General features: G+C 65.1%; 48 protein-coding genes and 1 riboswitch (2 of these 49 cut by a window edge). Of the genes, 28 read left to right on the forward strand and 20 right to left on the reverse strand.

The genetic code is table 11. The features are described 5' to 3' along the window. The 3 genes from AACQ43_RS17255 to argH form a co-directional block, all read left to right on the forward strand. Window positions 1–618 carry the 3' portion of an ornithine carbamoyltransferase gene (locus AACQ43_RS17255; protein WP_168967995.1) on the forward strand. The gene continues 294 nt to the left of window position 1, outside the view, so only the last 618 of its 912 coding nucleotides appear in the window; the start codon falls outside the window, past its left edge; the stop codon is at window positions 616–618. 54 nt (window positions 619–672) lie between these two features. Beyond that, a complete protein-coding gene (locus AACQ43_RS17260) occupies window positions 673–1,908 on the forward strand; it encodes an argininosuccinate synthase (protein ID WP_005341608.1) in 1,236 nt (411 codons plus the stop codon). Window positions 1,909–2,332: 424 nt separating this feature from the next. Next, entirely contained in the window at window positions 2,333–3,718 is a 1,386-nt protein-coding gene (gene argH, locus AACQ43_RS17265) for an argininosuccinate lyase (protein ID WP_168967996.1), read from the forward strand. Window positions 3,719–3,825: 107 nt separating this feature from the next. Here the strand turns inward: argH and AACQ43_RS17270 are convergent, their stop codons facing one another. Beyond that, on the reverse strand, window positions 3,826–4,719 hold the full coding sequence (locus AACQ43_RS17270) for a LysR substrate-binding domain-containing protein (protein ID WP_168967997.1): 894 nt from the start codon (window positions 4,717–4,719) through the stop codon (window positions 3,826–3,828). 96 nt (window positions 4,720–4,815) lie between these two features. Between AACQ43_RS17270 and AACQ43_RS17275 the strand changes: the two genes are divergently transcribed. The 4 genes from AACQ43_RS17275 to AACQ43_RS17290 all read left to right on the forward strand — a co-directional run bounded on the left by AACQ43_RS17275 (window position 4,816) and on the right by AACQ43_RS17290 (window position 6,916). Beyond that, complete coding sequence (locus AACQ43_RS17275) at window positions 4,816–5,142, forward strand: carboxymuconolactone decarboxylase family protein (protein ID WP_168967998.1); 327 nt, start codon at window positions 4,816–4,818, stop codon at window positions 5,140–5,142. Then, window positions 5,133–5,525, forward strand: coding sequence for a tautomerase family protein (locus AACQ43_RS17280; RefSeq protein ID WP_168967999.1), 393 nt, complete (start codon window positions 5,133–5,135; stop codon window positions 5,523–5,525). Before AACQ43_RS17275 ends, AACQ43_RS17280 begins: the two co-directional genes overlap by 10 nt. Continuing rightward, window positions 5,522–6,046 carry a DUF4865 family protein gene (locus AACQ43_RS17285; RefSeq protein ID WP_168968000.1) on the forward strand — a complete coding sequence of 175 codons (525 nt, stop codon included), beginning with the start codon at window positions 5,522–5,524 and terminating at the stop codon, window positions 6,044–6,046. The genes AACQ43_RS17280 and AACQ43_RS17285 overlap by 4 nt, the downstream gene beginning before the upstream one ends. 234 nt (window positions 6,047–6,280) lie before the next feature. After that, a complete protein-coding gene (locus AACQ43_RS17290) occupies window positions 6,281–6,916 on the forward strand; it encodes an FMN-binding negative transcriptional regulator (RefSeq protein ID WP_168968001.1) in 636 nt (211 codons plus the stop codon). A 72-nt stretch (window positions 6,917–6,988) separates the two neighbouring features. On the opposite strand, the gene AACQ43_RS17295 is transcribed toward AACQ43_RS17290, so the two are convergent. The 5 genes from AACQ43_RS17295 to AACQ43_RS17315 all read right to left on the reverse strand — a co-directional run bounded on the left by AACQ43_RS17295 (window position 6,989) and on the right by AACQ43_RS17315 (window position 10,244). Next, on the reverse strand, window positions 6,989–7,450 hold the full coding sequence (locus tag AACQ43_RS17295) for a hypothetical protein (protein ID WP_168968002.1): 462 nt from the start codon (window positions 7,448–7,450) through the stop codon (window positions 6,989–6,991). Window positions 7,451–7,651: 201 nt separating this feature from the next. Then, window positions 7,652–7,864 carry a hypothetical protein gene (locus tag AACQ43_RS17300; protein ID WP_016349365.1) on the reverse strand — a complete coding sequence of 71 codons (213 nt, stop codon included), beginning with the start codon at window positions 7,862–7,864 and terminating at the stop codon, window positions 7,652–7,654. A gap of 108 nt (window positions 7,865–7,972) precedes the next feature. Then, window positions 7,973–8,314, reverse strand: a complete 342-nt coding sequence (locus AACQ43_RS17305) for a DUF1294 domain-containing protein (RefSeq protein WP_168968003.1) — start codon at window positions 8,312–8,314, stop codon at window positions 7,973–7,975. After that, entirely contained in the window at window positions 8,311–8,901 is a 591-nt protein-coding gene (locus AACQ43_RS17310; protein ID WP_016349367.1) for a sugar O-acetyltransferase, read from the reverse strand. The genes AACQ43_RS17305 and AACQ43_RS17310 overlap by 4 nt, the downstream gene beginning before the upstream one ends. An 80-nt stretch (window positions 8,902–8,981) precedes the next feature. After that, a complete protein-coding gene (locus tag AACQ43_RS17315) occupies window positions 8,982–10,244 on the reverse strand; it encodes an MgtC/SapB family protein (protein ID WP_168968004.1) in 1,263 nt (420 codons plus the stop codon). Window positions 10,245–10,453: 209 nt separating this feature from the next. On the opposite strand from AACQ43_RS17315, the gene AACQ43_RS17320 reads away from it, so the two are divergent. From AACQ43_RS17320 to cbl, 6 genes are all read left to right on the forward strand, one after another. Further along, window positions 10,454–11,455, forward strand: a complete 1,002-nt coding sequence (locus AACQ43_RS17320; RefSeq protein ID WP_073348822.1) for a sulfate ABC transporter substrate-binding protein — start codon at window positions 10,454–10,456, stop codon at window positions 11,453–11,455. 56 nt (window positions 11,456–11,511) lie between these two features. Next, window positions 11,512–12,087 (forward strand): RBBP9/YdeN family alpha/beta hydrolase, encoded by a 576-nt coding sequence (locus AACQ43_RS17325; protein WP_011704572.1) that lies wholly within the window; start codon window positions 11,512–11,514, stop codon window positions 12,085–12,087. Window positions 12,088–12,366: 279 nt separating this feature from the next. Further along, on the forward strand, window positions 12,367–13,206 hold the full coding sequence (gene cysT, locus AACQ43_RS17330) for a sulfate ABC transporter permease subunit CysT (RefSeq protein ID WP_187268737.1): 840 nt from the start codon (window positions 12,367–12,369) through the stop codon (window positions 13,204–13,206). Beyond that, window positions 13,203–14,099: a sulfate ABC transporter permease subunit CysW gene (cysW, locus tag AACQ43_RS17335; RefSeq protein ID WP_017408972.1), complete on the forward strand. Its 897-nt coding sequence runs from the start codon at window positions 13,203–13,205 to the stop codon at window positions 14,097–14,099. Before cysT ends, cysW begins: the two co-directional genes overlap by 4 nt. A gap of 22 nt (window positions 14,100–14,121) precedes the next feature. Then, on the forward strand, window positions 14,122–15,189 hold the full coding sequence (locus AACQ43_RS17340; RefSeq protein WP_011704575.1) for a sulfate/molybdate ABC transporter ATP-binding protein: 1,068 nt from the start codon (window positions 14,122–14,124) through the stop codon (window positions 15,187–15,189). Between the two features lie 172 nt (window positions 15,190–15,361). Next, window positions 15,362–16,309, forward strand: coding sequence for an HTH-type transcriptional regulator Cbl (gene cbl / locus AACQ43_RS17345; protein WP_168968006.1), 948 nt, complete (start codon window positions 15,362–15,364; stop codon window positions 16,307–16,309). 72 nt (window positions 16,310–16,381) lie between these two features. Here cbl and gbpA read toward each other — a convergent pair whose 3' ends face one another. After that, complete coding sequence (gbpA, locus tag AACQ43_RS17350; protein WP_168968007.1) at window positions 16,382–17,806, reverse strand: N-acetylglucosamine-binding protein GbpA; 1,425 nt, start codon at window positions 17,804–17,806, stop codon at window positions 16,382–16,384. A 61-nt stretch (window positions 17,807–17,867) separates the two neighbouring features. Next, window positions 17,868–17,953, reverse strand: a riboswitch (cyclic di-GMP riboswitch). 264 nt (window positions 17,954–18,217) lie between these two features. After that, window positions 18,218–19,915 (reverse strand): methyl-accepting chemotaxis protein, encoded by a 1,698-nt coding sequence (locus AACQ43_RS17355; RefSeq protein ID WP_168968008.1) that lies wholly within the window; start codon window positions 19,913–19,915, stop codon window positions 18,218–18,220. A gap of 295 nt (window positions 19,916–20,210) precedes the next feature. Between AACQ43_RS17355 and AACQ43_RS17360 the strand changes: the two genes are divergently transcribed. Both AACQ43_RS17360 and AACQ43_RS17365 read left to right on the forward strand, forming a co-directional pair. Beyond that, the gene (locus AACQ43_RS17360) at window positions 20,211–22,058 is read left to right on the forward strand and encodes a M3 family metallopeptidase (RefSeq protein WP_168968009.1); all 1,848 of its coding nucleotides are present in this window, start codon (window positions 20,211–20,213) and stop codon (window positions 22,056–22,058) included. Window positions 22,059–22,134: 76 nt separating this feature from the next. Continuing rightward, entirely contained in the window at window positions 22,135–22,926 is a 792-nt protein-coding gene (locus AACQ43_RS17365) for a transporter substrate-binding domain-containing protein (protein WP_168968010.1), read from the forward strand. A gap of 13 nt (window positions 22,927–22,939) precedes the next feature. Here the strand turns inward: AACQ43_RS17365 and AACQ43_RS17370 are convergent, their stop codons facing one another. Further along, window positions 22,940–25,135 (reverse strand): glycoside hydrolase, encoded by a 2,196-nt coding sequence (locus tag AACQ43_RS17370; RefSeq protein ID WP_168968011.1) that lies wholly within the window; start codon window positions 25,133–25,135, stop codon window positions 22,940–22,942. A 332-nt stretch (window positions 25,136–25,467) separates the two neighbouring features. Between AACQ43_RS17370 and AACQ43_RS17375 the strand changes: the two genes are divergently transcribed. Further along, window positions 25,468–26,127 carry a hypothetical protein gene (locus AACQ43_RS17375; protein ID WP_168968012.1) on the forward strand — a complete coding sequence of 220 codons (660 nt, stop codon included), beginning with the start codon at window positions 25,468–25,470 and terminating at the stop codon, window positions 26,125–26,127. Window positions 26,128–26,147: 20 nt separating this feature from the next. After that, on the forward strand, window positions 26,148–27,491 hold the full coding sequence (locus AACQ43_RS17380; RefSeq protein WP_168968013.1) for a zinc-dependent metalloprotease: 1,344 nt from the start codon (window positions 26,148–26,150) through the stop codon (window positions 27,489–27,491). 99 nt (window positions 27,492–27,590) lie between these two features. On the opposite strand, the gene AACQ43_RS17385 is transcribed toward AACQ43_RS17380, so the two are convergent. Continuing rightward, window positions 27,591–30,761, reverse strand: a complete 3,171-nt coding sequence (locus AACQ43_RS17385; protein ID WP_168968014.1) for a S41 family peptidase — start codon at window positions 30,759–30,761, stop codon at window positions 27,591–27,593. Between the two features lie 260 nt (window positions 30,762–31,021). Here AACQ43_RS17385 and AACQ43_RS17390 point away from each other — a divergent pair, with 260 nt between their 5' ends. The 6 genes from AACQ43_RS17390 (at window position 31,022) to AACQ43_RS17415 (ending at window position 35,742) form a co-directional block, all read left to right on the forward strand. Continuing rightward, window positions 31,022–31,498 carry a L,D-transpeptidase family protein gene (locus AACQ43_RS17390; protein ID WP_005308598.1) on the forward strand — a complete coding sequence of 159 codons (477 nt, stop codon included), beginning with the start codon at window positions 31,022–31,024 and terminating at the stop codon, window positions 31,496–31,498. Window positions 31,499–31,630: 132 nt separating this feature from the next. Beyond that, window positions 31,631–32,350, forward strand: a complete 720-nt coding sequence (locus AACQ43_RS17395) for an AzlC family ABC transporter permease (RefSeq protein ID WP_168968015.1) — start codon at window positions 31,631–31,633, stop codon at window positions 32,348–32,350. Between the two features lie 2 nt (window positions 32,351–32,352). Further along, window positions 32,353–32,694, forward strand: a complete 342-nt coding sequence (locus AACQ43_RS17400) for an AzlD domain-containing protein (RefSeq protein WP_010635181.1) — start codon at window positions 32,353–32,355, stop codon at window positions 32,692–32,694. 116 nt (window positions 32,695–32,810) lie between these two features. Continuing rightward, entirely contained in the window at window positions 32,811–34,337 is a 1,527-nt protein-coding gene (locus AACQ43_RS17405) for a YjjI family glycine radical enzyme (RefSeq protein WP_168968016.1), read from the forward strand. Window positions 34,338–34,374: 37 nt separating this feature from the next. Further along, complete coding sequence (locus tag AACQ43_RS17410; protein ID WP_168968087.1) at window positions 34,375–35,226, forward strand: YjjW family glycine radical enzyme activase; 852 nt, start codon at window positions 34,375–34,377, stop codon at window positions 35,224–35,226. A gap of 192 nt (window positions 35,227–35,418) precedes the next feature. Beyond that, window positions 35,419–35,742, forward strand: coding sequence for a DUF1820 family protein (locus tag AACQ43_RS17415; RefSeq protein WP_011704589.1), 324 nt, complete (start codon window positions 35,419–35,421; stop codon window positions 35,740–35,742). Between the two features lie 42 nt (window positions 35,743–35,784). On the opposite strand, the gene AACQ43_RS17420 is transcribed toward AACQ43_RS17415, so the two are convergent. The 3 genes from AACQ43_RS17420 to AACQ43_RS17430 all read right to left on the reverse strand — a co-directional run bounded on the left by AACQ43_RS17420 (window position 35,785) and on the right by AACQ43_RS17430 (window position 38,410). Next, window positions 35,785–36,708 carry a LysR family transcriptional regulator gene (locus AACQ43_RS17420; RefSeq protein ID WP_017408990.1) on the reverse strand — a complete coding sequence of 308 codons (924 nt, stop codon included), beginning with the start codon at window positions 36,706–36,708 and terminating at the stop codon, window positions 35,785–35,787. A 60-nt stretch (window positions 36,709–36,768) separates the two neighbouring features. Continuing rightward, window positions 36,769–37,965 carry an amino acid aminotransferase gene (locus tag AACQ43_RS17425; protein WP_168968017.1) on the reverse strand — a complete coding sequence of 399 codons (1,197 nt, stop codon included), beginning with the start codon at window positions 37,963–37,965 and terminating at the stop codon, window positions 36,769–36,771. Between the two features lie 169 nt (window positions 37,966–38,134). Further along, window positions 38,135–38,410 carry a metal/formaldehyde-sensitive transcriptional repressor gene (locus AACQ43_RS17430; RefSeq protein WP_005308614.1) on the reverse strand — a complete coding sequence of 92 codons (276 nt, stop codon included), beginning with the start codon at window positions 38,408–38,410 and terminating at the stop codon, window positions 38,135–38,137. A gap of 71 nt (window positions 38,411–38,481) precedes the next feature. Here AACQ43_RS17430 and dmeF point away from each other — a divergent pair, with 71 nt between their 5' ends. After that, the gene (gene dmeF, locus AACQ43_RS17435; RefSeq protein ID WP_168968018.1) at window positions 38,482–39,441 is read left to right on the forward strand and encodes a CDF family Co(II)/Ni(II) efflux transporter DmeF; all 960 of its coding nucleotides are present in this window, start codon (window positions 38,482–38,484) and stop codon (window positions 39,439–39,441) included. Between the two features lie 63 nt (window positions 39,442–39,504). Here dmeF and AACQ43_RS17440 read toward each other — a convergent pair whose 3' ends face one another. Then, on the reverse strand, window positions 39,505–39,915 hold the full coding sequence (locus AACQ43_RS17440; protein ID WP_168968019.1) for a hypothetical protein: 411 nt from the start codon (window positions 39,913–39,915) through the stop codon (window positions 39,505–39,507). A gap of 281 nt (window positions 39,916–40,196) precedes the next feature. On the opposite strand from AACQ43_RS17440, the gene pulA reads away from it, so the two are divergent. Beyond that, on the forward strand, window positions 40,197–44,234 hold the full coding sequence (pulA, locus tag AACQ43_RS17445; protein WP_168968020.1) for a pullulanase-type alpha-1,6-glucosidase: 4,038 nt from the start codon (window positions 40,197–40,199) through the stop codon (window positions 44,232–44,234). Between the two features lie 193 nt (window positions 44,235–44,427). Here the strand turns inward: pulA and AACQ43_RS17450 are convergent, their stop codons facing one another. After that, window positions 44,428–46,845, reverse strand: coding sequence for a zinc/cadmium/mercury/lead-transporting ATPase (locus AACQ43_RS17450; protein ID WP_168968021.1), 2,418 nt, complete (start codon window positions 46,843–46,845; stop codon window positions 44,428–44,430). Between the two features lie 217 nt (window positions 46,846–47,062). Here AACQ43_RS17450 and tpx point away from each other — a divergent pair, with 217 nt between their 5' ends. Then, window positions 47,063–47,563 carry a thiol peroxidase gene (tpx, locus tag AACQ43_RS17455; RefSeq protein WP_016349389.1) on the forward strand — a complete coding sequence of 167 codons (501 nt, stop codon included), beginning with the start codon at window positions 47,063–47,065 and terminating at the stop codon, window positions 47,561–47,563. Window positions 47,564–47,625: 62 nt separating this feature from the next. Here tpx and AACQ43_RS17460 read toward each other — a convergent pair whose 3' ends face one another. Further along, window positions 47,626–48,441 (reverse strand): transporter substrate-binding domain-containing protein, encoded by an 816-nt coding sequence (locus tag AACQ43_RS17460; RefSeq protein WP_168968022.1) that lies wholly within the window; start codon window positions 48,439–48,441, stop codon window positions 47,626–47,628. Window positions 48,442–48,610: 169 nt separating this feature from the next. Here AACQ43_RS17460 and AACQ43_RS17465 point away from each other — a divergent pair, with 169 nt between their 5' ends. Together AACQ43_RS17465 and AACQ43_RS17470 are read left to right on the forward strand one after the other, a co-directional pair. Next, window positions 48,611–49,831: a DEAD/DEAH box helicase gene (locus AACQ43_RS17465; protein ID WP_168968023.1), complete on the forward strand. Its 1,221-nt coding sequence runs from the start codon at window positions 48,611–48,613 to the stop codon at window positions 49,829–49,831. A 74-nt stretch (window positions 49,832–49,905) separates the two neighbouring features. Then, window positions 49,906–51,399 (forward strand): alkaline phosphatase D family protein, encoded by a 1,494-nt coding sequence (locus AACQ43_RS17470; RefSeq protein WP_168968024.1) that lies wholly within the window; start codon window positions 49,906–49,908, stop codon window positions 51,397–51,399. 73 nt (window positions 51,400–51,472) lie between these two features. Here AACQ43_RS17470 and AACQ43_RS17475 read toward each other — a convergent pair whose 3' ends face one another. From AACQ43_RS17475 to AACQ43_RS17490, 4 genes are all read right to left on the reverse strand, one after another. Beyond that, entirely contained in the window at window positions 51,473–52,261 is a 789-nt protein-coding gene (locus tag AACQ43_RS17475; RefSeq protein ID WP_168968025.1) for a hypothetical protein, read from the reverse strand. Further along, window positions 52,258–53,574 carry a sphingomyelin phosphodiesterase gene (locus tag AACQ43_RS17480; RefSeq protein WP_168968026.1) on the reverse strand — a complete coding sequence of 439 codons (1,317 nt, stop codon included), beginning with the start codon at window positions 53,572–53,574 and terminating at the stop codon, window positions 52,258–52,260. The genes AACQ43_RS17475 and AACQ43_RS17480 overlap by 4 nt, the downstream gene beginning before the upstream one ends. Window positions 53,575–53,781: 207 nt before the next feature. Continuing rightward, window positions 53,782–55,341: a methyl-accepting chemotaxis protein gene (locus AACQ43_RS17485; protein ID WP_168968027.1), complete on the reverse strand. Its 1,560-nt coding sequence runs from the start codon at window positions 55,339–55,341 to the stop codon at window positions 53,782–53,784. Between the two features lie 239 nt (window positions 55,342–55,580). Beyond that, on the reverse strand, window positions 55,581–56,404 hold the 3' portion of the coding sequence (locus tag AACQ43_RS17490; RefSeq protein ID WP_168968028.1) for a CPBP family intramembrane glutamic endopeptidase. It continues 7 nt past the right edge of the window; 824 of the gene's 831 nt are visible here — the last part of the coding sequence; its start codon lies beyond the right edge, outside the window — the gene reads right to left on this strand; its stop codon occupies window positions 55,581–55,583.

A 56,404-nucleotide genomic window follows, 5' to 3' on the forward strand; every position in this document is an offset into this window, starting at 1 on the left:
GCCCGGGTGTTCGATCACCAGACACTGGTCGAGCTGGCAGAGCACGGCTCCGTGCCGGTGGTGAACAGCCTGTGCAACCTCTACCACCCCTGCCAGGGGCTGGCCGACTTCATGACCATTAGCGAACACTACGGCGATCTGTCCAAGGTGAAGCTGGCCTATCTCGGCGATGGCAACAACGTCAGCCACTCCCTGCTGCTGCTGGGGGCGACCCTCGGCACCGACGTGACCCTGGTCTGCCCGAAAGGCCACGGCCCGGATACCCAGATCTTCCTGCAGGCCCAGGCGCTGGCGGCCCAGTCTGGTGCGACCATCCACATCAGCGACGACGTGGCGGCCATCGAAGGGTTTGACGTGGCCTACACGGATACCTGGGTCTCCATGGGTGACAACACGCCAATGGAGCAGGTAAAAGATATCTTTATGCCTTATCAGATCAACCAGGCCCTGCTCGACCGCACCGGCATCCAGCACGTGCTGCACTGCCAGCCGGCGCACCGGGAGCTGGAGATCACCTCTCAGGTCATGGATGGGCCTGGCTCCCTCATCATGGACGAGGCAGAAAACCGGATGCATATCCAGAACGCCGTACTGCTGACCCTGCTTGGGCACAAATAACGGCAACCGACCCCAAATAACACCCTTTTATCGAATCATCATGGAGAGAAGTAAATGAGCGGAATCAACAAGATCGTACTGGCTTACTCGGGCGGACTGGATACCTCGGCCATCATTCCCTGGCTGAAGGAAAACTATGATGCGGAGATCATCGCCTTCGTCGCCGACGTCGGTCAGGAGCGTGACGATCTGGAAGGGATCGAGCAAAAAGCCATCGCCTCCGGCGCCACCAAGTGCATCGTCAAGGATCTGCGGGAAGAGTTCGTCAAAGAGTACGTCTACCCGACCCTGAAGACCGGCGCCGTCTATGAGGGCACCTACCTGCTGGGTACCTCCATGGCCCGTCCGGTGATCGCCAAGGCGATGGTCGAGGCCGCGCTGGCGGAAGGGGCCGATGCCATCTCCCACGGTTGCACCGGCAAGGGCAACGATCAGGTGCGTTTCGAAGGTGCGGTCGCCGCGCTGGCGCCCCAGCTGAAAGTGATTGCCCCCTGGCGTCTGTGGGACATGCGCTCCCGGGAAGATCTGCTGGCCTACCTGGAGACCCGCAACATCCCCTGCAAGGCGACCCTGAAGAAGATCTACAGCCGTGATGCCAACGCCTGGCATATCTCCACCGAGGGTGGCGAGCTGGAGAGCACCTGGAACGAGCCGTCCGAAGCGGTCTGGCAGTGGACCGTGCCCGCCGAGCAGGCACCGGATCAGCCGGAGTACGTCAAGCTGACCGTGGCGCAGGGTGAAGTGGTGGCCGTGGATGACCAGCCGCTCAGCCCGCACCAGATCCTGATGACCCTGAACGAGCGTGCCGGCAAGCACGGCGTGGGCCGCATCGACATCACCGAAAACCGGATGGTGGGGATGAAGTCCCGCGGCTGCTACGAAACCCCGGGCGGTACCGTGATGGTCGCCGCGCTGCGCGCCGTGGAAGAGCTGGTACTGGATCGCCCGACCCGCGCCTGGCGGGAGAAGCTGGGTGCCGAGTTTTCCCATCTGGTTTATGACGGCCGCTGGTTCACCCCGCTGTGCAAGGCGATCCTCGCCTCTGCCAACGCCATCGCCGAAGATCTCGACGGTGAAGTGGTGCTGAAGATGTACAAGGGTCAGGTCACCGCGGTGCAGAAGAAGTCGCCGAACAGCCTCTACTCCGAAGACTTCGCCACCTTCGGCGCCGACGAAGTGTACGACCAGAGCCATGCCGAAGGCTTCATCCGTCTCTACACCCTGGCCAGCCGGATCCGCGCCATGAAGGAGCAGCACCAGGCCATCGGTGGCGATCACACCCACGGCTAAGCAAGGGCGATAACCCGTTGATTCCGTTGAGGGGGCATGGCCCCCTCTTCTACAGGTCGAGGGCATGGCCCCTGAGCCATCATCGGCGGGTGTGACAAGAGCGGCAGCGCCCCGGCCGCTTCTGTGAGATAACAGGGGCGGTTTTCGAATTATTTGGTGTGCTTTGCCCCCTTCTCCCCTTGCGTGAGAAGGGTTGGGGATGAGGGGGAGGTCATTGGCCATTCCCCTCACCCTAGCCCTCTCCTAGAGGGAGAGGGGACCGGTTCGTAGTTGCTGGATGTGACGTGTTCAACGGCAACAGCGTCGCTCACCAGCGCACTGTTATGCAGAAAAATACAGGGCAAGATTTTTGCGCGCAGGCCAAGGGGCTGCGCCAGTATGGCAGGCACAAAGCGCCGCCGACAACGCATTCAAGGAGAGCAGTATGGCACTTTGGGGTGGACGCTTCAGTCAGGGAGCCGATAGCCGGTTCAAGCAGTTCAACGATTCGCTGCGGTTCGATTACCGGCTGGCGGAGCAGGATATTCAGGGCTCCATGGCCTGGGCCAAAGCGCTGGTCAAGGTGGGCGTGTTGACCGAGGGTGAACAGGCCAAGTTGCAGCAGGCGATGGAAGTGCTGCTCGCCTCGGTGCAGCAGGATCTCCAGCAGATCCTGAGCTCGGACGCCGAAGACATTCACTCCTGGGTCGAGAGCCAGCTCATCGCCGCCGTCGGCGATTTGGGCAAGAAACTGCACACTGGCCGCTCGCGCAACGATCAGGTCGCCACCGACCTGAAACTCTGGTGCAAGGCCCAGGGCGAGCTGCTGCTCGGCTCCATCACCGCCCTGCAACAGGGGCTGGTCGCCTCCGCCCGTGCCAATCAGGCCGCGGTACTGCCCGGTTACACCCACCTGCAGCGGGCCCAGCCGGTCACCTACGCCCACTGGGCACTGGCCTATGTGGAGATGCTGGAGCGGGATTACTCCCGGCTGCAGGATGCGCTGAAGCGGCTCGACACCAGCCCGCTCGGCTGCGGCGCGCTGGCGGGCACCGCCTACGCCATCGACCGCGAAGCCCTGGCGCTCGACATGGGCTTTAGCGGCGCCACCCGCAACAGCCTGGATTCGGTCTCCGACCGGGATCACGTGGTGGAGCTGATGCACGTGGCGTCGCTGTCCATGACCCACCTGTCGCGGTTTGCCGAAGATATCATCTTCTACAACACCGGCGAGGCGGGCTTTGTCGAGCTCTCCGATGCGGTCACTTCCGGCTCGTCGCTGATGCCGCAAAAGAAGAACCCGGATGCGCTGGAGCTGATTCGTGGCAAGACCGGCCGGGTGGTTGGCGCCCAGATGGGCATGCTGATGAGCCTCAAGGCGCTGCCGCTGGCCTACAACAAGGACATGCAGGAAGACAAAGAGGGGCTGTTCGATGCCCTCGATACCTGGCACGACTGCCTCGACATGGCGGCGCTGGTGCTGATCGATCTGAAGGTCAATGGCGAGCGCACCATGGCAGCGGCCCAGGGCGGCTACGCCAACGCCACCGAGCTGGCGGATTATCTGGTGGCCAAGGGGATTCCGTTCCGTGAGGCGCACCATATCGTCGGCGAGACCGTGGTCTACGCGATTCAGGTGAAGAAGCCGCTGGAAGAGCTGACCATCGGCGAGTTCCAGCGCTTCAGCCCGGTGATCGAGTTCGACGTCTACCCCAATCTGGAGCTGGAAGCGACCCTGGCCAAGCGGGTCGCCAAAGGCGGTGTCGCTCGCGAGCAGATAGAGGCAGCCCTCACCGCCGCCGAGGCCTGGCTGGCCAAACGGGCGGGTTAAGCCAACCGGCTCGCCATTGGAATTAGAAGGCAGAACGGCAACCTCAGGGTTGCCGTTTTTTTTATGGGTACACCTCGGTGCCGTGGGGCGCGTTAACCAAGCGCTGTTCAGCCCCTGTGTCCGGCGCTGGCATGATGTACGGCGTCCGTGAGCAGTCGTTGCAACTGGCTCCTGGCCTCGTCGGTTTCATGGCTGGCGGCGAGTAGCACCACCCCCAGGGTGCCCGGTGAGGGCAGCACGCTGCCGAGGGTGGCGAGACTGGCCGGCATGCCGATGGCGGAACGCACCGTGATCCCGAGCCCGGCCTGTACGGCGGCCCAGATCCCGCCCAGGCTCTGGCTGGTGAAGGCGATCCGCCAGGGGATCCCTGCATCGTCGAGGGCGCGGATGGCCCGTGCCCGCATCAGGCAGGGGGCATCGAAGAGCACCAGGGGCAGGGGCTCCCCGCGCGCGAGCAAAGGGGCGGGGTCCCACTCGGGGTGGGCAATCCAGGCCAGTTGCACCACCTCGATGAGGGAAAGATCCTCCCGCTCTCCCTGTGGCTGCCAGGCGAGAGCCATGTCGAGGGTGCCTTCCCTGATCCCCTGCACCAGGGCCCCGTTGCGATCGATGCGGGTCGTCATGCGCAGGGCCGGGTGCTGGCGACAGAGGGGTCCCAGCACGGCGGGGAGCAAAGATTCACCGAAGTCCTCCTGCACCCCGAGCCGGATCTCCCCTTGCAGCAATTCCCCTTTGAGGGCGAGCACGGCTTCGTCATTGAGCTCCAGCAGCCGCTTGGCGTAGCCCAGCAGGCGCTCACCGCTGGCCGTCGGCACCAGGTGACGTCCCTGCTTCATGACCAGATCGGTGCCGCACTGCTGTTCGAGTTTTTTCAACTGGGCGCTGACCGCCGAGGTGGAGCGGCACAGCCGCTGCGCCGCCAGCGCAAAGCTGCCGCACTCCAGTCCCAGCACGTAGCTGCGCAGGGCATCGAGATCCAGGCTAGGGGGAAGGGGTGACATAACTATCCTTATAATCAGGATGATTGGTCTTGAATATTTCGATTTTTTAAATTGTAGCAGTGAGGGAGAGTGGCTTCATCTACCAAGGAGATTGCCATGACACCCGATGTTCCCGATCGCGCCACCCTGGCGCAGCTTGCCCCCCGACTCGCCCGACTGGCGGAAGAGACGCTGTTTGGCGATATCTGGCTGCGCCCCACCCTCTCGGCACGCGAGCGCAGCCTGATCACCCTGGCCATCCTGGCGTCACTGGGCCGGGTGCAACAACTGCCCTGGCATATTGCATTCGCCCGGCAAAACGGCCTGTCCCGGGATGAGCTGGAAGAGCTGTTCACCCATCTTGCCTTCTACGCCGGTTTGCCCGCCGCAGTGACGGCCGTGGGCTATCTGCCCCCCCGCGAGGAGGTGACCCCATGCCGCTGACCCGCATCACCCTGTGCGAGGGGATGAGCGACGCACACCTGCAGCAACTCAGCGCCCTCTACCACCAGACCCTGGTGGAGGTGTTCGAGGTGCCGCCGAAGGATAAATTCCAGATCCTCGAGATCTTGCCTGCCAGTGCGCTCATCTATGACCCCCATTACCAGACCGGCCGCCGGGACCAAGGTTTCATCCTCTTCCAGATCCTGGCGGGCAAGGTGCGCAGCACCGCGACCAGGGAGCGGCTTTATGCACGTCTCGCCGAGCGCCTTGAGGCCGAGCTTGGGATCCATCCCGACAACCTCATGGTGGTGATCCAGCAGACCGATACCGAGGCGTGGAGTTTCGGCCAGGGCCGGATGTTCAGACAGGAGGTGGCCTCATGATCGCCATGCACTACCGATTCACCCTGCCCGCAGACTACGACATGGCGCTGATCGAGCAGCGGATCGCCAGCAATGGCGCCAGACTGGACGGCTTTCCCGGTCTGTTGTTCAAGGCCTATCTCTACAGCCGTCAGGACGATGGGGCCCTGCCGGGGCAGGAGAACCGCTATGCCCCCTTCTATGTGTGGCACAGCGCCGAGGCGATGCACCGATTCCTGGCAAGCGAGGGATTCGCGGCACTCACCCGGCATTTCGGCTGGCCCCGCATCGAGACCTGGCATCTGCTGCGGTCGCCGGATCCGGCCTCCCTCGACGGGGCTTGCATGGCCAGGCTGCGGCGCACCAAGGTCGCTTCCCACGACCAGCTGGCCGACCTGCACGGCGAGGCCATGGTGAGCGGCTGGGATCTCACCCGATGGGAATGGCTGGAGGCGGATTTTCTCCCGTCCCTCTCATCGCCCTTGCCTGGCGGGGGCGAGATCTACCGTATCGGCTATCTGGCGAAGGGGGGCGGGGTGTAAATTGGAATTATCTTTGTCATTGATGTTGTTTTTCCATTCACTTTGGCTGTGAAAGTGATATTCGCATCGTGAACATAGGGTGTTATATCGCGTTTGTGGATGATGATGTGGAATTGCGGCCACCTGCGGCAATGAACTGGCTCAGTGGGCACATTCGGGGTGACGGCCCGCGCCGGGCAGGGCATGATCCCGCTGCAATGCGTATGGACGCGTCAACCGGATCAAGGAGTTCCCATGTACCTGCCACCCCATTTCGCCGTTACCGACCCCGAGGCGCTGCACCAGCTGATGCAGGCGCACCCTCTGGGGGCCCTGATCACCTGTGGTGAAGGGGGGCTGGATGCCAACCACCTGCCGTTCGAGTTCGATGGGGAGCAGGGGGCCCACGGTGTGCTGCGGGCCCATGTGGCCCGCAACAACCCGCTCTGGCAGGAGGTGAAAGACGGCGATGAAGTGCTGGTGATCTTCCGCGCCGCCGAGGGTTATATCTCCCCCAACTGGTATCCGGGCAAGCATGAGCATCATCAGCAGGTGCCGACATGGAACTACTGCGTGGTTCACGCCCATGGCCGTATCCGGGTGAGGGACGATGCCCGCTTCGTGCGTCGCTTGCTCGCGACCCTGACCCGTACTCACGAGGCGGGAGAGTCCATTCCCTGGAAGATGGCGGATGCACCGAGAGACTATCTCGAGGCCATGGTGCAGGCTGTGGTGGGCATAGAGATCGAGGTTGAGCGGCTGGTCGGCAAGTTCAAGCTGGGTCAGAACAAGGAGGCGGCGGATCGCCTGGGAGCGGCCAATACCTTGCAGGATCGCGGGCAGACCGCGCTGGCCGGCGCCATGCTGAACCCGCCCCCTTCACAGCCCTAGCGTGGCACCCAGGGCGCTGCCCGACAAAAACGGCAACCTAATGGTTGCCGTTTTTCATGGTTCCACTCCCGTTCACGCGCTGGCATTGAGCAGTTTGCCGACACCTTCCCCCTTGCCATTGGGCAGGGTTTGCTTGAAGGCGTAGAGCAGCTGATCAAGGTTGAGGTCGCTGTTGCCCAGGGAGCCCTTGAGGGTGTCGAGTTCGCTCTGCAGCGCATCGAGGCGGGTGCTCTGGGTGCCGTCGGCCAGCTGGGTGCGGGCGGCGTCGATGGCCTGGGGCAGCGATTGGCCCGAGGATTCCTGACCCAGGGTCTGCATCAGCGCCCCCATGAAGTGGTTGATGGCGGGGCGGTTCTGCTCGCTGCCGGCATCCTTGATGCCCAGCCGCTGGAACAGGCTCTGCACCGTGGGGGCGAGCCGCTCTTCCTGCACGGGAGTCTCGGCCTTGGCCTGTGGCGTACCATCGCCGAGCAGCTTGCTGCCGAGCTTGAGGGCAAGGGAGGCGAGGGGAAGCAGGGTGCTGATGGCGATCATGATGTCACTCTCCGTACGACTGATGTCATGACGGAGCAGGGAATGGGCCAGCTTGGCGAAAATTCAGCCTAAAAATGGCAGGGGACTGATCCTGCTGTGAATTTAGTTTTTACCTGGCAGGAGGCGGGTGAGCGCGGGAGGGGAGCGGCGGCAAACCCTTGCAGCCCGGGGGCTGGCCGGTTTGCCGCCCGGCTTGCCGGATCAGAGCTCCTTGAACGGGCGGCGCTTCTCCTCCTCGATGACGATGGCCTCCAGATTGGCGATGCGCTCCTGTAGCTGGTTGATGAGCACGTCCTGTTTGCCGAGGCGGTCGGTGATGCGAATATCCCCCAGCTGGTAGCGGGCCCGCTTGCTGAGAAAACCGAACAGTGCGCTGATGAAGACGATCAGCACGATACCGGTCCACATGGTCATGAGTGACTCCTTGCCGATGAACAAACGAGAAAACAGCCTGATTGCCTTCTGTTGTCTCATACCCGATTGCCGGCTGCAATGGCCGGCAACCGAGCACTGCGACCCGCGTCAGATCGTCTGCCAGAGCGGACGGCCGAGCCAGAGTCCCCACAGGGTGAGGTGCAGCAGCACGATGAACCAGAACACCCTGCGGTAGCTGCCCTTCTGGGTCTTGTGGCGCAACCAGTGACGGGCCACCAGGGCGCCAGGCCAGCCACCGAACAGTTCCAGCAGGTGGAGCCGGGATTCGGGGATGCGCCAGCCACCGCGAATGACCTGGCGCTTGTCGTGGGCGTAGGCCAGCACCGTCAGCAGGCTCATGGTGGTGACGATGGCGAGGGGCCACCAGTTGGTGTCGGCCAGGCCGAGCCAGGCGGTCCACAGCAGGGGAAGCAGGGCGAGCCAGATCACAGGGCCAGCTCCCAGCCACGGGGGGCGTCCGGGCTCAGGCTGCGGATCACGCGCGCCGGGTTGCCCACCGCCACCGAGTCGGCCGGGATGTCGCGGGTGACCACGGCGCCGGCACCTATGATGGAGCGCGGCCCTATGGTGACGCCGGGGCAGATGATGGCGCCGCCGCCAATCCAGCAGTCATCGCCGATCCGCACCGGCTTGTTGTAGGCGGTCCAGTTGCGTCGCTCCAGATAGTCCATGGTGTGGGTGGCGGTGTAGATCTGCACGTTGGGGGCCAGCAGCACATGGCTGCCTATATGCACCTCGCCCACGTCGAGAATGGTGATGTTGAAGTTGAAGAAGGTCTTTTCGCCGATGTGGATGTTGCGGCCGAATTCGCAGGTGAAGGGCGTGCTGATCCAGCAGGAGTCGGGGCAGTGGCCGAACAGCTCGCCGCACAGGCGCTGGCGCAGGGCTTCGTCACCGGCCGGAGAGGCGTTGAGTTGTGCCAGCAGCGCCTGACCGCGGATCCGGTCGTTCGCTATCTCCTCGCTCTGGCTGTCCAGGGCGCCGCCCGCCAGTACCTTGTCCCAATCGCTTGCCATGCTACAGCTCCTCTCATGTGCCAAGAGGAGCCAGTATACGCGAGCACTTTGGTGGCGTCAGGCTGTCACTTGCTGCAACCTCAGGCGCCGGGCCAGATCAGCGGCAGGATCAGCAGGGCCGAGACGAAGTAGGGCAGCAGCACCCGCAGCCCCAGCCGGCGACCGCCGATCCCCAGGGCCAGCAGCCCCTTCACCAACGAGTTGACCAGCCCGGCCAGCAGGATGCCGCGGGCCGCCACCTCCAGCGCCAGCTCCTTGTGGGAGAGCTGGGAGAGCGACAAGGTGATGGCGTCCACGTCGGTGATGCCGGAGACCAGCGACAGCAGATAGACCCCGGAGTTGCCCACCTTGCTCTGCAGCAGGGTGGCCATGAAGCCGATCAGCGCCAGCAGCAGGCCGAACTTGATGGCGGTGGCCAGATCGAGCGGGTTGCTGGTTTCCGGTTGCACCGGGCCGTCGGGCAGCTCCTCGCGTTGGCGCCAGAACCAGAAGGCAAAGCCGTAGACGGTAGCCGCCAGCAGCAGCAGGGGCGCCGCCAGGCGCATCGCCAGCTCGCTGTGAATGAGCAGTACCAGCACCAGCAGCCGCAGCCACATGGTGGCCCCCGCCAGCAAGATGCCGGTGGCCAGCAGTCGCTCCAGCCCGCCCTGCTCCTTGTTGAGGCGGGCAAACTGCAGGGTGAGGGCGGTGGAGGAGGCAAGCCCCGCCAGTATGCTGGTGAGCACCAGCCCGGCGCGGGTGCCGAGCAGGCGTACAGCGAAGTGGCCGCAGAACGAAATGCCGGCGATCACCACCACCATCAGCCAGATCTTGAAGGGGTTGAAGGCATCGAGCGGCCCTATCTCCTCGTTGGGCAGCACCGGCAGCAGCACCAGCGATATGAGCAAAAAGCGCAGTGTGGCGTGAAATTCGGTCTCGCTCAGAAACAGCATCCCCTGCTGGATCTTGCCCTTGAGCCCCATCAAGAGGGCCGCCAGCACGGCGCAGGCCACCGCCTCGCTCGGGCTAAGCAGCACCGACATCAGCCCCAGCAGATAGGTGAGCAGCATGGCCACCGAGCTGGTGAGACCGAACTCCCCCTGCCAGCGCTGGGCCAGCCAGACCGAGAGGCCGCAACCCGTCACCACCGCCAGCAGGCCGAGCAGCGGCAGCCAGGGGCCGAGGGTGGGCAGCAGCAGGGCGCAGACCCCTCCGAGCAGGCCGATGAGGCCGTAGGTGCGCATCCCGGCGATGCGTTGGTTGTCCCCCAGCTGGCGCACCTGCCAGCCCCGCTCCAGTCCGATGATGAGGCCGATGGCCAGCGACACCAGGGCGCCATTGACGGGTTCTGCATTGATCCACATAACGACTTCCTTTTCGTCATCTGCCTGCCTTGTTTCCATGATGGCACAGCCGGCACCGGGCCAGCGCGGCCTGGCTCACAGAGTGCGCGAATGGCGCCTATGGCCTCCTGATATGAGCAAATGAGATAAGCAAAGCGTTATTTCTTGGTTCTCGGCATAACAAGCCCGCGGCATGCTGCATTCAACCCAACGAGATATGGAGTATCCCCATGAAACTGCGAATGACCGCCCTGACCCTGCTCTCCCTGCTGGCCCTCGGTCAGGCCAATGCCGCCGAGATCCGCCTGCTCAACGTCTCCTACGATCCGACCCGCGAACTGTTCCAGGAGTACAACGGCGCCTTCGCCAAGGAGTGGAAGGCGAAGACCGGCGACGACGTGGTGGTCAGCCAGTCCCATGGCGGCTCCGGCAAGCAGGCGCGCGCCGTGGTGGACGGGCTGGAGGCGGACGTGGTGTCGCTGGCGCTGGCCTACGACGTCGATGCCGTGGCCAAGCAGGGGCTGACCGCCGCCGACTGGCAGAGCCGGCTTGCCAACAATGCAGCGCCCTACACCTCCACCATCGTGTTCCTGGTGCGCAAGGACAATCCCAAGCAGATCAAGGATTGGGATGATCTGGTACGCAAGGACGTGGCCATCGTCACTCCCAACCCCAAGACCTCCGGCGGGGCGCGCTGGAACTATCTGGCTGCCTGGGGCTATGCCCTGAAGAAGAGCGGCAGCGAGGAGGGGGCCAAGCAGTTCGTCGGCGATCTCTACAAGAACGTGAAGGTGCTGGACTCCGGCGCCCGCGGCGCCACGACCAGTTTCATCGAGCGCGGCCTCGGCGACGTGCTGCTGGCCTGGGAGAACGAAGCCCTGCTGGTGCTCGGTCAACCCGGCAATAGCGACAAGTTCGAGCTGGTGGTGCCGTCGGTCTCCATCCTGGCCGAACCGCCGGTGGCGGTGGTGGACAAGGTGGCCAAGAAGCACGGCACCGAGGCGGTCGCCAAGGCTTACCTCGACTACCTCTACTCCGACGAGGGGCAGCGCATCATCGCCAAATATCACTATCGCCCCAGCAACCCGGCGATCCAGAAGGAGACTGCGGCCCAGTTCCCGCAACTGGCGCTGTTCACCGTCAAGGATCTGGAAGGGGATTGGGACAAGGCGCAAAAGAAGCACTTCGCCCAGGGCGCCCTGTTTGACCAGATCTACCAGCCGGGTCGCTAAGCGGCCGGCCATCGCCAACTTAACTGGCCCCTGTGCCAGCTGATAGGAGCACCAAGATGAACAAGATCCTCCTGGTTCCCGGTCTGCACAACAGTGGGCCGGATCACTGGCAGAGCCGCTGGCACCAATACTTCCCCCACTGGCAGCGGATGGTGGGGTTGCCGTGGGATCGGCCTGACCTCACGGTCTGGAGCGCCAAGCTGGCGAGCAAGCTGCGCAGCCGGCGCGGCCGGGCTCACCTGGTGGCTCACTCCTTCGGGGCGCTGGCGGCCATCACGGCGGCGCGCCAGCAGCCTGACAAGGTGGCCTCGCTGTTCATCGTGGCCCCGGCGGATCCGGCCCGCTTCGGCTTGCCAGACGAACTGCTGGCAGGGTCGCTCAAGGTGTCGGCCCAGCTGGTGGCCAGCCGCAACGATCCTTGGATGAGCTTTGAGCGGGCCGAGTACTGGAGCCGCCAGTGGCAGGTGCCGCTGTTCGATGCCGGCGAGGTGGGCCACATCAATGCCCAGTCTGGCCACGGCGAGTGGAACCAGGGGCTCAACCTGCTCGGCACCCTCTATCGGCGGGCCGAGATGGTGGTGGAGCCGACGCCGGCGGTGTGGGAGAGGCGGGCGGCCTTGAGTTTTCGCTGAGCCGCGAGCGTTGATCACACAGGTTAGAGATAGAGAAGGAGGGCAGGCACCCGACACCACGACAGTCTGATTTGGATAGCTTGGTACATTGCACGACGCTCCATTTTTAGGTCTTTTATTTATATAAAAGACCTTTTTTTCATTTTATGGCTCTAAAAGCCTTGTCCGCCGTTGTTAGACAAAAAAGTGCTTAGCAAAGGCGTTATTGGTGTTTGTTGCCCCAAACAGGAATGCGCAGAATCGCTGTATCTAATGTTTTTCATAACAAACGGATGCGTTATGCGATTTGGTTCTTACTCCGTGCTGCCGGGCTTCGGCCCGACCCTCGGCTTCAGCCTGCTCTATCTGGGCGTGCTGGTGCTGCTGCCACTTTCGGCGCTGGTGCTGTTCGCGGTGAACAATCTGACCCTGGCCGAGTTCTGGCAGGTGATAGGTTCGCCGCGGGTGCTCTCCTCCTTTCGTCTGAGCTTCGGGGCCGCCCTGGTGGCGGCGCTGCTCAACGCCCTGTTCGGCCTGATCCTGGCCTGGGTGCTGGTGCGCTACACCTTCCCCGGCCGCCGACTGGTGGATGCCCTGATCGACCTGCCGTTCGCCATGCCCACCGCCGTCTCCGGCATCGCCCTGTGCGCCATCTTCGCCCCCAATGGCTGGATCGGGCAGTGGGTCGCCCCGTTTGGCATCGAGCTTGCCTACAACCCCATCGGTGTGGTGATTGCGCTCACCTTCATCGGGCTGCCGTTCGTGGTGCGCACCCTGCAGCCGGTGCTGCGGGAAGCCGAGACCGAGCAGGAGGAGGCCGCCGCCAGTCTGGGTGCCGATCGCTGGCAGACCTTCATCCGGGTGCTGTGGCCAACCCTGGTACCGGCCCTGCTGACCGGTTTTGCCCTGGCCTTCGCGCGGGCGGTAGGGGAGTACGGCTCCGTCATCTTCATCGCCGGCAACCTGCCGATGGTGTCGGAAATTGCGCCGCTGATGATCATGAGCCACCTGGAGGAGTACGACTACGCCGGCGCCTCCGCCATCGCCGTGGTCATGCTGCTGATCTCTTTCATTTTGTTACTGCTTATCAACAAGTTGCAGGCCTGGAGCTGGGCCCGTATCGGAGGGAGCCGGATATGAACGCATCCAACGCAAGCCTGGCGCTGGCAACGGGCGAGGCGGCGCCGACCACCTCGGTGCGCCAGCCACCCGTCATCCGCGAGCCGGTCTGGGTCAAATGGTTGCTGATCACGGTCGGCCTCGGCTGGTTTGCCGCCCTGCTGCTGCTGCCGCTGGCCACCGTCTTTATCCAGGCGCTGAGCCCTGGTTTAGCCTTCTTCTGGCACGCCATCAGTGAGCCGGACGCCCTCAGTGCCCTCGGCCTCACCGCCCTGGTGACCCTCTGCTCGGTGCCCCTCAACCTGCTGTTCGGGGTCGCCGCAGCCTGGGCCATCGCCCGCTTCCGCTTCCCGGGCCGGCAACTGCTGATCACCATCATCGATCTACCGTTCTCGGTGTCACCGGTGATCGCTGGGCTGATGTTCGTGCTGATGTTCGGCAGTCGCGGCTGGTTCGGCGAATGGCTGAGCGAGCACGATATCAAGGTGATCTTCGCCACCCCAGGCATCATCCTGGCCACCACCTTCATCACCGTGCCCTTCGTGGTGCGCGAGTTGCTGCCCCAGATGGAGGCGCGTGGCCCGGAAGAGGAAGAGGCGGCCATCATGCTGGGGGCGAGCGGCCTGCAGATGTTCTGGCGGGTCACTCTACCTGGCATCCGCTGGAGCCTGATGTACGGCCTGCTGCTCTGTACCGCCCGGGCGGTGGGGGAGTTTGGCGCGGTGTCGGTAGTTTCCGGCCACATTCGTGGCCAGACCAACACCCTGCCGCTGCACATCGAGATCCTCTACAACGAGTACCAGACCGGCGCCGCCTTCGCGGTAGCCAGCCTGTTGGCCCTGTTCGGGATCTTCACCCTGCTGGGGGAAACCCTGCTGGCCCGGCTGCGTGCCCAGCCCACTCACTCTCACTGATCACCGAATTCAAGAGGCTGCCATGAGCATTCAGGTACAAGGACTCAACAAGCATTTCAACCAGTACGCGGCGCTGGCCGACATCAACCTCGACTTTCACGACGGTGAGCTGGTGGCGCTGCTCGGCCCTTCCGGCTGCGGCAAGACCACCCTGCTGCGGATCATCGCTGGGCTGGAGCAGGCCGACAGCGGCAGCGTGATCATCCGCGGCGAGGATGCCTCGGATCTGCACGTGCGCGAGCGCAATGTCGGTTTCGTGTTCCAGCACTACGCCCTGTTTCGCCATATGACGGTGTTCGAGAACGTGGCGTTTGGCCTGAGGGTCAAGCCGCGCAGCGAGCGACCGGCCGAGGCGGCGATCCGCGCCCGGGTCAAAGAGCTGCTGGATCTGGTGCAGCTCAGCCACGTGGCTGCGCGCTACCCGACCCAGCTCTCCGGCGGTCAGCGTCAGCGGGTCGCGCTGGCCCGTGCGCTGGCGGTGCAGCCCAAGGTGCTGCTGCTGGACGAGCCCTTCGGCGCCCTCGACGCCCAGGTGCGCAAGGAGCTGCGCCGCTGGCTGCGCGAGCTGCACGACGAGCTGCACGTCACCAGCCTGTTCGTCACCCACGATCAGGAGGAGGCGCTGGAGGTGGCGGATCGGGTGGTGCTGATGAATGCCGGCAAGGTCGAGCAGATCGGCACTCCGGCCGAGGTCTACGACCAGCCTGCCAGCTCCTTCGTGCACAGCTTCCTCGGCAGCGTGAACCTGTTTCGCGGCCGGGTGGCCGGGCAGGGGCTCGGTATCGGCGAGCAGCTGCTGGGCGGGCCCATCAGCTCCCAGCTGGCGGAGGGCAGCGCGGCCGTCGCCTATGTACGGCCCCACGAGCTGGAGATACTGCCGGCGGATGCGCCGGGCGGCATCAGCGCCACCATCACACGCCTGCTGCCCATGGGGCCGCGCATCCGGGTGGAACTGCGTGGCAATGGGGATACAAACGGTGCACACTTCGAAGCCGAGCTGAGCAAGGAGGCGGCCCGCGCCTTCAGCCCGGGCCAGGGGGTGCGGCTGGTGGCCAAACAGGCCCAGCTCTACCCGGATTACCAGATTTAAGTGGCAGGCCCCTGGCGGGCCGCGCAGGCAGCGTGACCATGGCGGGATCTGCCCGCCTGGGATACAACAGGGTCAGTATGGCGGTCAGAGTTCAGGCTCGGGCGGCCAGACAATATAACAACAAGGCGGCGGGGAGAACCCCGACCTGCCGGTCAGCGCAGGAGGCGATGACGTGAATTTTCAGCAGTTGCGAATTATCCGGGAGGCGGCACGGCGGGATTACAACCTGACCGAGGTGGCCAATGCCCTGTTTACCTCCCAGTCCGGGGTCAGCCGCCATATCCGCGAGCTGGAAGAGGAGCTGGGGATCGAGCTGTTCATCCGCTACGGCAAGCGGCTGCTCGGCATGACCGAGCCGGGCAAGGAGCTGCTGGTGATCGCCGAGCGCATCCTCAACGACGCCAACAACATCCGCAAGCTGGCCAGCACCTTCGCCAACCGCGAGTCGGGCCGGTTGCTGGTGGCGACCACCCATACCCAGGCCCGCTATGCCCTGCCACGAGTGGTGAAGGCGTTTCGCGAGCAGTTCCCGCTGGTACAGCTGGAGCTGCGCCAGGGCAGCCCGGAGGAGATAGTGCGGCTGGTGCAGACCGGCGAGGTGGACATCGGCATCAGCAGCGAGCAGCTCGACAAGAGCGAAGGGGTGGTGGCGTTTCCCTACTACCGCTGGCACCACAACATAGTGGTGCCGGAGCAGCATCCGCTCACCGCGGAGCGGGAGCTGACCCTGGCGGCGCTTGCACACTGGCCCATCATCACCTACCAGGCCGGCCTGACCGGGCGGGCGCGGGTGGATGAGGCGTTTGCCGAGGCGGGCATCGCTCCGCAGATCCTGCTGACCGCGCAGGACTCCGACGTCATCAAGACCTATGTCGAGCTGGAGATGGGGGTGGGCATACTGGCGGACATGGCGTTTGACACTCAGCGCGACAAGGGACTGGTGCAGCTGGACGGCAGCCGGCTGTTCGCGTCCCACACCGCCTGGATCGGTCTCAAGCAGGGGCAGTTCCAGCACAACTTCGCCTGGCAGTTCATCCAGCTTTGCAACCCGGAGCTGGCGCTGGCGGACATTCAGGCCCGCGCCATGGGCAGCGAGGCGGCCATCGATTTCCAGATCTGAGGTGGTGCACCAGAAAAAACGGGGAGCCTGTGGCTCCCCGTTTTGTTGATGGTGTGATGCTGTGCCTGCGGCTCAGTTCACCAGGATCCAGGCATCATGCCAATTGGTGCCGACCCCGGGTTCATACTGGGTGGCACTGGCCGACCACTGGCTGCACCAGCCGCGATAGGGGAAGGGCTTGCACTGGTAGACCTTGCCGTTCTTGGGCTGCAGCACCTTGGTGCCGTCGGTGTAGGACTTGAGCCCGTCCGGGAAGGTGAACTGGTAGTCACCGCCGGCGGCCGGATCCTTGAGCATCAGATCCAGAGTCTGCTGCACCGCATCGCCACCGGCCTTGGGTTTGCCCTCGATCACCAGCTGGTGGTGACCGGCGCTGAGCCCGGTCAGCGGCATGGTGAAGCTGTGAGTGCTGTCCTTGATGTCGGCGCTGGTCTGCCCCTTGGCGGCCCCACCGTGATCATACAGGGTGTTGGTGACGGTCAGATCGCCCTCGGCGGCCACGGTAAAGTTGAGGGTGAGTTTGCCCTCGTCGAGCAGGTAGTCGCTCTCCAGGCCGCTCACGCTGACGCCGTTGCTCACCGGCGGCTGCTGTTGCTCGAGCTGGATCTCGACCCGCTCCAGTGCGCTGCCCGCCTTGAAGTAGACCGGGTTCTGGCCGTAGACGGGGTTGAACTGGCCTTCGCCGCTCTGCTGGCCGGCCCGGATCAGGCTCTGCTCTGCATTGATCTTGCTAGCCAGGGCGTGGGGCCAGTTGTTCTTCTGGCCCTGCTCCGGGCTGGCGATGGTCAGCTCGGTCTGCAGATCAGGGCGTACGCCATTGGCATCGAACACCAGGGTTCTGGCCTTGTCGCCGACCACCAGCTCGGTGGAAGGGTAGATGGTGCCGCCCTGGCTCCAGGCCAGCGGCGGCTGGGTGCCGCCCTTGAAGTTGGCATCGATCACGTTATAGAAGCTGTTGCTGGTGTCCCCCACTTCCCACACCCCCAGGATCACCTGATAGCCGGTGCGCTGGGGCAGGTTGCACTGGTGGGTGACCTGCTTGGGCGGCTGGGTCATGTTACCGTCCACCACGCAGAAGGGGGTGAGCTCGAAGGCGGCGCGGGTCAGCGGCTGATTCGGGTTCCAGTCCTGTTTGGTGAGGTAGTAGCGCCAGTTGCGGGTGACGTGGTTGGCGGTGAAGGTCCAGCTGATGGAGAAGGGGCCGGCCTGTACCTCGCGGCGGGTCCAGCGGTCGCTGGTCTGGGCGTTCAGCTCGCCCCAGCTGGCGCTGCCAGCCGAGGCGATCTGGCCGTCGGCAGGCCCACCATTCGGGAAGCCCGAGGGGCCTTCCACGCTCTGGGGCTCCCATTGCACCGCGCCGCACTGGCTGTTGCCGCCGGTCTTGCACAGGTAGTTGCGCGATTCCGGCTGGCTGATATAGCCGTGGGCGAACACGCTGCCACTGACCAGCAAGGCCAGCGTTGCAGCGACGTGATTGAGTTGGATTTTTGCTGCCATACATTCCTCTGTTCGACAGATGTGGGCAGTCAACTTGGCAGGGGTTTCCCCCGAAACACTCTGTTGCAGCCCCGCTATCTTTGACGAGATGTCTTTAGACCGGAGGCTTTGCGTCCTGGCCTTTCGACCAGTTTGCCAAATGACTATTGAAGGGTCATGGTGTCGCGCTTGGCGACAACCCATCATGACTATTTTTGATTAAATAATTAAGTGTAAATCTTTACAGCTTGACCTCATCGGAGTAGAGCAAACACTTAACTATTTGTTTTTAAATGGATGATAACTGAGCATTGCCATATTAATGTCGTCGAACAGGCCGACAAGATGCAAAAAATCGGCATTTTTCATCAATGAAGAACGCCCCCGTCAGCCGGGCTGACGGGGGCGTGTGTTGCGACAGGGCAGGACGGATCAGTGGCGAGCGCGAGGGCGTTCGGCCGGGCTCACCTGCCGATGCAGAGGGGCGAGCCGCTGCTCAAGCTGCTGGTCGATGGCGCTGCCGAGTTTGAATACCGCCAGCCGCTCGTCCAGGCTGCGCGAAAGTCCGGCCAGCAGCTCGCTCTCCTGGGCCAGCTGGGAGGCAGACTGGGACATCTCCAGCGCCGAGTCGTTGATGCCGCTGACATTGCGGTTCATGTCCTCCGCCACCATGCTCTGCTGCTCCGCCGCGGTCGCTATCTGGGTCGCCATGTCGCTGACGTGCTGGATATGGTTGACGATGAGGGAGAGATCCTGGCCTGCCTTCTCCGACTGGCTGACACTGCTCTCCGCCAGCTTGCGGCTGGCGTCCATGGCGCTGGCGGCGGTCACCGCCCGCTGTTGCAGCTGGGCGATGGTGCTCTGGATCTCCTCTGTGGACTGGCGGGTGCGGCTGGCCAGCTGGCGCACCTCGTCGGCCACCACGGCAAAACCGCGGCCCTGCTCGCCGGCACGGGCCGCCTCGATGGCGGCGTTGAGGGCCAGCAGGTTGGTCTGCTCCGAGATGGCGCTGATGACCGCCGTCACCTCGCTTATCTGCATCACCCCCTCCTTGAGCTGGTTGACCTGCAGGGTAGCCTGCTCCACCTCGGTGGCCAGCGCCTGGATGCCGTGCACGCTGGCGTGCACGTCACGGTTGCCAAGGCCGGCCTCGCTGGTGGCGTCCTGGGTGTCGCGGGCGGTGTTCTCGGCGTGCCCTGCCACGTCTGAGATGGTGGCGCTCATCTCGTTCATGGCGGTGGCGAGCTGGGCCAGCTGATCTCGCTGGCTGTTGACCGCTTGGTTGGTCTGCTCGGCGGAGGCGGCGATGCGCAGGGCTGCATCCGCCACGTTGCGGGCCCCCTGGCTCGCCTCCAGCAGAGCACGGCGAATGGCGTTGAGCCCCTGATTGGTGCAGCTGGCGACGGCGCCCAGCTCATCCTTGCCGTGCACCGGGATGCTCACCACCAGATCGCCGGCGGCCACCTGTTGCATGGCCCGGTTGATCTCGGCCAGCGGATTGACGATGGAGCGGCTGATGGCAAAGCCCAGCAGCCCCATCAGCAGGGTAACCAGCAAGGTAGCGCCCCCCATCAGCTGATACTGGGACCAGATGGTGGCCTGGATGTCCTGCAGCAACACACCGGAGCCGAGGATCCAGCCCCAGGGCTGATAACCGGCCACCAGCGACATCTTCTGGGCCGCCTCGCCGGAGGGGGAGATCCACTGGTATTCCAGCCGGCCGCTGTGGCCCCCCTTGCCGAGATCCACCATCTGCTGCCAGTGGACGCCGGCGGTGGCGGTGCCGCTCTCGCCCATCTGCTGGCCGACCAGCTCGGGCCTGACGGGGTGCACCACCATCCGGCGGTTCTCGTCCAGCACGAACAGGTAGTTGTCGCCGTCAAAGCGCATGCTGTTGAGCATGGCCTTGGCTTCGGCCTGGGCCTGGGGGGCAGGCAGGGTGGCAGCCAGCGTCTGGATCCGGCTCATGGCCAGGTCCAGCACAGCCTGCAGCCTGGCTTCCCGTTCACTCATCAGGTTGCGATGCAGGGCACTGGCCGAGATGAGCAGCAGTGCGATGAAACCGATCAGCGCCAGTGAGAGCAACAGCATCAGTTTGCGGCTCACGGCAATATCACCGAGCTTGAACATAGTCTCTTCCTTAACTTTCCCGTGCGGGTCTGGTGGTGGCCAGTCCGTCGGCTGGCCCTGATTATTTTGTTATTAACATTTAATTAACTTTCAATGGCTTGGGGCTATAAAACGCCAATTGAGCAGTTTGACAATCAGTATAGCCAGCAGACAGAAACCCTCGCTTTTGATAGCGTGATGGCGCGCATCCCGGCGCACTATTTGTCTGCTCAATTTGCAGAAAATGTGAATGAGTTGGCATTTCACCAAAAAGGAGTGGGCGCCCTCGCGGCCGCCCCATAACAAGAGGGAAGTTATGAGTTCCATTGCCAGGAATTATCTTAATCAGCTCAACGCCGACTACCTGCAGGTACACAAGCGCAAGGAGGATCTGTTCTGGTCCACCTACATGGGCACCAGCGACGATCAGGCCGGCTTCACCGCCGCCGAGCAGGCCTACAAGGCGTTCTGCGCCGATCCGGCGCGCCTGCCGGTACTGCGGCAGATGCAGGCCCAGGCTGAGGAGACCGAGCTCAAGCGCGGTCTGGGGGGCTGGATCGCCTTCTTCGAGTGCAACGTCATCGAAGATCCTCAGGCCGCCGCCCTGATGGACGAATTGGTGGCCGCCGAGGCGGCGCTGTTTGCCCGCCGCCGGGAGCTGAAGCTGACCTTGCTGGACGAGCAGGGCCGGCAGGTGGCCGGCAGCCTGCCCGCCGCCAGCACGGCGCTGGCCGCCAGTAGCGACGAGGCGGTGCGCCAAAGTGCGCTCGCCATGTTCCACACCCTGGAGCAGTGGGTGGTCGACAACGGCTATCTGGCCATCGTCGCGCTGCGCAACCGCTTCGCCCGCGCCATGGGTTATCGCGACTACTTCGACTACAAGGTGCACAAGAACGAGCAGATGAGCCCGGCGCAGCTGTTCGCCATTCTCGACGACTTCATCGCCGGTACCGAGCAGCGGCTGCACCAGAGCCTGGCCGAGCTGAAAGCGGCCAAGGGGGAGGCGGCCCTGCTGCCCCACAACCTGCGCTACAGCGTGAGTGGCGACGTGACCCGCCAGCTCGACCCTTACGTGCCCTTCTCCCGGGCGCTGCAGGATTGGGTCGAGAGCTTTCGCCGGCTCGGCATCCAGTACCGCGGCGCAACCCTCACCCTGGATCTGCTGACCCGTGAGGGGAAATACGAGAACGGCTTCTGCCACGGCCCGGTGCCGAGCTTCTGGCAGGAGGGGGAGTGGGTGCCGGCGGTGGTCAACTTCACCAGTCTGGCCAATCCGGCCCAGGTGGGCAGCGGCTGGAGCGGGCTCAACACCCTGTTCCACGAGGGCGGCCACGCGGCGCACTTTGCCAATGTCACCGGCAACGCTCCCTGCTTCTCCCAGGAGTTCCCGCCCACCTCCATGGCCTACGCCGAGACCCAGTCGATGTTCTGCGACAGCCTGCTGGACGATGCGGACTGGCTCAAGCGCTACGCCAGAAACGCGGCGGGGGAGCCGATCCCCGATGCGCTGATCAAGGCGATGATCGAGGCACGCCAGCCGTTTCGCGCCTTCAACGAGCGTCAGATCGCGCTGGTGGCCTACTTCGAGCGGGATCTCTACGCCATGGACGAGGCCGAGCGCACCCCGGCTGCCGTGCTGGCACTGGCCCGCCGCTGGGAGCGCAAGATCCTGGGAGTGGAGAGTCCGCGCCCGCTGCTGGCCATCCCGCACCTGCTCAACCAGGAGTCGGCCTGCGCCTATCACGGCTATCTGCTGGCGCTGATGGCGGTGGAGCAGACCCGCGCCTACTTCCTCAAACGCGATGGCTACCTCACCGACAACCCGCGCATCGGACCGGATCTGGCCGCCCACTACTGGGGGCCGGGTAACGGCATGACCCATGACGAGACGCTCAGGAGCCTGACCGGCAAGGGCTTCAGCGCCGGTCCGCTGGCCCGGGCCTGCAACCAGAGCGTGGCCGAGGCGTGGCAGCAGGCAGAAGCCTGCATGGCGGCGGCTCGCCAGCGTCCGCCGGTCGGCGAGGGTGAGCCGCTCAATGCCCGCATCCGGGTGGTTCACGGCGACCAGCTTATCGCCGACAATAGCGGTTCCGAAGCGGCCATGCTGGCCGATTTTGAGCGCTGGATCCGCGACCACTACCAGGAGGCGGTGACCAGCCACTGAGGCGCAAGCCGGTGAACATGCGTTATGTCAGACCCCTGCTGCGGCAGGGGTCTGTTTTCATGGGAAGGAGTCAAGGGTGGGAACAACAACGCGGTGGCGGTGGCTTCTGGCCACGCTGCTGCTGACGGGAGGGCAGGCGCAGCCGGCCCGGGCACTGCAGGCGCTGACCGAGCAGATGCCCCCTTACAACTATCAGCTGGCTGGTCAGCCGGTGAGCGGTTTCTCGGTGGATCTGCTGCATGCCCTGCTGGCGCGCAGCGGCCTTGCGCTGCGCGGAGACATCCAGCTGCGGCCCTGGGCGCGGGCTTATCAGAATGCCCGCTATCAGGCGGGCAGCATCCTCTTCTCGGTGGCGCGCACCCCGGAGCGGGAGCCGCAGTTCCAGTGGGTGGGGCCGGTCGGGCCGCGCACCATCAGGGTATGGCGGCTGAGCTCGCGCACCGACATCCAGCCCCGCAGCCTGCAGGAGGCGAGCCACTACCGGATCGCCGTAGTGCGCAACTCGGCCTCGGCCCAGCAGTTGATCCGCCAGGGGTTGGCGCCGGTCAGCGTCAACAGCGAGGAGGACAAGTTTCGCATGCTGCTGCGCGGCCGGGTGGATCTGGTGACGGCGCTGGATCTGGGAGCCGCCTTTCACATGCACCAGCTGGGACACGGTTTGGAAGCACTCACCCCGTTGTTCGTCCATGACGACGGCGAGCAGTACTACTTTGCCCTCAACCTGGCGACGGAGCCGGCCAAGGTGCAGGCCCTGCAGCGGGCCCTCGACCAGATGCGCCAGGATGGCTCGCTGGAGGCGTTGCGCCAGCGCTGGCTCAACCTCCATGCATTGCCGCCCGCCCCGGCCAGCGGGGCGACCTCCTCCTGATGCCTGCCCGGGCTCAGCCCTGGATCTTCAGCACGCTGACCGGTTTGTCTTTGAGCGCCACCAGCAGCTGGCGCCCCGGCAGCTTGTGGCCGTCGATCATGATGGAGCTGTGGCCGAAGTTGGCCACCAGCCGGCTGCCGTCCGAGAAGCGGGTCTCCTGCACCCGGCCTACCCCGTCACGCCAGCGAAAGCCCACCAGTGCCTTGTCCCACAGCGCCTCGTGCAGCGGGCCGAACTGGCGGTCTAGCCTCACCAGCTCCGGCAGCCGGCTCGCCAGCGTGCTGCGACTCAGATTGACCAGCGGCGGCGTGTTGTAGAGCAGGCCGAGCAGGGCGCGCTCCTCCTTGATGCCCGGGAATTTCAGGTTGTCCAACAGCCAGTGGTGGCTGTTGAGCACGGAGTCGTGGAACACCGCCTGATAGAGGGGCAGCCGATCTGCCGGGTTGAACACCGTCTTCAGGTAGCGTGGCTTGAGCCGGGCGGGCTGGAAGAAGACTTGCGGCGCTTCGTCCGGCCACCACTTGCCGAGGTAGTAGGGGGACTTGGCCTGCTTGCGCATGGCGGCATCGGTCCAGCCAAAGCCCCAGCTCTGGATGCCGTGGGCAAACAGCAGCGGCTTGCTGGTGAGGGCGTTGCCATCCTCCGAGCCCAGCACCAGCCCGAGCCGCTCTCCTACCCAGCTCATGCGGGCGTTGCGGTCGGCGATCATCGCCTGGCTGCCCTGCTGGTGGGCCGGGTTGTAATCGTTGGAGGCCATGGCGGTGCCGTCCACGTCGAGGAACAGGCTGTTGATGCCGCTGGCCTTGGCCAGCTCGCTCATGCGGCTCTTGGCAAACGGCAGGGTGCAGCCCGGGTTGAGATAGACCCCCTCGCCACCAAAGCCCGGCTTGGGCTTGCCGTTGGCCTCGATGATGGCGCAGCGCTTGCCGATCTCCGGCGGCAGCTGGGCGGTGAGCCAGCTGTCGTTGGTGCGGGGCGCGATGGCGGTATCGTAGGAGTCATAGCTGCCCACCAGATAGCCCTGACGCTGGGCTGCGATGAGGGCATAGCTCTGTTGCAGGGCCGCCGTCCATTGTGGGGTGCCGAGCCACAGCTTGCGCAGTCCCGCCTGCTGCAGCGCCTCGATCACCGGCAGCGACAGCCCCTGGCCCCAGCGCTCCTGCGCCACCAGTTGTTCGCCGAACTGGCTCTTGACCCACTGCTGGCGCAGGGCCAGCACCTTGCTCTGGGCCTGCGGACCCTGCTGGGCAGGCAGCGGCAGCTGGTTGGCAATCAGCCGGTTGAGGCCGACCATGATCAGGTTCTGCTGCCAGATTTCGGGATGGGCGGCGGCCAGCGCCTCCTGCTCCTCGTTGTTGAAGCCTTGCAGCCACTCCGGCTTTTGCCGGAGCCTGGCCTGCAGCGCGGGCCAATTGGTCACATCTTGCCGATCGAGCAGATCATCGCCCCACAGGTAGACATGGCTGGCGCCGATCAACCGTCGCCCGGCGGGGATGCGGGCGACCTTGTCGGCCAGAGACTGCCAGGCCCCCTCGCTCTGCAGCCACGCCCGGTAGCGGCGGGCGCCGGCCAGCCAGTCATCTCCCACGCTCAGCCGCACCACCATAGGCGCCTGCTGGTTGAAGCTGCTGAATTCATGGCTGGCGCTCAGTTGCAGTCGGCCTCCCTGGCGGCTGAAGCGAAGCCGGTTGTCGTAGGGGGTCTGCAGGATCCAGCTGTAGGTCTGCTTGCCGGCATCCTGGCTCCAGAGCGGCAGCTTGAGGTCGTAGTGGGTGTTGAGCTCGGCCAGCTCGTCGCCGACATAGCCGAGCCAGTCGCTGTCGCGCACCGAGAAGCGGCTGCCCTCGCCGAAGGCCAGGGAGAGGTGGGTCTGGTTTTTCGGCAGGCTGAACCAGGCCAGCTGACGGGGACTGTCGCTGACCAGCGTCAGCAAGAGGTCGTCGCCATCCAGCTTGACCTCCACCCTGGCGTCCTGGGCGGGCCAGTGCCAGCTGGCCTGTTGCTCCCCTTGTTGCAACTGATCGACCTGGCGGGCGGGCTGGCCCGCGCTGACCGGGATCTGGTTGACCGAGATGGCCAGGGTATCGGGATCGATGTGGTAACTGTGGGTCTCGCCCTGCAGCGTCAGGGGGGCGGCGGCCAGCGGCGCCGCCAGCAGTGAAATCAACAGCCAGCCCAGTGCTGGCGCCCGTATCGGCAAACCGTTCATGCAACATCCTTGACCTGATTGATGCCATCAGGGTACGCCGACGTCCGCCCCCCGGTACAGCCAAATCTGCTTAACCCATATGGGGTGAATGGCCTCATTCAAGCTCTCTTTGGAGCCATTTTCATGTGGCAAAAAAGCATCATTCGAACCCTCTCTAAGCCCCCGCCAGCACTGGCTTGTGCGACTCGTCGTGCGGGTGTGAACCTCCAATGCCCATTTTTTCGACGCCCCATATAGGGGGGTGTCAGCCTGCTTGACGGTTTCTAGCATGCCTGCTCGCTTTGAATGCAATTCATTGTTTTATAAGGATTGTTTTTGATTGGAGTATCAGTATGAAGAGAGCGAAATGGAAGCCTTGGCTGGGGTTGTGCGCCCTCTTGGCCGGGGTGAGCGGCTGGTACCTGTGGCCGCACGCGGTGACGCCCGGTCAGGCGGCAGGGGGTAAGGAGAGCGCGGCGGATAGCGGCCCGCTGGCGGAGCTCACGCCACTCGCCGCCATGCCTGTCCCAGTGCTCAAGCCGGCACCTTCCGGAACCCCCGCCAAGCCGGATCGGCTGCGGGAAGATGGCTGCCAGCAGCTGGAGACCCCCTGGCAGGCGGCAGAGGTGGATGCGGACTTTCCGCTGGCGGAGCCCGGTGATGCGGTCGAGCAACCCCAGCCGATCGCCCTGCAGGGCAGCGATCTGGAGCGGGCCCAGGTGGGTGACAGCGTGGCGTTGCCGATGCCGGACGGCAGCACCTTGCAGGCCAGGGTGACCAAGGTCGAACTGCAGCGGGGTGGGGAGCGCAACTGGCAGGGGGAAATTCGGGTCGACGGTGACAGCTATCCGGTCAATTTCACCGTCGGCAAGCAAGCGACTTTCGGGTTCATCGGCACGCCGCAAGGCAGTTACTCCGTCGAGACCCTGGGAGGCAAGGGCTGGGTTTACAAGAACCCGCCGCTGGATCTGGGTCATGGCGGCGATGACGCCCTGATCCCGACTCACCAATAACAACCGAAAAGGAAGATCACATGCAGAAAACCACCTTGGGGATCATGATTGCGGGATTGCTCGGGGCTACCCCGGTGCTGGCGGAAACCATCGACCTGATGGTGCTGCACAGTCCTGGGCTGGCGGCCCGCTATCAGGGGGATGCGCAGACCCGGATCCAGCACATGATCAACGTCACCAACCAGATCTATGCCGCCAGCGGCCTGGATCTGACGGTGCGGGCCGTGCACGACCAGCAGGTCAATTACCCGGATGGCGGCACCGACAAATCCGCGCTCAACGCGGTGACCTACCAGCAGGATCCGGCTTTCAAGCAGGTACCGACCCTGCGCACCCGTTATGGCGCCGACATGGTGGTGCTGATGCGCCCCCAGACCGGTGACCACGGCAGCTGCGGGCTGGCCTGGGTTGGCGGTTCTGCTACCTATGCCGATGGCCGCAAGGCGTATGCCGACGGGGATGTCTCCCAGGATGCCGGCAGCATGTTCAGCCATGTCACGGCCACCGGCTGTGGTGATGTGGTGCTGGCGCACGAGCTGGGTCACAACATGGGGCTCAACCACTCCCGCCTGCAGGATGGCACGGGGGGCACTTATCACTATGCGTTGGGGCACGGGGTGCGGGGTTCCTTCGCCACCGTGATGGCTTATCCCTCCAGCTTCGGGGTCTACAGCCACGAGTACAAGTTCTCCAGCCCGGATCTGGTCTGCAAGGGGCAGCCGTGTGGCGTGGATTACCGGGACCAGGCCAACGGTGCCGATGCGGTGCGGGCGTTGAAGGTGACGACGCCGCAGATCGCTGCCTTTTATCCCACCATGGTGACGGAAGCGCTGCCGGATCTGGGTGAGCTGGAGCGCTCCCTCGAGACCCGGCGCCAGGACCTGGCGACGGCTCAGGAGCACTACCGCCAGCAGGTGGCGGCCAGAACCGCCCTGCAGGATCGCCAGCAGACGCTCAAGGGCAACTTTGATCGCTACCAGCGCGAGCTGAGCCAGCTGAACCAGCGCAACCGCCAGATGGTGCAGGAGATCAACCGGCTGGTGCGCGAGCACAACAGCTACAACGGCAGCTACGGCCCGGAAGAGTATCGCCGGATCCGCGCCATCCAGGCGAACCTGAGTGCCCGCATCGATCAGCTGCACGATGAGAACAACGCCATCGTTCGCCAGTCCAACGAGATCAGCCAGCGCTACCAGGCCGAGGTGAACGAGTACAACGGCAGCTGGGATCGCTACGACCAGCTGGTGGCTGCGGTGAAGAGTGCCGATGGCAAGGTGGACGAGGCGCGCCGCGAGCTGGAGCTGGCCGAGCATAGGTATCAGCTGGCGCTGGCCCGCCAGCCGGCCGAGACGCAGCCGGCCTGATGCATCAAGGGCGCCCCGCAACAGGCGGGGCGCCCTTGATGTCTGTCCAGAGGAGCCGACCGGGCAAGCCCGGCCGGCTCCTTATTTTGCAGGCCTGCGTCAGTCCGCCCGTTTGGCTGCGGGTTTCGCGTTCGTCGTCAACTGGGTGAGGGCGGCCTGCACCGCGGCTGCCAGCTGGGGATCGCGCCCCGCCAGCATGTCGGCCGGGGTCAGCGCCACCTGCACGTCCGGGATCAGCTCCTGGTTCTCGTACAGGGTGCCGTCGGGGTTGCGCAGCCCCAGGGTCGGGATGCCGTAGGCGATACCCGGGATCAGCTTGGAGGTGTGGCCGTACACCATGGTGCCGGTGCCCGGCACCGGCTCACCGACGATGGGGCCCACCTTGAGGGTGCGGTAGTACTGGGGAAAGGCCGAGCCTTCCGAGTAGCTGCCCGCATTGACCAGCACCACCGAGGGCTTGGTCCATTGGCGGGTAGCGGCGTCCGTCTCCCCCTTGCCAAGGCGTGGCCAGCTGCGGGCCATGCCCTGGGCGCTGCCGCTGCCGGTCAGGAACTCCACCAGGGTGTTGGCCAGATAGCCCCCCTTGTTGAAGCGCACGTCGACGATCAGCGCCTCGCGGTTGCGCTGGCGACCGAGGGCGTCAGCCACCACCTCCTCATAGACGGCGCTGCTCATCTCCGGCAGATAGACATAGCCGACCCGCCCCTGACTCAACTGCTCCACCTGGCTGCGGCGCTTGGCGATCCAGCCGTCGAGCTGCAACTGATACTCCTGCTGCAGATCGATGGCGGTGACCTCCAGCTGGCTGGGCTCCTTGGCTCCCTTGGACAGCACAGTGAGCGCCAGCCGCTGGCCGGCCTGGTGGTTGAGCAGAGCATCCAGTTCGTTGAGGCTGTGCAGTTCGGTACCGTTGACGGCCAGCAGGCGGGCTCCCGGCGCCAGATCTGTCTCCTGCTCCAGCGGGCCGCCGGCCAGCAGGGCGTCGAGCTCGACCCCCCCCTGCCGCTCGTGCCAGTAGCCGCCGAGGCTGGCGGTGTCGTCCGGCATGCGCAGGGAGGGGGCCGGGCCGCTGCCCCAGGTGTGGGAGACATTGAGCTCGCCGGCCAGCTCCGCCAGCAGGTTGCCGAAGTCACGATCGTTGTTGATGCCGGGCAGCAGGCGGCGATAGGCGGCCACATAGCCATCCCAGTCCACCCCGTTCATGTCGGCCCGGTAGAACTCGTCCCGGGTGAGGCGGGTGATCTGATCGAAGGCAGCGCTCATCCGATCCTGCCAGCTGGCGGTGATCAGCAGATTGAAGGGGTGGCTGCTGGCCTCGCCGGAGCGGGTATCGATGAGGGCGATTTCCCCCTCCCGTACCAGGGTGGCGAGGCTGGCATCCTGGTTGAGGCTGGCCAGCGCCGGCCCCGGCTGCTCGGCAAACAGCAGCTTGGTTTCCCCCTTGCGCAGATCCTGGGCGTAGCCCTTGATCTCGCTCTCGCCGTTGGCGTCCATCACCTCCACCAGATAGATCAGATGATCGTCGACGATGCGACTGGCGAGGATGGGGCCCTCTGGCTGCAGCTGGAGCGCCTCCCGATGTGCCAGCCGGTTGGCCTCGAAGCCGTAACCGGCCTTGGGCGGCGCCTGCTCGGCGATGAAGTCGCTCTTGGCGGCGCGGCTGCTGTAGAGGCCGAGCAGGCTGCCACCGAGGGGCTCGCCATCGGCACCCAGCACACCGTACTTGGTGGATTGCCAGTAGAGGATGCCGCCGTCCTGACTCCAGGCAGGCTCGCCATCCCGATAGCCGTTGAGACTGACGTTGACCGGTTTGGCCTTGGCATCCCGGGTGTCGATGACGGCGATCTCCTGCTGGGCGGAGTCAGGCTGGATGGTCAGCGCCAGGTGGCGCGAATCGGGGGCAAAGGCCAGCTCCACCGCGTGACGGGAGGGGTTGAACTCGGCCGCGACCAGCTGGCGCTGCTTGCCGCTGGCCAGATCCAGCAGATGGACGGCCTGGCCGTCCACCACGAAGGCGAGCTGTTTGCCGTCGGGGGAGAGGGTCGGCACGCTGATGGCGGCGCCCGGGATGGCCAGCAGTTTCTCCTCGGTCAGGGTGCCCGGGTCGCTGAACAGCTTGTCCGGTTGAGCCTTCTTGAGACGGTACAACGCCGCCGGCCCCTCCTGTTCGGAGAGGTAGAGGAGTGTCTGCTCTTTATCCAGATAGCGTGGCGCCGACTGTTCGCTGGGATGGCGGGTGAGCTGGCGTACCCGCTCGCGGCGGGTATCGACCGCGTAGAGATCCCCCTGGCTGACCAGGATCACCTCTTCCCCGTCCTGGCGGGCAATGGCCTCGTCGACGGGGCCGGGTTGCCAGCTCTGCTCGGCCGGCACCTTGGCGAACAACGGCTGGATGACGAGCTTGCGCGGGGTCTCGCTGCCAGCATCGAGGCGGTAGAGCTCCCCCTGCCAGGACCAGACCAGATCCCCCTGGCGGGAGGCTGATAGGCCGCGCACCGGGTGGTCCTTGAAGTGGGTGAGCTGGCGATCCTGGCCGCTGGCCAGATCCCGTAGCCAGACGTTGAAATCGCCGCTGCGCTCGCTCAGGTAGTAGAGCTGCTTGCCCTGCTCGTCCCAGACCGGATCGCTGGCGGCCACCCTGTCTTCGGTCAGCTGGCGATGCTGCTGGCCGTCGAACAACCACAGACGGGAGACGGCGAACGAGTGCTGGTGCTTGCGAAACGGCTGATCCATGCCCGGCATCTGGTAGGCCAGCTGGTTGCCGTGGGGGCGGGCCAGGGTGGCGGGCAGGGGCTGGGCTGGGGTCAGCGGGCCGCCGGCAACCGGCGTCCAGTAGAGGTTGCCGGCCTGATACCCCTCCGCCACGAAGTGATCGGCGTCGGGGTCGGTCAGGCGCTGGCTGCTCAGCAGCAGCTGCTTGCCGTCGGCGCTGAAGGCCTGGGGCAGGTCGGGGCGCGAATCCCGGGTCAGCCGCACCATCTCGCCGCCGCGGCTCGGCACCACGAACACGTCTTCGTTGCCGTAGAGGTTGGCGGCAAAGGCGATCAGTTTGCCATCCGGCGACCAGAGCGGGCGCTGGCTCAGGTAGTTGCCATCGGTGAGGGGCACGGCGGGGCCGCCATCCCCCGCGCTCAGGTAGACGCGGCCCTGCCAGGTGAAGGCAAGCTGCTTGCCGTCGGGGGAGAGGGCGGGCTCGCGTAGCCAGAGCGGCTCGGCCGCCTGCAGGGAGGAGCAGAGCAGCAGGAGCAGCAGTGAGAGTCGGTATCGCATCGTGAGGTTCCTGAGAGGTGAAAAGCGCCTTATCTTCCCCCAATGTCCCGCCCGGGACTATCCCGAGATAGGGGGGTTATCCCGTTGTTTTGGCAGTTAATTGTAACAATCTATAAAAGATGGCGCGGGATATGTTTCTCTGGATATATTGAGTATTGATGGCGATCCAATATGATGGCGCTCGCCCGCCACTCGAGGCGGTGCAGTTCAGATGATTTGGTAACAGAAAAGCCCTTACCAGAGGCTTGCCGAGGGATGGAATGAGAGCCGTATTACTGTGTTTGCTGGGGCTGTGGCCCGCATTGAGTTTTGCCACCCTGTCCGCCGATATGGTGGTGGTGAAGAAATCGAGTTATAGCCTGACCCTGATGAAGGATGGCAAGGAGGTCAAACGCTACTGGATCGCTCTGGGTCCGGCTCCCAAGGGGCACAAGCAGCGGGAAGGGGATCAGCGCACGCCGGAAGGCCGTTACATCCTCGACTACAAGAAGACCAACTCCAACTATTACAAGGCCATCCACATCAACTACCCGAATCTGGACGACATCAAGGCGGCCAACGAGATGGGTGTGCGACCGGGCGGCATGATCATGATCCACGGTCAGCGCAACAGCATAGGCAACACCCGCCTGCAGCCGTCCAACTGGACCAATGGCTGCATCGCCATGCTCAACAAGGATCTGGACGAAGTGTGGAACGCCATCGAACCCGGCACCCCCATCATCATTCAGCCCTGACCCTCAACAGCGCGCCACCTCCGGGTGGCGTTCTGTTTTTTGGCTCCCTCTCTTTACCCGCAGCCTCTTGGTATCCGTCCCCGTGCTGTGCTAGTTTTTCCGGCTCGCCGTGGACGCAACAAGGATGATCCCATGCCGTCAGCAACCCGCTCCCGGCCCGTAGGGGCAGAGAGTACCCGCGCGCTCTGGTGGCGCGCCTCCATCGATATTCTGCCGCTCTCCGTCTCGGTGATCCCCTGGGGGATCCTGTGCGGCGCCCTGGCGCTGCAGGTGGGGCTGAGCCCGCTGCAGGCCCAGCTGATGTCGCTGCTGGTCTATGCCGGCGCCGCCCAGCTCTCGGCCACCACTCTGTTCGGGGCAGGCACGCCGCTGCTGCCCATCATGGGCTCCACCTTCGTCATCACCTCTCAGCACCTGCTCTACGGCTTCACCTTTCGCCGCGACGTGCTGCCGCTCTCCCTGCGCTGGCGCGCCAGTCTGGCCTTCTTCCTGACCGACGAGATGTTCGCGGTGACGCTCAAAGACCGGGAGCGCAGCGGCCGTTTCGATCCGGCCTATGCGCTCATTGCCGGCTTCGTCTTCTATCTGTTCTGGAATGTGGCGACCCTGCTCGGCATCGCCGCCGGCCAGTACATCGACGGACTGGAGCAGATGGGGCTGGACTTCGCCATTGCCGCCACCTTCATCGCCATGACCATTCCCGCCATGAAGAACCTGCCCATGGTGGCGGCCACCCTGGTGAGCGGTGCCATGGCGCTGCTAACCAAGCCGCTGCTGGCGGAGGTCTACATCATCATCTCGGCGCTCTCCGGCATGCTGGTGGGTTATGTGCTGCACCGGATGAGGAGGTAATCATGAGCTGGCTAATGATAGGCCTGCTGGCCCTGATCACCTTCTTCAACCGCTTCGCCTTCTTCTCGCGGCTGACCCGCTATCAGCCGGGCGCCGAGATGGGGGCCTTCCTCAGCTTCTCGGCCCAGTCGGTGCTGACCGCCATCTGGTTGCCCATCGTCTTCAGCTACCAGCCTGGCACTGGGCTGAGCTGGGATCCGGACTACCTGGTCGCCACCCTGCTGGTGACGGCGCTGACCCTGCTGCGGCTACCGACCCTGCTGGTGGTGGTGGTCGGCATGGGGGGCTTCTTCCTGCTGCGCTGGCAGGGGGGCGTGGCCCAGCTGTTGCCCTGGCTGGGCTAGGCCCGTGATCTTGCATGGCGGATATCTATATTGGATATCCGCCATGTTGTGAATGTCACTTCAAAAAACACCTCTCAAGTGTGAGGATTTAGCTCCCATCCGTCGAGGAGCGAGTCATGTCCTTCACCGAAACCTGTCAGCGCATCGTGCGCGATCCCCTGCTGTCACCGGCCCAGAAGAGCCATGCCCTGGCGCTGGCCGCCGAGAATGCGCTGCCCTATCCCGAGCTGCCCGCCGAGGTGAGCGAGGCGATGGCCAAGGGCTTTGTCTGCGACATGTTCGAGGGGCACGCCCCCTACAAGCCGCGCTATGTGCTGCCGGATTACGAGAAGTTCCTGCGCCAGGGCTCAGCCTGGCTGGAACTGGCACCGCCGCAGGATTTCGACGAGGCACTCGATGCCCTGCGCATCCTCTACCACCACGTGCCCTCCGTCACCGGCATGCCGGTCTGGCTGGGCCGACTCGACCACCTGCTGCTGCCCTTCGTCGGTGAGCTGGATGACGAGGCCCTCTATCGCAAGCTGAAAGGGTTCTGGATCTACCTGGACCGGGTGCTGCCGGATGCCTTCATGCACGTCAACATAGGTCCGGATGACAACCGGCTCTGCCGCCTGATCCTGCGCATCGACGGCGATCTCAAGCAGGTGGCTCCCAACCTCACCCTGTTCCACGATCCGGCGCAGACCCCGGACAGCCTGCTGCTGCTGGGGGTGAAGAACATCGCGGCTTGCAGCAAGCCCCACATCGCCAACTACCCGCTGCATCGCAACACCTTCGATGAGCGCGGCTTCGGTATCGTCAGCTGCTACAACGCCCTGCCCCAGGCGGGTGGCGCCAACACCCTGGTGCGGCTCTCCCTCAAGCGGGTGGCCGAGCAGGCCCACGGCATCGACGACTTCCTGGGCTGCCTGTTGCCCCACTACTGCCGCCTCGCCTCCCGCCTGATCGAGGCGCGTGCCGCCTTCCTGCACCAGGAGTCCGGCTTCTTCGACAGTTTCCTGGTGCAGGAGGGGCTGCTGGAAGAGGATCGCTTCGTGCCCATGTTCGGCATCTACGGCATGGCCGAGGCGGTCAACATTCTGATGGACAAGGAGAATCTGCCGGAGCGCTACGGCCGTGACGAGGAGGCGAACCAGCTGGGCTACCGTATCTCGGCCCAGCTCGCCCGCCACGTGAGCGAAACGCCGCAGCGCAACGCCTGGGGCGGTCGCGCCCTGCTCCACTCCCAGGGCGGGCTCAGCGTGGATCGCGGGGTGACCCCCGGGGTACGCATCCCCTATGGCGAGGAGCCGGATCCCGCCAGCCACGTGCTGGCACTGGCACCCCACCACGGCTTCTATCACTCCGGGATCAGCGAGATCCTCACCCTGGATCCCACCATCCGCCAGAACCCGCAAGCGCTACTGCAACTCTGCAAGGGGGCGCTCGCCATCGGCATGCGCGAGTTCACCGCCAACGTGGCCGACAGCGACCTGGTGCGGGTGACCGGCTACATGATCCGCAAGAGCGACGTGGCCCGCTTCGCGGCCGAGGGCTCACGGCTGCAGACCACCTGCCTCGGCGCCGAGGCGAGCGAGCTGACCGGGATCCGCCAGCGTGCACCGCGGGTGGTGGGGCGCGAGGCGACCCTGTGTGACTACTGAGTGCGGCAGGCGGGCAGGGGCGGCGCGCAGCGCGACGGTGAGCCGCTGGCTGCCCTTCTCCTGCGTGGACGGCCCCGGCAACCGGCTGGTGCTGTTTCTGCAGGGCTGCAACTTCGCCTGCCCCGGCTGTCATAACCCGCACACCATCGGCCTCTGCGATCACTGCGGTGACTGCGTGCCCGGCTGCCCGAGCGGGGCGCTGACCCTGCACGAGGGGCGGGTGAGCTGGCAGGCGGCACGCTGCACCGACTGCGATGCCTGTCTCGATGCCTGCCCCCGCAGCGCCAGCCCCAAGACCGCCACCATGACGGTGGCCGAGGTGCTGGCCCTGCTACGCCGCTACGGCCCGCTGCTGACCGGCATTACCGTCTCCGGCGGTGAGGCTACCACCCAGCTGCCGTTCGTGATCGCGCTGTTCACCGTCATCAAGGGGGCGGCGGATCTGGCCCATCTCGACTGCCTGCTCGACAGCAACGGTTCACTCGCCGAGGCTGGCTGGCAGCGGCTGCTGCCGGTGCTGGACGGCGCCATGATCGATCTCAAGGGGTGGCGCGACTCTGTGCATCATAAGCTGACCGGCTATGGCCGCGAGCGGGTGCTGGCCTCGCTGCAACTGCTGGCGCAGGCGGGCAAGCTGGCGGAGGTGCGCCTGCTGCAGGTGCCGGGGCAGAGCGATTATCTCGCCGCCGACGGCACGCTGGAGGGCGGGCTCGCCACCTTCTTGCGCGCCCTTGGGTCCGTTCCCATCCGCCTCAACGGTTTTCGCCATCACGGGGTGCGCGGGGCGGTGCAGGACTGGCCAGAGGCGACGCGTGAGGAGCTGGAGCAACTGGCCGCTGCGCTGGCGGTGGCCGGGCTCGGCCCGGTCAGCCTGCCGCCACTGCTCTGAGTAGCCGGATGCTAATCAACTGATCGCAAAGGGATTTGATACTACAAGGCAAGATTGGACGGCGAACCGAGCGGTTCGGCGTGGCTTTTTTGCTGCCTGAGTCTTGAGATGACGTAACTGTGATTGCTGTCTATTTGAGCTCTGCGAGGTGGCGGCTAGAATGGGTCAATCGCCCACCATCAACAGACGAACATGAGTGAATCCAACGCCTTATATCGAGTGCAGTTCATTTGTCACAACGAGCGTTACGAAGTCTATGTCAGGGAAGTGAGCCAGGGTCAGCTGTTCGGCTTCATCGAGATCGCCAACTTCGTGTGGGACAACCACACGGCGCTCATCGTCGACCCCAGCCACGAGAAGTTGAAGAGTGAATTTGCCGACGTCAATCGCACCATGATCCCCATGCACCACGTGCTGCGGGTCGATCAGGTGCGCAAGCAGGGGGCCGCCCGCATCACCGAACTGGGCAACAACGTCTCTCCCTTCCCCAGCCCCATCTACACCAAGAAACCCTGACTCCCGCCATGCCCGGCCGGCGTGTGCCGGGCATGGTCGCCTTCATCCCAGCTCGCGGGCCAGTTGCAGGATGCGCTGGCGAAACCAGCGCCGGGCCGGCTCTTCTCCGGCCGGGCCGTACCACACCAGGCTGTGGGTGACGGCGCCGTAATCGAAGGGGACCGGCCTGCTCACCAGAGCGTGGGGGGCCGCCTGTTCGGCCCAGCCACCGATGGCGGTGAGGATCAGGTCGCTCTGGCGCAGCAGGGCTGCCGCACTGCCAAAATCCGGCAGGATGGCGGCGATCTGCCGGCGCACCTGCAACTGGGCCAGGCTCTGTTCAAAGAAGGGGTTGGCCAGCTCCTGATCGCGAATGGCGATATGGCGCCAGCTCAGGTAGGCATCGAGATCCCAGGATCGCGCCAGCGCCGGGTGATCCGCGCGCAGCAGGCAGACCAGCTTGTCCTCGCGCAGGGTCTCCCACACCAGCCCTTGCTGGCGGGGCAGGGGCTGGCTCTGGTCGTGGGGCAGGATCACGAAGTCCAGCTTGCCCGCCGCCAGCGCCGCTAGCCCCTGCTCATCCTTGTTGCGAATGTCGGGCACCAGGCCCGGCACCTCGCGCATCAGCTGCGCCAGGATGGGCCCCATGGGCCAGACCATGCCGCTTTCACGCAGGGCGAATTTCAGCTGCCCCTGCCAGCTGGCGGGATCGAACCCTCCCTGGCCGGTGAGGCCGTTCAGCTCGCTCAGCAGCCGGTGCAGGGTAGGGCCGAGCCGCTCGGCGAACGGGGTCAGCAACAGCTGGTTGCCCTGGCGGTAGAGCAGTTGATCGCCGAGCAGATCCCGCAACTGGTTGAGGGTCTTGCTGACGGTGGAGGGGGTGGTGCAGAGCCGCTCGGCGGTGCGGGTGACGCTCTGGCTGTCGAGCAGCAGGTGCAGGGTAACCAGATGACGGCCGCCGAGGCGGGAGAGGGCAATGAGATCCATAACGGTTCCACAAGCAAACGGGACAAACAAAAAGCCCCGCCTGAGCGGGGCTTGCGGGGATCAGCCCTTGAGCACGGCGGCCATGGCGTCCGCCACGTAGTCGACATTGCGGCTGTTGAGGCCTGCTACGCACATGCGACCTGAGCGCACCAGGTAGACGGCGAACTCCTCGCGCAGGCGATCCACCTGCTCCGGGGTGAAGCCGGTGTAGCTGAACATGCCGCGCTGGTTGATGAAGTAGCTGAAGTCACGGCCCGGCACCTTGGCGCTCAGCACCTCGAACAGCTTCTCGCGCATCGCCTTGATGCGGGTGCGCATCTCGGTCACTTCATCGACCCAGAGGGCGTGCAGGCTGGCATCGTTCATCACCGCAGCAGTGATCTGGCCGCCGTGGGTGGGGGGGCTGGAGTAGTTGCGGCGCACGGTGGCCTTCATCTGGCCCAGCACCCGGCTCGCCTCTTCGGCATCCTGGCAGATGACCGACAGACCGCCGCAACGCTCGCCGTAGAAGGAGAGGTTCTTGGAGAAGGAGTTGCTGACGAAGAAGCTGACGCCGGCGGCCACCATGGCGCGAATGGCGTAGGCATCCTCTTCCAGCCCGTCGCCGAAGCCTTGATAGGCGATGTCCATAAAGGGGATCAGGTTCTTCTCGACCACCAGCGCTATCACCTGGTCCCACTGGGCGCGGGAGAGATCCACCCCGGTCGGGTTGTGGCAGCAGGGGTGCAGCAGCACGATGCTTTTCGCCGGCAGGCTGCTCAGGCAGTCGATCATGGCGTCAAACTGCACGCCGCCGGTGGCCGCATCGTAGTAGGGGTAGTCGTGCACCTTGATGCCGGCGCCCTCGAACATCGCCTTGTGGTTGTCCCAGGTGGGATTGCTGACCCACACCTCGGAGGTCGGGAAGTAGCGCTTGAGCAGATCGGCGCCGATCTTCAGGGCGCCCGAGCCGCCGATGGTCTGGATGGTGGCGATGCGACCCGCCTTGACCGCTTCGTGGTCGGCGCCAAACAGCAGGTGTTGTACCGCGGTGCGGTAGTTGGCGGCGCCTTCCATCGGCTGGTAGGGGCGCGGGGCCGGAGCGGCGGCGCGCTGGGCTTCGGCCTGCTGTACCGAGGCCAGCAGCGGAATGCGGCCCTGCTCGTCGTAATAGAGGCCGATCCCCAGGTTCACCTTCTGCTCGCGGGTGTCTTTGTGGAAGGTCTCGACCAGGGTCAGGATGGGGTCGCCAGCATAGGCATCGACGTGTTCAAACATGGGGGGTCCTTGCGAAATGGAATCCAGGGTATGGCGATCAATGATCGGCGGTCATCATGGCGTAAAGCCGGCGAGGGCTCAAGTCTGAAAGGGGCGGGGGCCGTGGGGCCGACGCCGCCCAGCCGTAAACGGGATGATGCGGGGCTACGCATGGCCCCATCCACCGGCTTTACTTCAGATAGGATCGCAATACCCGCACCACCTGATCCAGATCCTCCAGCCGCTCGGCCGGGGTCGCCTCTTCGGCGCCGAGGTGCTCGCGCATGTGGCCCTCCAGCACCTCCAGCATCAGGCCGTTGACGGCGCCGCGAATGGCGGCGATCTGCTGCAAGATTGCGGCGCAGTCGCTCTCCTGCTCCAGCGCGCTCTCCAGTGCCCCTGCCTGCCCCTTGATGCGGCGCACCCGCGCCAGCAGCTTCTTCTTGCCGTGAATGGTGTGTGACATGCAGGATCCTCTCGATCAATAAAACTATACTGGGGTATAGTATATTGCATTGTCGTCCTCAGGAGAAATCCATGTCATCCCTCGCCTCATCCCACTGCCACCAACCCGTCGTCCACGAAGGGAATCCGCTGGCCGAACAGAAGACCCGCTGGGCCGTGCTGCTGACAGTCATCATGATGGTGGCGGAGATCGGCGGCGGTTGGTTCTACAACTCCATGGCGCTGCTGGCCGACGGCTGGCACATGAGCTCCCATGCGCTGGCGCTCGGCCTGTCGGTGCTGGCCTACCGCGCCGCCCGCCACTTCGCCCGCGACCACAGATTCAGCTTCGGTACCTGGAAGATCGAGGTGCTGGGGGGCTTTACCAGCGCCCTCTTGCTGGTGGGGGTGGCCGGCATGATGCTGTTCGAGTCGGTGTTCCGGCTGCTGGATCCCAGCCCGATCCACTACCAGCAGGCCATCGTCATCGCCATCGTCGGCCTGCTGGTGAACCTGGCCTGCGCCTGGCTGCTCAAGGATGATCACGGTCATCACCATGGGCACGGCCACGACCACCATCATGATCATCACGACCACGCTCACCCACACGATCATGGCCAGCATCACGGTCATCAAGATCTCAACCTGCGCGCCGCCTACATCCACGTGCTGGCGGATGCGGCCACCTCGGTGCTGGCCATTCTGGCGCTGGTGGGGGGCATGCTGTGGGGGGCCGACTGGCTGGATCCCCTGATGGGCATAGTGGGTGCCGGACTGGTGGCGGTGTGGGCCTGGGGGCTGCTGCGCGACTCTGGCCGGGTGCTGCTGGATGCCGAGATGGATGCGCCGCTGGTGGCGGAGATCCGAGAGGTGATCGCCGAGTTGCCGGACGCCGAAGTGCGCGATCTGCACGTCTGGCGGGTGGGGCAGCAGCAGTATGCCTGCGTGCTCTCCCTGCTGATGGCGGCGCCGGTCTCCGCCAGCGAGATCCGCGCGCGGCTCGCCATCCACGAGGAGCTGGTGCACGTCACCATCGAGGTGAGCGCCTCCTGATCCTAGCCGGTTGGCCGCTCGCAACAGCAGGAAGGGGCCAAGGCCCCTTCCTGTTTTTCTGGCTCAGTGCGGCTGGCCCTGCACATCCTCCGGTTTGTGCTGCCAGACGGCGCCGAGCAGCAGCTTGAGCAGCAGCTCGGGCGGGTTGTCCAGCAGTCGACCCGACTCCAGCAGCAGGTGACCGTCGGCCCGAAAGCCGAGGCTGGCATGGATGGTGCCCTCCTCGCCGCACACCTGGATCAGCCCGCTCAAACTGCCGCGCTCCCCCGGCTGGCAGCGCAGCCGCAGCTCCCGTGGCTCCCCCAGCAGGGTGAAGGCGCGGGCGAGGGGCGGGGTATCCTCATAATCCGGCCAGTTGAAGAAGTGGTACTGCTCGGCGAGCGTCCCCGCCTGCTGACAAAATTGGTCAAACAGCTGGGCAATCTCTTGATACTCCTGGTCCAGCCGCCTGGCCTGCTCCTCAATCCGCTTCATCTGTCGTGGCTCCCTCTCTCTTGCCGTATCCACTTATCCATTTGATCGGAAATCAATTTTTCCAGACATCATGGCTCTGACCGCAGGTATGTGCCGAATCGGGCGGCAGGTCTGTGAGCCCGATCCGATTTTCGTTATGAAAACGTTATCTTGTTGAAAGCGGTTAACTTTTTTGCCCCCCTGCTCACATTTGAAACGATTTCTGCTGATTAATATGGCACCGCTCGGCAATGACCGGGTACTCGGATATCGAGACTAACTACAGCGGGAATTATAAAAAAATGGATATGAAAAAGACCAAAGTGGCGCTGGTAACAGCCTCACTGCTCGCGCTTTTGTCCGGCTGCAATGACAACAGCTCCTCCCCCTCCACCCCTGACCCCACGGACGGCCCCGTCGCCCGTCTGCCCAATGTGCAACCCCCTGCCGAGCAACTGGTGGCCGGGCCCGATCAGGCGGTGATCGCCCTGGTGGATACCCAGACCAGTGCGGCCCGCGGGGTCACTGGCCCCTTCGCCAACTACAGCCTGCACCTGTGGAACAACGACGCCTGCAGCGCCACCGCCGAGAGCGGCCTCAACGCAAGCTGGGACGACAAGGTCAACACCCCGGCCGCGGCCGACGGCTTTGGCCCAAGCTGGGTGGTGCCCCTCAGCAAGCTGGAAGGCTGCATCAACTTCATCGCCCGCAACGGCGATCTGGCCAACCTGACCGGCAGCGACATGAAGGTGGTCTTCAGCGATCACCCGGATCGCACCGTGGCCATCGTCGCTGGCAAGAACGAGATCTTCGGCAGCCGCGCCGAGGCCTTCACCGCCGCCTTCGGCGTGGCGGGCGCCAGTGCCCACCTGATTGACGGCAACACCCTGATTTGGAAGGGGGGCAAGGACAAGCCCCATGTGCGCCTCTATTACACCGAGTCCGGCACCATCAAGGCCAATGCGGAAGGGGTGTTCGACTTCCCCTACATCACCCTGACCCCGACCAGCCTGACCGCCGAGCAGCAGGCCAAGTATCCGCATCTGAAGGATGCCGCCGCCTTCGCCCTGCCGGCTGGCAAGGATCTCAAGCCGCTGCTCAAGGGTGAGCTGGTGGCCATCGGCACCGATGCCGACGGTATCCTGCAGGGGGCGACCCTGGTGCAGAGCGCCGGCGCCCTCGATGCCCTCTACAGCGAGGCCGCCACCAAGCTGACCTATGGCGCCGTGGTGGAGGGGGGCAATGTCACCTTCCGGCTGTGGGCGCCGACCGCAAGATCGGTCAAGCTGGCGCTGTTCGACGAGCAGCACAAGCCGCTCGGCGAGCGCACCATGACCCTGGACGAGGCCAGCGGCAGCTGGAGCGTGCAGGGTGGCAGCGAGCTGGTGGGCAAGTTCTACCGCTACGACATCCAGGTCTATCACCCGGTCAGCCGCAAGCTGGAATCCTATCAGGTGACCGACCCCTACTCCCTGAGCCTGGCGATGAACTCCGAGTTCAGCCAGGTGGTGGATCTCAATGATCCGGCCCTCAAGCCGGAAGGGTGGGACAGCCTCAAGGCGCCCCACAGCCAGCAGAACCCGGCCGACATCACCATCTATGAGGCCCATGTCCGCGATCTGACCGGCAACGATGATTCCACCCCGGCCGAGCACCGCGGCAAGTTTCTTGGCCTGACCGATACCGACACGGCACCGGTCAAGCACCTGCAGGCGCTGGCCAAGAGCGGCGTCAGCCACCTGCACCTGCTGCCGGTGTTCGACATCGCCACCGTCAACGAGGATCCGGCCAAGGTCGCCAACATCAGCGACGACTTCGGCAAGCTGTGCCAGGTCAATCCCGAGGTGCAGAACTCCAAGTTCGCCGGCTACTGCAGCAGCGGCCAGACCATCGAAGCCGTGCTAGGCGACCTGCAAGGGGGCGACAGCAAGGAGAACCCGCAGGTGCAGGAGCTCTACGGCTATCTGCGCGGTGTCGACTCCTTCAACTGGGGTTATGACCCCTACCACTACACCACCCCGGAAGGCTCCTACGCCACCAACGCCGAGGGCAGCCAGCGCATCCTGGAGTTCCGCGAAATGGTCAAGGCCATCAAGCAGAACATCGGCATGAACGTGGTGATGGATGTGGTCTACAACCACACCAACGAGGCGGGCCTGGGGCCCAAGTCGGTGCTCGACAAGATAGTGCCCTGGTACTATCAGCGCCTCAATCCGGAGACCGGCTCGGTGGAGAATTCCACCTGCTGCTCCAACACGGCGCCGGAGCACGCCATGTTCGCCAAGCTGATGGATGACTCCCTGGTCACCTGGGCACGCGACTACAAGATCGACGCCTTCCGCTTCGACCTGATGGGCCACCACCCAAAAGATCAGATGGTGCAGGCGCTGGCCGCGGTGAAGAAGGTCAACCCGGAGATGTACTTCTACGGCGAGGGCTGGAACTTCGGCGAGGTGCAGGATGACAAGCGCTTCGTGCAGGCGACCCAGAAACACCTGGCTGGCACCGGTATCGGCTCTTTCTCCGACCGGCTGCGGGATGCGGTGCGCGGTGGCAGTCCGTTCGACGGCGGCGACACCATTCGCAAGACCCAGGGCTTTGGCAACGGCGCCCTGGTGGATGCCAACGAGATGGACGGCGTCGATCGCGCCACTGCCCTGCATCAGGCCGATCTGGTGCGCCTCGGCATGGCCGGCAACCTCAAGGACTTCATCCTGACCGACAAGGACGGGATGCCGAAGAAGGGCTCCGACATCGACTACAACGGTCAACCGGCGGGCTACGCCCAGGATCCGACCGAAATCCAGAACTACGTCGACAAGCACGACAACCAGACCCTGTTCGACAACCTGATCTACAAGGCGCCGCAAGGGGCTGATCTGGTGCGGATGCAGGGGGTATCGCTCGCCACCGCCATGCTGGGGCAGGGCATTCCCTTCACCCACGCCGGTGTCGAGCTGCTGCGCTCCAAGTCCATGGAGCGGGACAGCTACGACTCGGGTGACTGGTACAACCGGGTCGACTACACCCTGGCCGACAACAACTTCGACAAGGGGCTGCCGCGCAAGGACAAGGATGGCGACAACTATCCGCTGATCGAGAAAGTTCTCGGCAAGCACGTCAAGCCGAGCGGTGCCGACATGGCGACCATGGTGGGCTTCTATCAGGAGCTGGCCGAGCTGCGTCAATCCTCCCGTCTGCTGCGTCTGGGCAGCGGCGCCGAGGTGATCAAGCGGGTCGACTTCCGCAATACCGGCCCGGATCAGGAGCCCGGACTCATCGTCATGACGGTGGATGACGGCATCAATGCGGGGGCGGATCTGGATCCGGCCATCGACGGTCTGGTGGTGATGATCAACGCCACCAATGCTCCCCAGAGCATCAGCGACTTCCGTGACGGCAACGATCAGCCCATCGACCTGACCAGCCTGCAGCTGAGCCCGGCCCACCACGGCGGCGAGAGCATCGCCCGCGATGCGGCCGTCAATGGCGGTACCCTGACCCTGGGGGCCTGGTCGGCGGCGGTGTTCGTCAAGCCGCAGAGCGGTGCCCAGGGCACTGGCCTGCCGGTCGGCAAGAAGACTGATCTGAGCACGGTACCGCCGTTTGGTGACACCGCCGTCTATCTGAAGGGGTTCCTCAATGAGTGGGGCAACACCAACCAGATGACTTTCAGCAGCAACTTCATGTACGAGTTCACCACCGAGGTGAGCAGCGACAAGCTGGGCACCACCAACGTCAAGATCGCGGATGCCAGCTGGGGTCCCCTCAACTACGGCAGCTGCAATGCGGGTGACAAGCTGGTGGTTGGCACCCCGCTGACCCTTTGCAAGGGTGGCGATACCGGCAACATCGGGCTCGATCTGGCCAAGGCGGGCAGCTACAAGTTCGTGTTTACCGCCATGAACAAGGACAAGCCTACCCTGAGCGTCAGCTTCACCGAGCCGGTGCAGAGCTGCAAGGTGCTGGATACGGTGGCGGGCAATCCGCTCGGCTACAACCTGTTCGTCAAGGGTGAGCTCTCCGGCTGGGGAGCCCAGCCCCAGTACCAGCTGAGCTACAAGGGGATGGACGGCGATCTCGCCATCTATCAGGCGGCGTTCAACTACGCTGGCAGCACCGAGTTCAAGGTCGCCAACGAGGACTGGAGCAAGGAGTACCTGCTCAACGGTGGCGGCGCGGTGACGGCGGAGACGGGTTATGCCATCGGCTTCTCCCAGCCGGGCAGTGCCAACAACAGCATCACCTTGCCGCAGGGCCTGTGGAGTGTGCTGGTGAAGGTTGACCCGGCCGGTACCAAGGCCGGTACCGCGGTGATCCAGGAGTGCAGCGTCAAGTAGTCATTCCCATTGAGCCCGGGGCTGGCTCGGCACCCCAGGGTTGAATTCCACCTCGCCAAGGGTGGGATAACTCCGAGAGAGTAAGCAAAGCGCGACTGCCGACCGGCAGCCGCGCTTTTTCTTTGCTCGTGGGCGAGGCAATAAAAAAGCCGCCCCGTTGGGGCGGCTGTTGGTTGTGCCATTTATGGCCGGCTTAGCGCTTGCGCAGCAGGCGCAGGGCGTTGGCGGTGACCAGTGCGGTGGCGCCGGTGTCGGCCAGCACCGCAATCCACAGGCCGGTGATGCCGAGCAGGCTGGTGACCAGGAAGATGGCCTTGAGCCCCAGCGCCAGCGCTATGTTCTGGTGGATGTTGGCTAGTGCCGCACGGGAGAGCCGGATCATGGCGGCGACCCCGCCGAGCTGGTTGTGGGTCAGCGCCGCATCGGCGGTTTCCAGCGCCACGTCGGTACCGCCTCCCATGGCGATGCCGATGCTGGCCCGCTTCATGGCCGGCGCGTCGTTGATGCCGTCGCCGATCATCGCGACCTTTTGCGTCAGACCGAGCTTGGCGATTTCATCGACCTTGCCCTCCGGCAGCAGGCCGGCGCGCCAGCCCATGCCGAGCTCGCCGGCGATGGCCTCGGCGGCGCGGGGGTTGTCGCCGGTCAGCATGATGCTCTGCAGGCCGAGCTGGTTGAGCTCTTGCAGCGCCGCAGCCGCTTCCGGCCGGATCTGGTCGCGCAGGGCCAGCAGGGCGGCCGGGGCGGCGTCAGGCTGACCGAGCACCACCACCGTCTTGCCTTGCTGCTCCAGGGTGGCGACCCGGGCCTGCATCGCGGCATCCAGGGTGGCGACCCGGCTCGGTGCCAGCAGCTGCCAGAGGGCGCCGTCGATGCGACCTTCCACGCCCATGCCAGGCAGGGCGCGCAGCTCCTGGGCGGCGGCGAGGCTGAGGCCCCGTTCGCTGGCCGCCGTCACCACGGCGCGGGCCAGCGGGTGGTGGGAGCCCTGCTCGATGGCCGCCGCCAGTGCCAGCAGTTCGGCCTCAGGCTGGCCATTGAGGCTCACCAGTTCGGTCAGCTGCGGCTTGCCCAGGGTCAGGGTGCCGGTCTTGTCGAAGGCCAGGGTATCGATGTGGGCGAGGCGCTCCAGCGCAGCGCCCCCCTTGATGAGGGCACCCTGCCGGGTGGCTGCCGCCAGCGCCGAGGTGACCGCCGCCGGGGTGGAGATGACCAGGGCGCAGGGGCAACCGATCAGCAGCAGCGCCAGCCCGCGATAGACCCACTCGTCCCAGCTCTGGCCGAAGGCGAGCGGCGGTACCAGCACCACCAGCAGGGCGACCAGCATCATGGCCGGGGTATACCAGCGGCTGAAGCGGTCGATGAAGCGCTCGATGGGGGCGCGCTGGGTCTCGGCCTCTTCGATGAGATGCAGGATACGGTCGATGGCGTTGTTGCCGGGCTCGGACACCACCTCGAGGCGCAGCACCCGATCAGCCGCCAGACTGCCGGCGGGGACTTTGTCACCCTGACGGCGCTCCACCGGGATCGATTCGCCGGTCAGGGCGCTCTCGTCAAAGGCGCCGAGGGCGTCGAGCAGGCGGGCATCGGCGGCCAGGCGGGCGCCCGGGGCGATTTCGATGATGTCACCGGGGCGCAGTTGGTCGGCAGCGACCTCTTCCCGCACTTCGCCCTCGGCAGTGGTGCGGATGCGCAGCGCCTTGTCGGGCACCAGCGCCATCAAGGCGGTGACCCCGGCGCGGGCGCGGCCGGCGGCGTAGGCCTCCAGATGTTCCCCCAGCATGAACAGCAGCAGCACCATGGCCGCTTCGGCGGTTTCGCCGAGGAACAGGGCGCCCACGGCGGCGACCGTCATCAGGGTCTCGATGGCGAAGGGGGAGCCGCTCTTGGTCAGCGCCCAGGCCTTGCGGGAGATGGGCCACAGCCCCCAGAGGGTGGCCAGGGTAAACAGCGGCTGACCGATCTGGCTCGGCAGCAGGGCCGCCATCAGCATCAGTCCGGCCAGCGACAGCGGTTGCCAATACTTGGTGAGCAGGGTCTGCAGCGGGCCGCGCTCGCGGCCGGGCTCCTGCTTGCCGCTGCGCTCGCCCTTGAGCTGGAAGCCGGCGGCCAGCACGGCGGCGGTGACAGGATCGGGGGAGAGGCCGGGGGCCAGATCCACCACCAGCTTCTCGGTGGCAAACAGCACGCGGGCCTGTTGCACGCCGCTCACCCGGCTGACGGCGGTCTCTATCTTGCGGGCGCAGCTGGGGCAGTCCATCCCCAGCACCTGCCAGCTGTGGCGGCGGCTGTTTTGCTCAGGGGCGTCCAGCGGAGGCTCTGCCACGGCGGCATGCTCATGGTGGTCGTGCTCCCCGTCATGGGCATGCTGGGTATGGGCGGGCGGCGGAGTGGCGCAACAACCCCCTCTGGGGGGTTCTTCCCCCTCGGGAGCGTCGCTGGCGGCATGATCCTGATGATCATGGGGGGCCTGATTCGCGCAGCAGCTGACCGGTGCGGCCTGGTCGCAGCAGTGGCTGTCGTGCTGGTGCTCGGCCTGGGGGGCCGCGCTCTTGCTGACGGCCTTGATGGGGGTGGCGGCGTGTTGATGGCTGCAGCAGGATTTGCTCATGATGAGTCCCTCTTGGATGGATCCCGCCGGTGCGAGATCTTCGATAACTGAGCCGAGTGTAAACCTTGGTGTTAAGTCCAAGGTCAAGCCCCTTTCTCCCTCTCCTTGCCGCAGGCTGCCGGCAGAGGTGATATCCCTGTGGTTGGCGGGTGTTTGTCCCCGCCCGGCGGGCCTATACTGGAGGGCCTGATCCTCCCTCGATAATCAAGGACATAACATGAGCAATTCCGTTACCCTGCAAGGCAACCCCGTCTCCGTCGCCGGTCACTTCCCGGTTGCCGGCGAGCAGGCCAAGCCGTTCTCCCTGGTGGCCAAGGATCTCTCCGATCTGACCCTGGCGAGCTTCGCCGGTCAGCGCAAGATCCTGAACATCTTCCCGAGCGTTGATACCCCGACCTGCGCCACTTCCGTGCGCAAGTTCAACGAGCAGGCCAGCGCACTGAACAACGCCGTGGTGCTGTGCATCTCCGCCGACCTGCCGTTCGCCCAGTCCCGCTTCTGCGGCGCCGAGGGGCTGGACAAGGTAGTGACCCTCTCCACCCTGCGTGGTGCCGCCTTCCTGCAGGACTACGGCGTGGCCTTCTCCTCCGGCCCGCTGGTGGGTCTGGCTGCCCGTGCCATCGTGGTGCTGGATGAAGAGAACAAGGTGCTGCACAGCGAGCTGGTGGCCGAAGTCGCTGACGAGCCGAACTACGCCGCCGCCCTGGCCGTACTGTAAGCAGGCAGGCTGACATAAATCCCGCCGGGGCATGGCCCCGGCGGGATTTTTTTATGGAACAGTCAGGGGGATTTGGTCACGTCTTTGGCGGGTAGTGGCTCGGGGTGGGGTTGCCACTCGACATAGGGGCAGTGCAGCCTTGAGTAGATCTCTGCCAGTTTGCCGGAGGCGGCGAGCCGGTCGATCGCCTCGCCGAGGAAACGATCCGTTTCATCCCCGGCAGGCCCCTTGGCAATGATGAAGACATCCTCGAAATCCCCCAGGTGTTCCCGGTGAATGTTGGTCAGCTTGAGCTGGCGCAGCATCAGGTCGGCCTCCTCCTGGGCCCAGATGAAGGCGTCGATGCGTCCGCGCGAGAGCTTGCGCAGGGACTGCTCTATGCTCATCGACCGTTGCAGCGGAATGGGCAGAAAGCCGGGGGTCGCCTCGATCAGCAGATCCCGTTTGGTGGGCACTATGCCGTAGGCCATGTCGGGGGTGATGAGGTGGTCGGTATTGCTGTAGAGCACGTGGGTGACCTTGCCGAAGCTGCGGGTGCTGAAGCGATAGGGCAACAGGTCGGCATCCTGCAGATTGCGGATGGCGGGCAGGCTGAAGTCGGCGGTGCCGGCGATCACCCCGGCCATGGCACGGGCGAGGGGATAGATGGTGATCCGGATGCTCACCTCGGGGTAGAGATCATCGATGGCGCGCACCAGATCGACGAAGGGGCCGGTCTTGTCGGCGTTGATGAGCCCCGGCAACTCGCCGAGGTGGGCGTTGAGGATGCGTACCGGTTTGGCGGCGGGAGCGGCAGCCGTGTCGGCGCGGGAGAGGCTGAGGCTGGTCAGCCCCGTCAGGCACAGCAGCAACAGCAGCAGAGAGGGATGTCTGGTCATGGTCTGGTCACGTCCCCGGGGGAGGTTCCATGAAGTGTAGTCAGGCCCGCTTTGCGCATGGCGAGCCGGGAGTGGGCCCGTGGCCGCGATGGATGGAATTTTACTTATGGTCGGCCGCTCACTAGACTTCGCCCCCACTTCCATATTCTGTCGATAGCTGCGTAGCCCCATGACTTTTGATGAACTTGCCCTCGCCCCCGCCCTGCTGGCGACCCTGCCCGCCGACCTCAAGCACCCGACCCGGGTGCAGCAACTGGCCATTCCCGCCGCGCTGGCGGGTCGGGATCTGCTGGCGCTGGCCCGCACCGGCAGCGGCAAGACCCTGGCATTCGGCTTGCCGCTGCTGCAGCGGCTCGATCCGGCCTGCGATCGGGTGCAGGGGCTGGTGCTGGTGCCGACCCGCGAGCTGGCAGTGCAGGTGAGCGAGGCGTTGCAAGGGCCGGCCGCCGGGCTGGGTCTGCGGCTGGTGACCCTGTGCGGCGGGGTGGCGCAGGCGCTGCAACAGGCCGAACTGGCGCTGGGGCCGCAACTGCTGGTGGCGACCCCGGGGCGGCTGCGGGATCTGCTGGCCCAGCAACTGCTGGGTCTGAGCCAGCTGCGCCATCTGGTGCTGGACGAGGCGGACCGGCTGCTGGAGATGGGCTTCTGGCCCGACATCCAGTGGCTGCTGAATGCCATGCCGGTCGAGCGTCAGACCCTGCTGTTCTCGGCCACCCTGCCGGCCGAGCTGGATGCGTTGGCGACCGGTCTGCTGACCGAGCCGGTGCGGGTGGAGGCAGATCCCCGCAACAGCGTGGCCGACGACATCGAGGAGCGCCTCTATCTGGTCAACAAGAGCAGCAAGGTACCGGCGCTCATCAGCCTGCTCAAGGCCCACGAGTGGCCGCAGGTGCTGGTCTTCATCAGCGCACGGGACGACGCAGACGGGGTGGCCCGCAAGCTGGCCAAGGCGGGCATTGCGGTGGCGGCGCTGCACGGCGAGAAGGAACAGGCGGTGCGCGAGCAGGCGCTCGGCGACTTCAAGGCAGGCAAGGTGCGAGTGCTGGTGGCCACCGATCTGATGGCGCGCGGCATTCACGTGGAGGCGCTGCCACTGATGATCAACCTGGATCTGCCCGCCAGCGCCCCCGTCTACGTGCACCGCATCGGCCGTACCGCCCGGGCCGGACGCTGCGGGCTCGCCATCTCGCTCACCTGCCATGGCGAGGCCGACACCCTGGCGGCGATCCGCACCCTCACCGGCCGCGAGCTGCCGCTGGCTTCGCTCGCCGGCTTCCCGGTCACCGATCAGCCAGCCAGCGGGGAGGGCAAGCGAGCCCCCCGTGACAAGCAGGCCAATCGTCGCACCCAGGCCAAACGCAGCGTCAAACAGTTCAAGGGCAAGGCCTGACCTGCCCGCTTGGGCAGTACCAAAGGACGCCCGTTTTACTATGCTCCATGGGTTCAACCACGGAGGGATAGACGATGGCGAGTCTGGTGATGGGGCCCCTGCTGGGGCTTGAAGCGGAGACGCAATACAGCATCTGTTTTTTGGCGGGGCCTGACTGCAAGGGCGCCGGGGTCAGGATCAACGGCAGCCTGTTGGCCGCCGGCAAACAGGCGGATACCCCCAGGGGCGGCTTCTGGCGGGTCAGCTGGACGGCGACTCCGGCCGAGGCAGGCTCGAGCGTGGAGTACCAGATCCTGCTGGATGGGGAGCCTGCCCGGGATCTGGCCGGTGAGGATCGTTGGCAGTTTCATCTGCCTGGGTCGGCGGAGCGGGTGCGCATTGGGTACGCCTCCTGCAACGGTTTTTCCGACTTCAAGCTGCTCACCTCCACGCCGCTGCCCTATGTGATGTGGGACAAGCTGGCTGCCGAGCACACCACGCACCCCTTCTCGTTGCTGCTGATGGGGGGCGATCAGGTCTATGCCGACTCCCTCTGGACCACGGTGCCCAGCCTCAAGGCCTGGAACGAGCTGGACATGGCGGAGAAGGTCAAACGCAAGGCCACTCGCACCATGGAGGAGCAGCTCGATCGCTTCTACTGCGATCTCTACTGCAAACAGTGGGGGAGGCCCGAGGTGGCGCGCCTGCTGGCCCGGATCCCGAGCGCCATGATGTGGGATGACCACGACATCTTCGATGGCTGGGGCAGCTATCCCGAGTCGCCAGACAATCTGCAGGGCTGCGACGTCTATCGGGTCATCTATGCTGCCGCGTCCCGCTATTTCCGGCTGTTCCAGCTGCGCTCCGTTGCCAACGTCTCCCTGCTGGATCCGGTCAAGCTGGGCCACCACTCCTGGCGGCTGAGTTTTAGGGGCTACCAGATCCTGGCGCTGGACAACCGGGCCAACCGGACTCGCGCCCAGGTGATGAGCCAGTCCCAGTGGGATCAGATCAACGACGCGCTGGCCGCCTGCGACGCGGGCCACCTGCTGGTGCTGGCGGGGGTGCCCGTGGTCTATCGTGACTTCTCCTTCACCGAGGCGGCGCTGGACGCTACCCCCTGGGAGGAGGAGCTGACCGACGATCTCAAGGATCACTGGCGGGCCAAGGATCATCAGGGGGAGCGGGCCCGCCTCATCATGCGGCTGCTGGACAATGCCAAGCTCCGGCGCCAGCAGGATGCTGGCTGCAAGACCCTGATCCTCTCCGGCGACGTGCACGTGGGCTGCCTCGGGGTGATCCAGGACAAGCGGGAGGGGGTGCTCAACGTGCACCAGCTGGTCTCCTCCGGTATCGTCCACCCCTGTCCCACCCAGTTCCAGTGGATGGGGATCCTCGCCATGACCAACGACGATGCCGAATACCTCGACGAGAACCGGCTGATCCGCGCTGAGCTTATCAAGCCGTTCGGCGCCCCCGTCTACCTGCGTACCCGCAACTTCGCCACCCTGCTGATGGGCACAGACAACAAGCTGTGGGCCAACTGGCACTGCGAGAACGGGCTGGCGGCCAGCTACCCGCTGGCCTGATGGCGGGAAAATTCGAAGGGCCCTGACGGGCCCTTTTTCTTGTGGAGATCAGATGCCCCTAGTCGTTGCCTGCTCAGGGTTGGTCCAGCGTCTGGGCGAAGAAGTCGCGCCGAAACTGGCCGAGTACCGCTTCCCTGTGCTGCTGCCAACTTGCCTCGTCCATGTTGCCCCGGCTGGCCGCCAGCTGCTGCTCCAGCTCGGTCAGCTGCTGCTGGTAGTGGCTGCGCTGCGCCAGCTGTTGCTGTCGGTTGGCGGCAAACTGCACGGTTGCTTCGGCCTGCCCGGCCGGCAGGAAGTGATGGGCGAGGGTCGTCAGCTCCTCGTCCCCCCACAGCTGGCGCGCCTGCTGCAAGCGGGCTGCCGGGTTGAACAGCTCAGCCGCCAGATCCGGATGATCCGCCGCCCACTCATCCTGCAGGCGGGTGAGTGCGGCCAGTCGCTCGGCCAGCGGCAGTTGCTCGTGCTCCTGCGCCAGCTGCTCGAGTGCCAGGGCGTAGCGCCCCTGCAGCCGAAACAGGCTCTCCCCCTCGCTCAGCCATTGGGCCTCTATCGCTTCCAGATTGGCCAGCCGCTCTGCCAGCGGCTGCTCGCTGTCGCTCACCTCGCTGGCGAGCTGCCGGTTCATCTCGTCCGGCAAGTCGCGCCAGCTGGCAGGCGCAGGCGCTGGGCCGGCTGGCACGGCGGTGGTGGCAACCGGGCCGGTCGCGGGGGTCAATGGCGGCTGTGTCTGCGGCGACGCTGCAGCGGCTGGCTGAGCGCTCTGACCTGTGTGTGCCGGCCGCGTTGGCACCTCCTGCCAGCTTAGGTTGAGCAGCAACAAGGCCAGCACCGCCAGTGCCAGCACGCCGTAGCGGCGCTTCATCGGCTGATCTCTCCCTTGACCGGGAAGTGATCGGAGAGGTTGCTGGCGGGCCAGAGGCTGCCATCGCTGCTGCGCGGGATCCAGACGCTGTTGAGGTTGTGGCGCACGGCGCCGTATTCCCGGCTCACCACCAGATAGTCGAGGTACTCCACGTTGGCACCGCCGGAGAGCGGGCCGCCGGCATAGGGGTTGATCCTGGGATCGAAGGTGGCCTCGGTGTAGCCGCCGTAGGCCGGCTCATCGGCGTTGAGGTTGGCCAGCATGCCGGCGTAGTCGTCGGCAAACTTGCGCTTGTTGACGTTGAAGTCGCCGCCGTAGATGACGGTGTCGCTGGCAGGGATCTTCAGGCTGGCGGCCAGGGTGCGGATCTGGCCGAACTGGATCTGGCGCAGCTTGCGCGCCTCGTCGGTGTCGAAGCTGGCGGTGTGGGTGGCGAACAGGTGCCAGGCCTTGCCCCCCTTGATCACCTCCGCATACATTACCCCCTTGTCGGCGAAGCAGTCGGTGCCGGTGCACTGGGGATAGACCAGCTGGGCCTCGCGCACTATGGGATAGCGGCTGACGATCACCACGCCGCCATCGTGGATGTTGACCCCCGGCTTGTCGAGCACCCTGGTCTGGTACGGATACTCCTTGGCCAGTGCCTGCAGGAAGCCCTCGCGGCGGCCATCGAACACCTCCTGCAACAGCAGGGCGTCATAACCCTTGAGGTATTCGGGCAGCAGCGCCAGCCGCTCGCCGATGCTGGAGGCGATCACCGGCAGCGCCCAGACGTTGTAGCTGGCCACCTTGAGTTTGCTCTCCGCCGGTTCCGGTTGCTCCCGCTTTTGTGGCGGAGTGAGCATATAGTGCAGATCGTCGTAGCGGCCGGTGAACTTGGCAGCAAAGGCCAGCTCCTGTGGCCCGCTCAGGCGGTGGATGGTGCGATCGCTCTGCCAGCCGGAGTTGTCTGCCGGCGTCTCGCCACCGTGTTGCAGGGTGCTGTTCCACCAGGTGCCCTCCATCTTCTGGTTGAGGCGATAGGTGTCGCCGCCGGGAGTGGTGACCCGGGTTTCGAACAGATAGCTCTTGCCCGCCTTCACCCCCTCGTAGCGATTGAAACTGAGCACCATGGCGCTCTCCCAGGGGCCCAGCTCGGTTCTGTGCTGAAGCCACTGGCTGCCGGCCTGCAGCTGGCCGGAGCCGCTCTGGCGGATCTCCAGCTGGACCGGATCCGGGCTGTTGTTGGTGAGGTAAACGTCGGTGTCGGCCAGCGCCTGCAGCGGAAACTGGCTTGCCAGCAGCAGGGCGGCATAACTGAGGGGTTTGTGCATCATGAAGTCCTTTTGGTCGAGGCACGCTGGAAAGTGACTGTTATGGCGGGCACAGAGGTCATTTCATTTACATTTTTGTTACAAATAAATGAAAGGCCCCATATGGGGAGGTGTTAACCCATGGGGTTGGCAGCTGCCAAAGGGACAGGGGAGGTCAGGCGAACGAGGTGAAGCGGGCGTGCCGGGCGGCACGCCCCTGCAAGGCGGTCAGTGCTGGAACTGATTGATCAGGCGGGAGAGGGCATGCAGCCGCTCCACCAGCAGGGTGATGCCGTCGAGGGCCTGGCGGCTGTTGTCGGCGGTGTGGCTGGCCAGTTGATGGATCTGGTGGATGCCCTTGTCCAGAGTGCTGGTGACGTTCGCCTGCTGGCTGACGGCCTGGGCAATCTCGTCGCTGGTATGGGTGACCCGGGCCAGCATGCGGTTGATCTGGTTGAGCACCTCGGCGGTAGTCCCCACGTGCTGCTGGCAGCGATCCGAAGTCTGGGCGCCCTGGCTCATGCCGTCGGCCAGCTGACGGGTTGTCTGCTGCAGCGCCTGGATCATCTCGTTGATCTCGCCGGTGGAGCTGCGGGTCTTCTGGGCCAGCGCCCGGATCTCGTCGGCCACCACCGCAAAGCCACGTCCCTGCTCGCCGGCCCGCGCCGCCTCGATGGCCGCGTTGAGGGAGAGCAGGTTGGTCTGATCGGCGATCTGGCTGATCACCTCCAGGATCCCGCTGATCTTCTGGCTGTCGCCGGTCAGCCGGGCCAGCACGGCGTGGTTGGCGTCGAGCTCGTGATGGAGCTGATCGACCGAGGACTGGGTGGTGGCCAGCGCCCGCAACCCCTCGGCGGAGACCTGCTGCACCTCGCCCACCAGTTCGCTGGCCTGATGGGCGTTGCTCGCCACGTCGCGAATGGAGTGGCTGAGCTCGGTGATGGCGGCGGCCAGCTGCTCGCTCTGGGCCCGCTGCTGCTGCAGGTGGATGTCGATGGTCTGGATATTGCCCCTGTCATCCTCGGCAGCCTGCAGGATCTGCTGGTTGGTGTCGGCGCTGCGCCCCACCACCGCCTTGAGCTCGGCTCGCTTCATGCGAAGCGCCAGCTCCAGGGCCGCCAGGGTGTCCCGCCGCCTGGTGTAGAGCACCTGGCAAAGCGGGGTGCCCATCTCCTCGCCGGCCGTGCGGGCCAGCCGGTTGAGCCGCTGCTGCAGGCGCCAGCCGTGCAGCATCTGGGCCAGCAGGGCCAGTGCGCCTGGCGCTCCCCACAGCGGATTGCCGCTGATGATGGCCGCCAGCAGGGTGAGCAGGGCGCCGCCCGAGAGCAGCAGGGTGAGCAGACCGGGTTCGAGGGCGAGCCGGCTCAGCCAGGGCAGTGCCTTGCCCGCCCGGATGCGGGCGTAGAGCTGCTCCGCCCAGGCGATGTCGTGTTCGCTGGGGCGGGTGCGCACCGACTGGTACTCGATGATCTGTCGCTGTTCGTTGAGGATGGGGGTGACATAGGCGTTGACCCAGTAGAACTTGCCGCTCTTGGCGCGGTTCTTCACCAGCCCCATCCAGCTTTTGCCCTGGCGCAGTCGCTGCCACATGTCGGCGAAGGCGGCCTTGGGCATGTCGGGGTGGCGTACCAGATTGTGGGGTACCCCCTCCATTTCGGCGGGGTGATAACCGGCCACGTCACAGAAGTGCTGGTTGGCGTAGGTGATGTGGCTGGCGGGGTCGGTCGTCGAGATCAGTGACAGGTGGTCGGGGAAACGTATCTCCCCCTCCCGTTGGGTTGTGGTCATGAGTGCATCCTGATTGAGCCAAGTAACTGATAGATTTATTTTTATTTTTTGTGATTGTTACCGGCCCATTCTAGGGGGCAGCAAGCGCGCTATCTTGGCTTGGGTCAATTAATCGCCACTCTCGCTTAGCTAAATAGGGCAAATGAAAGGTGCATCTGTGCAGGCGGATGGCAAAGGGAGTGTTGGTGTGCACCAAGGGGGAGTGGAGGTTGCAGGCGCCCCGCAGGGGGCGCCCGGGATCAGCGGCTGGCCAGCGGGTAGGTAAAGAGGGCCAGGTGGGCGAAGTTGAACAGGAAGTGGATCGCGATGGCAACGCCGAGGCGCCCGCTCAGCAGGAACGCTAGGCCATAGCAGGCGCCTGCCAGTGCGGCGAACAGTACCAGCAGCGGGCCACCAGCCAGGTGGGCGGCGCCGAACAGCAGGCTGGCTACCAGTACCCCAAGCCAGCGCCGGCTGTGTGCGGCGATCCCCTGCTGCAGGAAGCCGCGAAACAGCGCCTCTTCCGCCACGCAGGTGAACAGCAGGTTGTTGAGGGCAAACAGCCACCACCAGCCGGGCAGGCCCACCTCGGGCTTGAGGGCCCCCAGCTGCCAGGCGGCGATCAGCAGGGCTGCCAGCGGCACCAGCAGCAGTGCCAATCTGCGCCACTGAACTGTGCCGCCCGGGCCCAGCAGGGCGGGCCAGGCCAGCAGCAGGCCGAAGAAGATCAGCGGCTTGTCCAGGTTGAGGTACATGTTGAACGGCACGCTGGCGGGGCCGGCCTGCACTTGGTCCAGCACCTTCAGGTTGGTGAAGCCGGGGATGAGGTGCAGCATCAGCGCCACCGCCCACAGCAGCACGGCGCCCAGGGCGACGGAGCGCCAGGGCTGGGGCAGGGAGGGGGTGCGCCAGGCCAGCAGCAGGCCCGCCGCGCTGGCCAGCAGGGCGATTGGGCTCAGGTGGCCGAGGCCGAGGGCCGCCAGCAGGGCGACGGCCAGCATGATGAAGCCGGGCAGTCGTTGCCGTGCCAGACAGAGCAAGATGGCCAGCGCCAGTGCTCCCCAGATGAGTGAATCAGGTAGAG

It is taken from the genome of Aeromonas sp. DNRA1, from assembly GCF_963888745.1.
Classification (GTDB): Bacteria; Pseudomonadota; Gammaproteobacteria; order Enterobacterales; family Aeromonadaceae; genus Aeromonas; species Aeromonas hydrophila.

Bases quoted from the DNA above. Each gene is read 5' to 3' on its own strand.
- AACQ43_RS17275 (WP_168967998.1), top strand. From the start codon at position 4,816: ATGACACCCGATGTTCCCGATCGCGCCACCCTGGCGCAGCTTGCCCCC.
- AACQ43_RS17290 (WP_168968001.1), top strand. From the start codon at position 6,281: ATGTACCTGCCACCCCATTTCGCCGTTACCGACCCCGAGGCGCTGCAC.
- AACQ43_RS17390 (WP_005308598.1), top strand. From the start codon at position 31,022: ATGAGAGCCGTATTACTGTGTTTGCTGGGGCTGTGGCCCGCATTGAGT.
- AACQ43_RS17405 (WP_168968016.1), top strand. From the start codon at position 32,811: ATGTCCTTCACCGAAACCTGTCAGCGCATCGTGCGCGATCCCCTGCTG.
- cysW (WP_017408972.1), top strand. From the start codon at position 13,203: ATGAACGCATCCAACGCAAGCCTGGCGCTGGCAACGGGCGAGGCGGCG.
- gbpA (WP_168968007.1), bottom strand. From the start codon at position 17,806: ATGGCAGCAAAAATCCAACTCAATCACGTCGCTGCAACGCTGGCCTTG.
- AACQ43_RS17260 (WP_005341608.1), top strand. From the start codon at position 673: ATGAGCGGAATCAACAAGATCGTACTGGCTTACTCGGGCGGACTGGAT.
- AACQ43_RS17400 (WP_010635181.1), top strand. From the start codon at position 32,353: ATGAGCTGGCTAATGATAGGCCTGCTGGCCCTGATCACCTTCTTCAAC.
- tpx (WP_016349389.1), top strand. From the start codon at position 47,063: ATGAGCAATTCCGTTACCCTGCAAGGCAACCCCGTCTCCGTCGCCGGT.
- AACQ43_RS17380 (WP_168968013.1), top strand. From the start codon at position 26,148: ATGCAGAAAACCACCTTGGGGATCATGATTGCGGGATTGCTCGGGGCT.
- dmeF (WP_168968018.1), top strand. From the start codon at position 38,482: ATGTCATCCCTCGCCTCATCCCACTGCCACCAACCCGTCGTCCACGAA.
- AACQ43_RS17425 (WP_168968017.1), bottom strand. From the start codon at position 37,965: ATGTTTGAACACGTCGATGCCTATGCTGGCGACCCCATCCTGACCCTG.
- AACQ43_RS17480 (WP_168968026.1), bottom strand. From the start codon at position 53,574: ATGCACAAACCCCTCAGTTATGCCGCCCTGCTGCTGGCAAGCCAGTTT.
- AACQ43_RS17370 (WP_168968011.1), bottom strand. From the start codon at position 25,135: ATGAACGGTTTGCCGATACGGGCGCCAGCACTGGGCTGGCTGTTGATT.
- AACQ43_RS17460 (WP_168968022.1), bottom strand. From the start codon at position 48,441: ATGACCAGACATCCCTCTCTGCTGCTGTTGCTGCTGTGCCTGACGGGG.
- AACQ43_RS17340 (WP_011704575.1), top strand. From the start codon at position 14,122: ATGAGCATTCAGGTACAAGGACTCAACAAGCATTTCAACCAGTACGCG.
- AACQ43_RS17485 (WP_168968027.1), bottom strand. From the start codon at position 55,341: ATGACCACAACCCAACGGGAGGGGGAGATACGTTTCCCCGACCACCTG.
- AACQ43_RS17360 (WP_168968009.1), top strand. From the start codon at position 20,211: ATGAGTTCCATTGCCAGGAATTATCTTAATCAGCTCAACGCCGACTAC.
- AACQ43_RS17470 (WP_168968024.1), top strand. From the start codon at position 49,906: ATGGCGAGTCTGGTGATGGGGCCCCTGCTGGGGCTTGAAGCGGAGACG.
- argH (WP_168967996.1), top strand. From the start codon at position 2,333: ATGGCACTTTGGGGTGGACGCTTCAGTCAGGGAGCCGATAGCCGGTTC.
- cysT (WP_187268737.1), top strand. From the start codon at position 12,367: ATGCGATTTGGTTCTTACTCCGTGCTGCCGGGCTTCGGCCCGACCCTC.
- AACQ43_RS17295 (WP_168968002.1), bottom strand. From the start codon at position 7,450: ATGATCGCCATCAGCACCCTGCTTCCCCTCGCCTCCCTTGCCCTCAAG.
- AACQ43_RS17395 (WP_168968015.1), top strand. From the start codon at position 31,631: ATGCCGTCAGCAACCCGCTCCCGGCCCGTAGGGGCAGAGAGTACCCGC.
- AACQ43_RS17475 (WP_168968025.1), bottom strand. From the start codon at position 52,261: ATGAAGCGCCGCTACGGCGTGCTGGCACTGGCGGTGCTGGCCTTGTTG.
- AACQ43_RS17270 (WP_168967997.1), bottom strand. From the start codon at position 4,719: ATGTCACCCCTTCCCCCTAGCCTGGATCTCGATGCCCTGCGCAGCTAC.
- AACQ43_RS17450 (WP_168968021.1), bottom strand. From the start codon at position 46,845: ATGAGCAAATCCTGCTGCAGCCATCAACACGCCGCCACCCCCATCAAG.
- AACQ43_RS17325 (WP_011704572.1), top strand. From the start codon at position 11,512: ATGAACAAGATCCTCCTGGTTCCCGGTCTGCACAACAGTGGGCCGGAT.
- AACQ43_RS17280 (WP_168967999.1), top strand. From the start codon at position 5,133: ATGCCGCTGACCCGCATCACCCTGTGCGAGGGGATGAGCGACGCACAC.
- AACQ43_RS17310 (WP_016349367.1), bottom strand. From the start codon at position 8,901: ATGGCAAGCGATTGGGACAAGGTACTGGCGGGCGGCGCCCTGGACAGC.
- AACQ43_RS17300 (WP_016349365.1), bottom strand. From the start codon at position 7,864: ATGACCATGTGGACCGGTATCGTGCTGATCGTCTTCATCAGCGCACTG.
- AACQ43_RS17385 (WP_168968014.1), bottom strand. From the start codon at position 30,761: ATGCGATACCGACTCTCACTGCTGCTCCTGCTGCTCTGCTCCTCCCTG.
- AACQ43_RS17415 (WP_011704589.1), top strand. From the start codon at position 35,419: ATGAGTGAATCCAACGCCTTATATCGAGTGCAGTTCATTTGTCACAAC.
- AACQ43_RS17355 (WP_168968008.1), bottom strand. From the start codon at position 19,915: ATGTTCAAGCTCGGTGATATTGCCGTGAGCCGCAAACTGATGCTGTTG.
- AACQ43_RS17285 (WP_168968000.1), top strand. From the start codon at position 5,522: ATGATCGCCATGCACTACCGATTCACCCTGCCCGCAGACTACGACATG.
- AACQ43_RS17375 (WP_168968012.1), top strand. From the start codon at position 25,468: ATGAAGAGAGCGAAATGGAAGCCTTGGCTGGGGTTGTGCGCCCTCTTG.
- AACQ43_RS17420 (WP_017408990.1), bottom strand. From the start codon at position 36,708: ATGGATCTCATTGCCCTCTCCCGCCTCGGCGGCCGTCATCTGGTTACC.
- AACQ43_RS17440 (WP_168968019.1), bottom strand. From the start codon at position 39,915: ATGAAGCGGATTGAGGAGCAGGCCAGGCGGCTGGACCAGGAGTATCAA.
- AACQ43_RS17315 (WP_168968004.1), bottom strand. From the start codon at position 10,244: ATGTGGATCAATGCAGAACCCGTCAATGGCGCCCTGGTGTCGCTGGCC.
- AACQ43_RS17430 (WP_005308614.1), bottom strand. From the start codon at position 38,410: ATGTCACACACCATTCACGGCAAGAAGAAGCTGCTGGCGCGGGTGCGC.
- AACQ43_RS17320 (WP_073348822.1), top strand. From the start codon at position 10,454: ATGAAACTGCGAATGACCGCCCTGACCCTGCTCTCCCTGCTGGCCCTC.
- pulA (WP_168968020.1), top strand. From the start codon at position 40,197: ATGGATATGAAAAAGACCAAAGTGGCGCTGGTAACAGCCTCACTGCTC.
- AACQ43_RS17465 (WP_168968023.1), top strand. From the start codon at position 48,611: ATGACTTTTGATGAACTTGCCCTCGCCCCCGCCCTGCTGGCGACCCTG.